Source organism: Streptomyces sp. NPDC008079 (genome assembly GCF_042957385.1).
In the GTDB taxonomy this organism is placed as follows: Bacteria; Actinomycetota; Actinomycetes; order Streptomycetales; family Streptomycetaceae; genus Actinacidiphila.
Genome location: NZ_JBIBIC010000003.1, coordinates 172,701 through 230,371 on the forward strand (window position 1 = coordinate 172,701; position 57,671 = coordinate 230,371).

A 57,671-nucleotide genomic window follows, 5' to 3' on the forward strand; every position below is an offset into this window, starting at 1 on the left:
TGTTGCGCGCGGCGGACGACGCCGGCCGGCATGCCCTGGTCTGGCAGTTGGTGGATGCGATGTGGCCTGCCTTCCTGCGGCTGCGACCGCAGGATCTGTGGCTGGAAGCACACCGGCTTGGGCTGGCGGCGGCCCGGCGGGCCGGTCACCGGGAGGGCGTCTCCAGAATGCTCACCTCCGGCGGTGTGGCCCTTCGGAACAGCGGCCGTTTGGAGGAGTCAGCCGCGTGGTACGGCACGGCGCTGACCATGGCGATGAAAGACCGCGACCTATGGACGGAGGCCCAGGCACTCAACGGGATTGGCACGGCGCGGCTGCTCGACGGGCAGGTGGACGATGCTCGCAGTTTCCTGGGCCGGGCACTGACGCTGCGCGAGCGGATCGGCTACAAGCGCGGTGCCGCGCTGACCAGGATCAGCCTGGGCAACGCCGCCCGGGAGGAAGGCCGTCACGTCGAGGCGGCCGGTCTCTTCCAACACGCGTACGCCGCGCTGGTGGATGAGGGAGACCTCTACGACGCTGCACGGGCACAGGCGTTCCTGGGCCGCACCTATGCCGACATCGACCGCGCGGCGGAAGCCGAGCGGCAGTTGCTTCTGGCGCAGCACCGCTTCCACACTCTAGGGGCCGCCCCTTGGGAGGCGCGGGTGTGGGAAATGCTGGGAGAGATCACTGAACGGCATGCCGACGCCATGGCCGCACGACGCCACTACCAGTGTTCGTACAGCATCTATGAGCGGATGAGCCCGGACGACGCGGAACGGCTGGGGCGCAGGCTCAGCCGACTCAGGGCCCCCGGCAGTGGCAAGGGGCGTCGGGACGGTTCGGGCGGACCGTCGGGCGCGCCGAGCCCGAGGAGTTGGTAGGCCAACCGGCGGAAGTTCGCGTCGAAGCGGCCGGGCTCCGAGGTGATGCGCTCGACGACGGATGCGTACCGCTGGCTGTCGTGTCCTGACGAGGGCGCGGCCAGCAGCTCGGCCAGTTGTTCGGCCGGTGGACGGGCCGGGTCCAACAGGGGAACGACACGGGCCAGTTCCGCCGCAGGTGACCTCGGATTGACGTAGGCGTGAGGGAAGTGCGAGAGCGCGATGGGGACGCCTGCCGCGGCTCCGTACACGGACACCGAGCCGTGGTCACCGATGAGCAGATCCGCGGCTATGAGCAGTTGCCGCCAATCGGCCTCCGGAGCGATCACCTCGATCCCGGGGTTCCGGTCGGCGGCGAGTCGACCGTCGAGATGCCGGCCGTCCGGTCCTTCCCAGACGTTGGGATGGATCAGGACCGCGATCTTCACCTCCGGCGGAAGCACTCCACGTCGCAGCCGCGCGAGCAGGGCTCGCAGGTGGTCCACCGTCGGTCCGGGCCGCCAGGTGGCGTTGACGACGACGAGCCGGTGGTGTGAACGCAGCCCGAGCGCGCGGCGGTACGCGGCACGCAAAGGCAGGCTGTCCTTGATCCGGTCGAAGAACGGATCGCCCACGACCTTGGCGAAGGGCAATGCCTCCGGACACCAGCGTGCCAGGTCCTGTCGGTCTCGCTCGTGGGCCAGCACCACCGCGCGTGACGTGACTCGGCCGTCCCACATCAGGTGATCACGGCTCAGCCCCGGTACTGCCCGCTGCCCCGAAGGATCCCTGGAGCGCGCCAGCTTGATGTGTGATGCTCCGTGCGGCAGCCGGACCACAGGAGCGCGTACCTGCTCGATACCGCGGGAACCGGCGGAGAGCGCGAGGTCGAAGGGCGTACGCACTGCCTCCTCCCAGGGAATCGACGCGCGGCCCGTCGCCCGGACGAAGTGTGTGGCTCCCGCGTCGAACTCGTGCGGCGCGACGCTGAGGACGAGCCGGATCCTCGGATCGGACTCCAGCAAAGGCAACAGATCCGCCAGCCGCTGCCCGTACACCAGGGTGTGCACGGCGACGAGGACTCTTCTGGTGCACGGTGTGTGCGGGCCGACGGCCAGTTTCCTGTCCTGCGAGGTCGGGCTCACTCGCCGTCCGTCGGCAGCGCCGGGTCGGGGAGGTGGGGGAGGACTTCGGTGGTGTAGCTCTCGACCGTGGCGTCGAGGCCCACGTCGCGCTGGGCGCGCTCGGAGAGGTACCAGCGGTGTTCGAGGAGTTCGTGGTAGACCTGCGCCGGGTCGACGCGGGCGCGCAGGTCCTGGGGGACGGAGCGGACGGCGGGGCGGAAGACGTCGCGCAGCCAGCGGTGGGCGAGGACTTCGGGGCGGGCGGCGGGCAGGCCGTCGGCGGGGGCGTGGTCGTCCTGGGTGGCCATCCAGGACTCCAGGTCGTTGAGGAGGCTGCGGGCCTGGTTCTCCTCGGTGTCGAGGCCGGTCAGGCGCAGGAGTTGGCGCTGGTGGTGGCCCGCGTCGACGACCTTGGGCAGGAAGGTCACGGTGTCGCCCCCGGGTGAGCGCTCGATCTGCATCTCGGCGACGTCGAAGCCGAGGTCGTTCAGGCGGCGGATTCTGCGGTCGATGTAGTGCCGCTTGCTGGCCGGGTAGACGGACTCGCGGGTCAGCTCGTGCCACAGGTCGGCGTAGCGGCGGACGATCGCCTCGCCGAACGGGACCGGGTCGACCGAGGGGTGCAGGGAGCCGCCCGCTTCGAGGTCCATCAGCTCGCCCGCGATGTTCACCCGGGCCAGCTCGATGTCGTACTCCCGCTGCCCGCGCGTGAGTTCGGGCTGGATCTGCCCCGTCTCGGCGTCCACCAGGTAGGCGGCGTACGCGCCCGCGTCACGGCGGAAGAGCGTGTTGGACAGCGAGCAGTCGCCCCAGGCGAAACCGACCAGGTGGAGCCGTACGAGGAGGACGGCGAGCGCGTCCAGCAGGCGGTTGACGGTGTCGGGGCGCATCGTCGTCTCGAACATCGAGCGGTACGGCAGCGAGCCGTTCAGATGCCGGGTGATGAGCGCGGGTTCCAGCGGGGTGCCGTCGGCGGCGGCCCGGCCGGTCACCACCGCGATCGGGTCCACGGCCGGTATCGCGAGCCGGTCGAGGTCGCGCAGCAGCCCGTACTCGCGCACGGCCGCCCACTCGCTGACCTCCTTGATCGCCACGACCTCGTCCCCGGCCCGCGCGAAGCGCACGACGTGCCGGGAGATGCCGCGCGGCAGCGCGACCAGTGAGGTGTCCGGCCACTCCTCCAGCGGCAGGTTCCACTCCAGGTCGAGCAGCGCCGACGGGTGCTCCGCGTCGGTGGCGGTGATCTGCAACGGCATGGTGTGCGCCTCTCGCTTCCTTGTCCGGTCCGGCCGTCCCCGATGCTGCCATGCCCCGTCGGGGAGGCGGTGGCGCCCACCCGGCCATACTCGGTATACATACTCAGTATGTATACCGAGTATGGTCTTTCCCGGCCGACCCGCTGTCCCCGCCGCTTCCGGGGAAGGCGTCCGCTATGAGTGACGTGTCGGTCGTTCAGCCCGCGGTGCTGCCGCGGCCCACGCAGCGGACAGGGCAGGTACGGCCGGCCCCACGACGCAGGCACTGGCCGGTCCCGGCGGTGGCGGTCGCCTGCGCGGCGCCGCTGTACGCGCTCTGGGCGTGGCTGCTGGCCACGGGCGGCGGCGACCTCGCGGCCCAGGTCGCGTGGGCCGGTTTCGCGGGGCGGCATCCGGGCACGCCGTACAACCTCGCCTGGTACGGCGGCATGCACACGATGGACTACAGCGTGCTCACCCCGCCGCTGATGGCGTACGCCGGGGTCCGGGCCGTCTCGGTCGCGGCCGGTCTGGCGGCGACGTGGGCGATGGCCGTGCTCTTCGTCCGCTCCGGCGTGCGGCGGCCGATGGTCCCGGCGCTGCTGGGCGCCGTGTGCCAGTGGTGCGACGTGGCCTCGGGGCGTACGACCTTCGCGGTCGGCGCGGCCTTCGGGCTGCTGGCGCTGTGCCGGGTGCGACGGGCGCCGGACCGCTGGGCGGGCGCCGCGGTCCTCGCGGCGCTCACGGCGATGTCCAGCCCGGTCGCCGCCCTCTTCCTGTGGGTCGCGGGCGCGGGCCTGCTGGCGGCGGGCCGCCGCGCCGCCGCGCTCGCCCTGGCGGCGCCGCCGGTGCTGGTGCTGGGCGCGGTGTACGTGCTCTTCCCCTTCCAGGGCGAGCAGTTGATGAGCGCCGACGCGGCGGTCTGCCCGCTGGTGACCTCCCTGGCGCTGGCCCTGGCCGCGCCGCGGTCCTGGCGCACGGTCCGGGCGGGCGCGGTCGCGTACGCGCTCGGCACGGCGCTCACCGCCTGCGTGGCCTCGCCCGTCGGCACCAACGTCGAGCGGCTGGCCGGGATCGCCGGACTGCCGCTGCTGGCCGCCGCGCTGATGGAACGCGTGGCCCGACGCCCGCGCGGCGGCTCGTACGTGCGCCTGGACCGGGGCCCGACCCGTACGGCCGCCCGCGCCCCCGTGCTCGGCGCGGTCCTCGTCGTCGTGCTGACCGGCGCGCTCGGTCACAACGGCTACGCGCTGGCCGCAAAGACCGGCAGGGAACTGCGCATGTCCACCGCCGTCCCCGACTGGGCCTCGCACACCGAGGGGGTGACCCGCGCGCTGCGCGGACTGCGCGCCGAGCGGCACCGTATCGAGGTCGTTCCGGCCCGCGATCACCGCGAGTCGACGCTCTTCGCCGACGTCGCCCAGATCGCCCGCGGCTGGAACCGCCAACTCGACGTGAAGAGGGACCGGTTGTTCTACGGCGGGACGCTGCCGGACGGGACGCTTCCGGCCGCCGCCTACCGCCGCTGGCTCGACGACTGGGCGGTGGCGTATGTCGTGCTGCCCCACGGCGACGTGGGCGGTCCCGGCGCGGCGGAGGCCGCGCTGCTCGCGCCCGCCGCCCGCCCCGACTGGCTGCGGCCGGTCTGGCGGGACCCGTACTGGACGGTCTTCGCGGTGGAGCGCCCGGTGCCGCTGGCCTCGGCGCCCGCGCGCGTGCTGCGGGCGGGTGAGGCCGACGTGACGGTCCGGCTGCCGAAGGCCGGGAGCACCGTCGTCCGCGTCGCCTGGTCGCCCTGGTTCCGGGTGACCGGCGGATGCGTGAGCCGCGCGGGCCGCTGGACGCGGATCACCGCGCCGTCCGCCGGCGACTACCGCCTATACAGCATATACAGTCGCGCTAAAAGGAGTTGCGGATAAAAAAGACGCTGTCTTTGCGAACCCGCGCGCATATGCCGACACCCGACGGACATCTTCGTGCGGGTGCGCGCGAGCATGTGTAGGGTATACGTTGTACACATGCTCAACCATGCCCCATGGGGCAATTGACGGCACCGGCACCGACCGCGATCATCGGCCAGCACCCTGGATCGGCCTGTCCGCCGACGCGGGGCGCCTCGGCAGCGGTGCTTCCACCACGGCATGGTCACCATCCATAGTCAGCAGCCAGATTCGCCGGATACGGCGACTTTCCACACTCTGGAGTCGGCATGACCGAAACGCCCCACCCCCCCGCTGCTTTAAGGTGGTGGACCCTGGCAGTGGTATCCGTCGGCACATTCATGCTGATGCTGGACCTGAGTGTGGTCTCGGTCGCCCTGCCCGGCATTCATGATTCACTGCACGCCAGCTTCAGCGGTATGCAGTGGGTGTTCGACGCGTATGCGCTGACGCTCGCGGCTTTCCTCGTGACCGCCGGATCGGTGGCGGACAGGACCGGCCGCAAGCGGCTCTTCCTGATCGGCCTGATCATCTTCACCGCGGCTTCCCTCGCCTGCGGACTGGCCGGGGATATCGGGGTATTGAATGTCAGCCGCGGAGTCCAGGGTGTCGGCGCGGCCATCATGTTCGCCGTGGGCCCCGCTCTGCTCGGTCATGAGTTCCGCGGCAAGGAACGCGCCACCGCGTTCAGCGCGTTCGGCGCCGCGGTGGGTCTCGCCGTCGCCACGGGACCGCTGATCGGCGGCGCGCTGACCAATGGCCCCGGCTGGCGCTGGATCTTCTATCTGAATGTGCCGGTCGGCCTGATCACCGTCCTGATCGCGATGCGCCAGGTCCGTGAATCGCGGCTGCCCAGCGCCGCCGCCCCCGACTTCGTCGGCATGGTCTCCTTCACGCTCTCGCTGGCCGCCCTGGTGCTGGCCATCATCCGCGGCAACACCGACGGCTGGTTCTCCGGCAGCAACATCGCGCTGTACGCGGTGGCCGCGGTGTGCCTGGCGGTCTTCCTCGCGGTCGCGCGCTCCCGCGGCGAGCAGGCGATGTTCGACACCCAGCTCTTCCGCAACCGCACCTTCCTCGGCCTGTCCGCGACGACCTTCCTGGCCAACGCCGCGGGTCTGCCGCCGATCTTCCTGGTCACGACGTATTTGCAGAGCGTCGAGGGCGCTTCCGCCTGGTCCGCCGGCCTGCGCTTCCTGCCGCTGACGCTGGCGATGTTCTTCTTCGGCGCGCTGGCCGGCGGGCTCACCGGCAAGGTGCCGTTCCGGGTCATCATGGCCACCTCCCAATTCGCCCTGGGCATCGGCCTGTTGCTCATCCACCTCAGCGGCGCGGGCGACAGTTGGACCTCGCTCATCCCCGCCCTGGTGGTCATCGGCCTGGCCTTCGGCCTGTTCAACCCGACCCGCGCGGCGCTCGCCATCGGTGTCGCGGAACCGGCCAAGGCCGGTGTCGCCTCCGGTATCAGCGAGACGTTCCAGCAGGTGGGAACGGCTCTGGGCATCGCGGTCGCGGGCGCGTTCTTCGAGAACCACGTCACCAGCGCCTTCAAGGCGTCCGACGCCGCGGCCACGCTCACCAGCGCCCAGAGCGACAAGATCGCCAACGGGATCAGCGCGGGCAGCATCGACGAGGCCGCGCACTCGGCGGGCCCCGGCCTGGCCGACAAGGTGCTGGCCGCCGGGCGCGACGCGTTCACCACCGGCTTCCACGACGCCATGACCCTGTGCGCCGTGTTCGCCTTCGTCGCCGCGGTGATCGCCGCGCTGACGCTGCGCCACAAGGACCTGCATGAGAGCGCGTTGACCGGCATCCTGCCCGAGCTGCCCGAAGAGGGCGAGGAGTCCGTCCGCGAGACGGCGCCGGCCGGACAGCGCTGACGGAACCCGCCGGGCGGCACTGACCCGGCTCAGGAGGACCGCGCCGGGCGGCACTGACCCGGCTCAGGAGGACCGCCCGCGGCGCCGTACGACAGGCGTCCGCACGGCGAGCGTGACAGTGGCGGCGGGCCCGCGGAAGCGGCCCGCCGCCACTGTCGTTGTCGCCGGGCTTCACAGGAATTCACTTTGACCGATCTGGTCAGTAATGCGACGGCGTCCCGGTGACCAGCCCATTGTGACTCCCGCAGGGGAAATGCGCTGGTCACCGGGATGAGTTCCGGTCATCGGGACGCGTTCCAGTATGGTATTGCCATCGGAACTGCCGGACGCTAGGCTGTCAAACAATTCCAGTACTGATACGGGGGTATGCGAGTGCTGGCACGAGAATATTCGAGGTCCGACACCTGGTCGGCCTCTCATGCACGGTTGATCGACCCCGCACCACCAGGCCGTACGGCCGGTGACGTCCGGACATCCCGTCCCTCCGTGCCTTCGGGCGCGAATCCACGGGAACAGCAATCCGTGATCTCGCACAACTCGTGACTTCGGCTGGAGCCTGACGCGCCGCCGAGGCACTGAGTAATCGTTGTGCCGAGGCACGACTCCACCGCGCTTCACCGTTCCTCTCGCCGAGATTTTTCGCACCCAAAAGCCCAATGCCTGACTTTGTCATGCCGGAAATCAATTCCCCACGAGGGTGCCGGCCCGGTCAGGCATGCGCAGGTCCGTACGAGTGTCACTGCATTTCGTCAGCAACCACGCTCTTAAGGGGACGCAAGGTATGAAGCCGCTCGGCTTAATCGACCGTGTCGATCTTCCGGTCGATAAGATTCCCACCCGTTGGTACAACGTCATCCCGGATCTGCCCCGCTTGCCCGAGGAGTACATCGACAACTCCACCGGCAAGAAGGTCACGCGGGAGTGGCTGGAGCGGCTGTTCGTCAAGTCGATGGCCGCGCAGGAGACCTCGCTGGAGCGCTGGATCACGATCCCCGAGCCGGTACGCGAGGCGTACAAGCTCTGGCGGCCGACCCCGCTGATCCGCGCCGTCGCGCTGGAGCGGGAGCTGGGCACTCCGGCCCAGATCTGGTTCAAGTACGAGGCCACCTCGCCCAGCGGCAGCCACAAGCTCAACTCCGCCCTCGCCCAGGCGTACTACGCCAAGCGCGACGGCCACACCCGGCTGGTCACCGACACCGGCGCCGGCCAGTGGGGCAGCGCCCTGGCCATCGCCTGCCAGATCTTCGGCCTCGACCTCACGGTCTTCATGGTGCGGGCGAGCTACCACACCAAGCCGTACCGCCGGAATCTGATGGAGACCTACGGCGCCGAGGTGCGGCCCAGCCCCGGCGACACCACGGACTACGGCCGCAAGCTCCTCGCGGAGTACCCCGACCACCCCGGCAGCGAGGCCACCGCGGTCAGCGAGGCGCTGGAGTGCGTCGACGCCGACGAGGGCACCCGGTTCGCGGTCGGCGCCTTCTCCAACCACTGCCTGCTGCACCACTCGGTGATCGGCCTGGAGCTGAAGGAACAGCTCAGGATGATCGGCCGCACCCCCGACTACCTGATCGCCTCGGTCGGTTGCGGGTCCAACCTCAGCGGCTTCGCCTCGCCCTTCGTCGAGGACAAGCTCAACGGCGCCGACATCACCATCCTGGCCGCCGAGCCGGAGGCGTGCGCGCCGCTGACCTACGGCGAGTACCGGCTGGACTTCGCCGACTCCAACGGCCGCGGCCCCGGTGTGCACACCTACACCCTCGGCCACGAGTTCGTGCCGCCGCCCATCCACGCGGGCGGCCTGCGCTACCACGGTTGCGCCCCGATCGTGGGTCTCATGCGGCACGAGGGGCTGCTCGACGCCGAGGCGTACGGGCAGGTGTCCGTCTTCGACGCGGGCACCACGTTCGCGAAGCTCCAGGGCTACCTCCCGGCCCCCGAGACCTCGCACGCCATCCGGGCCGTCATCGACAAGGCCCTGGAGTGCAAGCGGACCGGGCGCGAGGCCACCATCGTGTTCAACTACAGCGGCCACGGCCTGCTGGACCTGGGCGCGTACGGCCGGTACAACGAGGGCCTGCTGCGCGACGTCGAGAAGGAAGACTTCGTCGCCCCCAGCATGGAGGGCCTCCAGGCATGAGGTCCTACCCTCAGTACATCGACGGCAAGGACGTCGAGGGTGCTCGATGGACGTACGTCCTGCGCGCCTCGGCGTACCTGAAGGAGAACCGCCCGACGTTCAACCTCAAGCGGGCGCTGGAACTCGGGCGGCCCGTGGAGTCGACCGAGGCCGTGGTGGCCCGGTGCGCGGTGGGCGCCCCCGAGGACAACGACCGGGCGCTGGAAGCGGCCCGCAGGGCGAGCCGGACCTTCCGGCTCCTCCCGCAGGAGACCCGCAGCCAGATCGTCCTGGAGTTCAACGAGACGCTGGCCGAACGGTCAGAGGAACTCATCGACATCCTGATCGCCGAGGGGCACCCGCGCCGGCTCGCCCAGTGGGAAGTCAGCGGCATGCTGCGCTGCTGCGACGAGCCGACGGTCCGCTGGTACGAGAGCCAGCTCCACCAGGAGTTCGCGCCGCAGGGCCGCACGCTGGAACTGGTGCGCAAGCCCGACGGCGTGGTGTGCGTCAACCCCCCGCAGAACGCGGCGGGTTCGAACTCCACGCTGGGCGTGCTCGCCCTCCTGGCGGGCAACACGCTGGTGGTGAAGGCGCCGCGCACCACGCCGCTGAGCGTGATGTTCGTCTACCGCGACATCCTCGCGCCGATCCTGGAGAAGCACGGCGCCCCTCCGGGGACGCTCAATGTGATCTGCGGTCACACCGAGGCCGTGCTGCGGACCTGGCTCGCCAGCCCGCTGGTGGACGACATCCTGTTCTTCGGCGACAGCGCCGCGGGCCTCAAGCTCGGCGAGGACTGTCTGCGCAACGGCAAGAAGGCGATCCTGGAACTCGCGGGCAACGACGGCTTCGTGGTCTGGAAGGACGCGGATCTCGAAGCCGCCGCGCGGGCCCTGGAGGAGTCGTTCTACGGCTCCAGCCAGATCTGCATGGTGCCGAAGTACGCGATCGTGCACCCCGAGGTCGCCGACCGCTTCCTCGAGGTGTTCGTGGAGCGCGCCAAGGCCATCGTGCCCGGCTACCCGGAGAACCCGGAGATCCTGCTCAGCCCGGTACTGAAGGTCGACGGCTTCTTCGACTTCCTGTCCGAGGCCGAGACCAAGGGCGCGTCCGTGCTCTGCGGCGGCACGCGCGTGGACGTCGACGGCGAGACATCGAGCACCGGGATGTTCTGCCTGCCGACGGTGGTCAGGGTCGACGGACTCACCGAGTCGCGGGACCTGTCCTGCGTACGCGAGGAGACCTTCTTCCCGCTGCTGCCGGTCGTGGTGCCCGAGGCGACCACGGACGACGACGCGCTGCTGGAAGACATCATCGACTTCCTCAACGCCAACAAGTACGGGCTGCGCAACTCGGTGTGGACCGGCGACGAGCAGACCGCTCACCGGTTCGCCGACGGCGTGACCAACGGCGGCCTGCTGAAGGTCAACGACTCGCACATCGGGTTCAACTCCATCCTCTCCACCCACGGTGGCAACGGCCTCACCGGCGGACCGTACGGAGAGCTGAACTACGCGGGACTGCGCACCACGCACCTCCAGGGCATTTCGTGGGGTGACGGTGATCCGCGTCCGCTGGACTCGCAGATCGTCCCGGCCGGCGAAAGGGCGCGGAGCTAAGACCATGACGACCAAGGGCCTGGCCGGGAGCGAAATCCGGCGAAACCGTACGGACGCCGAGCACTTCGACGTCATCATCGTGGGCGCCCGCTGTGCCGGGTCGCCGCTCGCCACGCTGCTCTCGCGCGCGGGCCTGAAGGTCGTCGTGGTCGAGCAGGCGACGTTCCCCCGTGAGGTGCTCTCCTCGCACCTCATGGAGGCCGACGGACTCCTGTTCCTCAAACGCCTCGGTGTGCTCGACTCCGTCGAGAAGACCGGTGTGCGTTTCATGCGCCGCGCCGACACCAAGCTCAACGACTTCCACGTCGTCTCGCAGTTCCCGCTGCGTTTCGACGACGTGGGCGGCGCGACCTTCCTGCGTCGGCACCTGCTCGACTCGATCCTCCACGAGGCCGCGGTCGAGGCCGGTGCCGACGTCAGGATGGGCACCAAGGTCGTCGAAATGATCTGGGAGCGCGGCCGGGTGGCCGGTGTGCGCGCCCAGCACGACGGCAAGGAGACGGTGCTGCGCGCGCCGCTCGTCGTGGGCGCGGACGGCCGCAACTCGACGGTCGCGTACATGGTCGGCTCGCGCAAATACAACGTTGTACCCAACGAACGCTCCTACTACTTCACCTTCTTCGAGGGCGCCCACCCGTCCTCCGACGACACCTTCGTCTTCCACCGCTGGGGCGACCGGATGGTGTGGGCGGGCCCCGCGGACAACGGCCTGTACCTGGTCGGCGTCTCTCCCGAGGGACACGAACGCGAATACTTCCGGCGCAACACCGAGGCGGGCCTGCTGGCCCACATGCGGTCCTGCGAACCGACCGCGGAGGCGCTGGCCGACGCGAAGATCGCCACCAAGATCTCCGGGATCGTCAAATTCGAGGGCTACTTCCGGCAGTCCTCCGGACCCGGCTGGGTGCTGGTCGGCGACGCGGGCCACTTCAAGGACCCCTCCGCCGGCCGCGGCATCGGCGACGCCTTCCGCCAGGTGGAGCGCCTCGCGCCCGCCATCGTCGCCGCCCTCGGCCGCTCGGGCTCCGGTGTGTCGGCGCTCGGCCAGGACGAGACGCTGCGGCTGTGGACGCAGTGGCGCGACCGCCGCTTCGAGGGCCACTACTGGCTCGCGAACATCCTCGGCGAGGCGGGCGCGCTGCCCGCCGCCGTCCCCGAGGCGCTCAAGGGCATGGCCGAGCGCGGCGAGATCGGCCGCTTCCTCGACCTCTACCACCACCGCTCGAAGTACTACGAGGTCTTCCCGCTGACCGACATGGCCGTGATCACCGGACGGATGATGCTGTCCGGCAAGCACAAGCGGCTGCCGCTGGTGCGCGAGACCGTCAAGCTGCTGGCCCGCGAGCCGCGCCGCCGGTGGATCAACCGCCACCCGCAGTTGGTGTCCTCCGACGTCACCGCGGCCCCGCCGGTACGCGTACGGCCCGTCCCGTCCGCCGCCGCCGACCCGCTCCCGGCCCCGGCCCCGCAGAACGGCTCCAACGGCGACAACGGCTCCAACGGCTCCGTAGTGAAAGACGCCGATCAGAAGAACGCGGAGGTCTGAACGTGCTGCATGTGACAGACGAGCCCAGCGCGGAAGCCGATGTCATCGTCGTCGGCGCGGGCCTGGCGGGACTGACGGCGACCCGCGAGCTGAAAGAGGCCGGGTGGACCGTCAAGACGCTCGAAGCGCGCGAGCGCGTCGGCGGACGGCTCAAGGGCCTCGACGTGGGCGGCGGCAAGGCGGTCGACCTGGGCGGCGAGTACTTCGGCGACAAGAGCACGATGATCGCCGAGACCGCCGAGTCCGTCGGCGTGACCGGCTTTCGCAGCTACGACGAGGGCGAACGCCTCACCTTCGTCAACGGCCGCCGCCACGCGTACTCCGGCCTGTTCCCCTGGCGGATGGGCCCGGCCGCCATCGCCGACCTCGGCCAGGCGATCCTGAAGATCGAGCGCATGGCGCGCACGGTCCCGCCCGACGGCCCGTGGAACGCGCCGAACGCCGAGAAGCTGGACAGCCAGACCCTCTGGTCGTGGATGCAGCGCAACGTCACCACCTCCACCGCGCGGGCCTTCATCACCATGATGATCGAGGCCGCCTTCTGCGCCCGCCCGGCCGACCTGTCGCTGATGCACGTGCTCTACTACGCCAACGCCTCCGGCGGCTTCCGCTACCTGCTGGAGGTCAGCGGCGGCATCCAGCGCTACCGCTTCGACGGCGGCGCGCACAGCATCCCGAAGAAGATGGCCGCGCGGATGCCCGACGAGGTACGCGTCGGCGCCGCCGTCCGCACCATCGAGCAGCGCTCCGACTCCGTCGTGGTCTCGGGCCCCGGCTTCGAGTACCGCGGCCGGTGGGTCGTCGTCGCCATCCCGGTCACGCTCGCCGGACGCATCACCTACGCGCCCTCGCTGCCCGGCTACCGCGACCAGTTCGCGCAGCGGATGCCCGCGGGCGCCGCCATGAAGTGCCTGGCGGTCTACGACGAGCCGTTCTGGCGCGCCGCCGGGCTCAGCGGCCAGATCACCAGCAGCGACGGCCCGTTCCGGGTCGCCTTCGACACCTCGCCCGCCGACGGCAGCCCCGGCGTGATGTCGGCCTTCGTCACCGGCTCCGCCGCCCGCGCGCTGACCCGCCTGTCGCCGTCCGAGCGGCGTACCGCCGTACTCGACGGACTGGTCGCCGGGCTCGGCGCGAAGGCGGGCAAGCCCCGCGAATTCGTCGAACAGAACTGGCTGGACGAGGAGTTCACCCGCGGCTGCTACCACGGCTTCGGCCCGCCCGGACTGTACACGGCGTACGGCAAGGCGCTGCGCGAGCCGATCGGCCGGATCCACTGGGCGGGCACCGAGAGCGGTGTCCACCAGATGGGTTCGATGGGCGGCGCCGTCGACTCCGGCCGCCGGGTGGCCCGCGAGCTGTTCGCGCGGGCGGCGGAGGAGCGCGGCGAGGAGCGCAAGCCGGACACCACGATCAGCGGCGCGGTGAGCCATGGCCAGTAGACCCAGACGCGCCGCCGCCCGGCCGCCGCTGCTCATCGTGGGCGGTTACGGAGTGGTGGGCGAGCACGCGGCGCGGCTGATCCGGCAGCGCCACCCCGACCTGCCGATCGTGCTGGCGGGCCGCAACCCCGAACGGGCGACGGCGCTGGCCGCGCGGATCGGCGCGAGCACCGCCGTCATCGACGTACGCGCCGAACGCCCGCTGGGGGCGCTGCCCGAGCGGCCCGCGGCCGTCCTCGCCGTGGTCAGCGACCCCGGCGACCACCTCATCGTGGACGCCATGCGCCGGGGCATCCCGATCGCGGACATCAACCGCGCGGGCCACGCCGGGATTCTCGACGTCACCGTCGCGGTCTCGCGTGAACGGCCCACGTCCCCCGTGCTGTTGTCCGGCGCCTGGTACGCCGGGCTCAACGCGCTGATGGCCGCCGCGGCCGTCCGCGAACTCGGCCAGGCCGAGCGGGTGGAGATCGCGGTGCTGTCCTCGTCCGACGACAAGGTCGGCCCCGACTCCTGGGGCTTCGCCGAACGGCTGGCCTGGCCGTACTACGCGATGCGCGACGGCAGGCGGCAGCCCACGCACCCGCTGACCGGCCGCCGCCTGGTGCGCTGCGCCGACGGCAACGAGCGGCCCGCCGCGTATGTGAGCACGCTGGAGCAGACCACCGTGCCGCTCACCCTCGGCGTGCCGACGGTCGAGACCCGCATCGCGCTCCAGAGCGTGCCGTCGCTGTACGCGATGATCGGGCTGAAGCGGTCGGGCGCGCTGCGGGCGCTGACCAAGCCGCCGCTGCACGGGGTGCGCGCGGCGCTCTTCCAGAGCGCGGGCACCGGCGACTTCTGCGGGCTCACCGTCACCGCGCACAGCGCGAACCGCTCGGTCTCCATCGATCTGCTCGACACCCGCGGCCAGGGCCACCTCAGCGCGATGGGCGCGGTCCGCGCGGCCGAGCGCGTGCTGAGCCGGGACCTGCCGGCCGGGATCTCGTTCCCCGAGCAGTCCGCGGAACCCGAGACGGACATCGAGATGTTGCGGCAGGCCGGAGTCGTCGTCCGGCTCACCGGCTTCGCCAAGGAATTCCCACCGACACCGGCTCCCAGTGCCACGACGTGATGTCGATGGCCGAGGCGCGAGAGGAACTCGCATCACTATGAACAAGAGCGATACGCCGGCTGTTCTGCTCAGCACCCTGCGTACGGTCGGCGCGGCGGCGTTCCTGGCGCCCGCCATCGGGGCGAAGAAGCTGCACATCAACGAGGACGCCGACGGCGAGTACCTGGTCCGGCTGTTCGCCGCCCGCAACATCGCCCTGATCGTGGGCGTCCTGGCCAGCAGGGGCGAGACCCGCAGGCTGCTGCTCAAGGCCGGCATCCTCTGCGACGGCCTCGACGTCGCGGCCGGAATCCTCGGCCACCGCAAGGGCCGGCTGAAGAAGTCCACCGTGGTCGACACCAGCGCCGCGGCCACCGCGACCCTGCTCGGCCTGCTGGCGCTGGCGAGCACCGAGCGCGCGGGGGAGTCCTGATGACCACCACGCACGAGCCGGTGGCCGATGCCGCGTCCGCGCCCGAGGACCGCAGGGACAAGGTCTGCGTCATCGGCGCGGGCTCCGCGGGCATCGCGATGTGCCGCTCGCTGAAGATCCGCGACATCGCCTTCGACGCCTACGAGCGGCGCTCGGAACTCGGCGGCCTGTGGCGGTATCCCGCGCAGGGCGGCAAGAGCTGTGCGTACCCGGCGCTGTTCGCCAACACCTCCAAGACCGTCATGCAGTTCCCGAGCTTCCCGATGCCGGACGACTACCCGGACTACCCCCACCACACCCAGGTGGCGCGGTACTTCGACTCCTACGTCGACCACTACGGGCTGCGCGAGCACATCCAACTGGACACCGAGGTCAGCCGGGTCGAGCAGGCGGCGGGCGGCGGCTGGGCGGTGACCTTCGGCGACGGCACGACGCATCTGTACCGCGCGGTGATGGTCGCCTCCGGCGGGCGGCACGGGCTGCCGCTCTTCGGCTCGTACGAGGGCAAGTTCACCGGCACCGAGATGCACTCCTACGACTACGAGGGTCCGGCGGACCTCGCGGGCAAGAAGGTCGTGATCATCGGTCTCGGCGCCACCTCCGCCGACATCGCCACCGAGGTGTCGCGCGTCGCGGAGGCCACCTACCTGTCGGTGCGCACCGGCCACTACGTCGTCCCGAAGATCCTCGAAGGCGGCCCGATCGACAAGCTGTCGCCGATGATGAAGAAGCTCTCGGTCGAACAGCGGCGCCCGCTGGTGACGTTGATGATCAAGCTGGTGCACGGCCACATGTCGGCGTACGGGCTGCCCGACCCGCCGTACAAGGTCGGGCAGGGGCCGCTGGTCGCCAGCAGCGAGCTGCTGCCCGCCATCGCGCACGGCAGGATCACCGCCAAGCCGGTGATCGACACGGTCGACGGCCGTACCGTCCGCTTCTCGGACGGCACCGAGACCGAGGCCGATGTGATCATCCACTGCACCGGCTACAAGATCGACTACCCCTTCCTCGACGACACGCTCGTCGGCGACGGCGAGGACGCGCCCGCGCTCTACCACCAGGTGGTGCCGCCGGAGACCGAGGGCCTGTACTTCATCGGCCTGCTGCACTCGATGATGTCGCTGATGCCGCTGGCCGAGTTCCAGTCGGAGTGGGTCGGCGACCTGCTGACCGAGACCGTCAGCCTCCCCTCGCGCGCGCAGATGTGGTCGGAGCTGAGGAACGCCCGCCGCCGCCAGGACAAGCGGTTCCACGACTCGTCCGGCCATCTGCTGGTCGACCCCAACGAATACGAACGGCTCATGGCGGACGAGCGCCGCAAGTACGCAACCACCGATCGCACGGGTGTCGGCACGGCAACCCGCAGGAAGGGATGAGTCGTATGGTTTCGATCGCTGGCGACCGGACACGGTCCAAGATCCCGCTCTCCGCCCGGCGTCTGGACGCGGCCAAGATGCTCAAGGCCCAGTTCAAGCCCGACCGGGTCGCCCTGGTCAAGCCGCTCAACGTCGGCCTGGTCGCCGAGCGCGCGGCCGAGAAGCACGGCCGGGTGCCGATCTACCTCGACCAGCCGTTCACCTGGGACCCCGAGCAGCGCGTCGAACTCGACTTCGTCGAATTCGCCACCCTGGTCGACCAGATGGCCGCCGTCCTGAAGTCCGCGGGCGTCAAGCGCTGGGACCGGGTCGCGATCGTCAAGTCGCCCAACTACGACATCCAGGCGCTGGCCTGGGCGACCGCCAGGATCGGCGCGATCCCCGCGCTGCTGTCGGCCCGCCTGGACCCGGACATCATCAACATCCTGCTGGAGCGCCTCCAGGCGAAATTCCTGGTCACCGACCCCGAGGTCGCCAAGTACGCCCGGCTGGACGGCGAGCGGCTGCGGCACCTGGGCATGACCGCCATCGCCGACATCGACGGCGGCATACCGGTGGCGGACCTGTGGGGCGGCCGGATTCCGGCGCCGAGTCCGCTCAAGGACGACGAGCCGATGCTGATCACCCACACGTCGAGCACCACCGGGGTGTCCAAGCTCGCCGAGGCGTCCGCCAAGGGCGTGTCCTACAACGCCCTGATGGAGTCGATCTTCCCCGGCTTCCACACCCCCGACGAGCTGTTCGCCAGCGCCATCTCGCACGTCCATGTGCGGGCCGCCATCACGCAGATGGCGTCCTTCTCGCGCGGCACCCCGCTGCTGGGCATCGCCAGGCCCGACGAGGAGACGATGCTGCGGCTGCTGCCCCAGTACCGGCCCACGATCCTGGAGTCGCACCCCAACAACTTCATGGGCTGGGAGCGGATCATCGACGATCCGTCGGAGCCGTTCTCCAGCATCCGGCTGTACTTCAACTCCTTCGACGCGATGCACCCGCGCACCATCCAGGCGCTGCTGGACGCGTCCAAGCGCAAGTACCCGGTCTGGCTCCAGTGCTACGGCATGACCGAGACGCAGGTGGTCTCGGTCCGCCCGTACACCCGTGGTTCGTTCGGCCGGCTCAAGGGCCGCGACACCCGCAGCGTCGGCTGGGAGGTGCCCGGCATCCGGGCCAGGATCGCCGACCCGGAGACCGGCAAGCGCCGCTCCGACCAGTCGGAACCGGGCATGATCCAGGTCAAGACCCCGGCCCGCGCGCTGTCGTTCGTGGGCACGCCGGAGAAGTTCGCCGAGCGGCGGCACGGCAAGTGGTTCGACACCGGCGACTGGGGGCGGCGCGGCCGGCTCGGGCAGATCGAGATCCTGGACCGCATCGCGGACCGGATCGAGGGCGTCGAGAGCTGCCTGTGGATCGAGGACGTGCTGCTGGAGCGGATTCCCAACGCCGAGGAGATCGTGGTCGTCCCCGACGAGCAGGGCAAGCCGGTCCCGGTGGTCTGCATGCGCGACGGGAAGTCCCTCGACCCCGAGGTCTGGAAGTCCGCCTCCGCCGGGATCACCGGCCTGGGCGTCCCGTTGGAGGTCACGCCCGACGACCTCCAGCGCACCGCGACCGTCAAGGCCCGGCGCTACCTCCTCACCGAGATGATCAAGAACCGCGACAACGGCGGTCTGGAGGCGGTCAGCCAGGACGTGGTGCTGCGCGACGGCGCGTAACCACGGTCCACGTCACGGCCGGTGCACGGCGGAACCCAGCGCGGATCGACACCCGAACTGTAGGAGAGGGCATTGCACGACATCAGCGAGTACCCATCGATAGAAGCCGATGTGATCGTCGTCGGTGCGGGTTTTGCCGGGATCACGGCCGCGCGCGAACTGAAGATGGCCGGGAAGAGCGTGGCGCTGCTCGAAGCCCGCTCCCGCCTCGGCGGCCGGTCGCTGAGCAAGCCCCTCGGGGACGGCAAGGTCGCCGAACTGGGCTGTGAGTTCTACGGCCAGGCCGGGACGATCAGCCACCGGGCCGCCCAGTCCGTCGGCATCAAGACCGCGAAGGTCTACGACACCGGCTACCGGCTGATCGACGACGGCGGCAAGATGCAGCCCTGGAAGGGCATGGCGCCCAAGGTCAGCGCGGCCACGCTGCTGGACTTCGGGCAGGCGGCGCTGCGCATCGAGCGGATGCGCCGCGAAGTACCGCAGGACGCCCCCTGGGAGGCCCCGCACGCCACCCAGTGGGACAGCGAGACCATGTGGTCCTGGACGCAGCGCAATGTCCGCACCAAGGGCGGCCGGGCCCTGATGCGGCTGATGATCGAGGCGGGCATGGCCGCCGCACCGGCCGACGTCTCCCTGCTGCACGTCCTCAACTACTCCAACGGCACCGGCGGGTTCAGGGCCATGACCCAGATCACCGGCGGCACCCTGGAGAACCGCTTCGTCGGCGGCTCGCACAACCTCGCGACGACCCTGGCGAAGACCGTCGACGACGAGACGTACCTCAACGCCGAGGTCCGCAGCATCCAGCACTCCGGCGAGCACGTCCGGGTACGCGGCGCCGGATTCGAGGCGGTCGGCCGCTGGGTCGTGATGGCCGTGCCCGTGCCGCTGGCCGGGCGGATCGAGTACGACCCGCCGCTGCCCGAGCACCGCGACCACGTCAGCCAGCGCATGACGATGGGCGCCGCCATCAAGTACCTGGCCCTGTACGACGAGCCGTTCTGGCGCGCCGAGGGCTTCACCGGGCATGTGATCAGCCACTCCAGCCCGGTACGCGCCACGGTCGACAGTTGCCCGCCCGACGGCACGCCCGGCGTCCTCACCGGCTTCGTCACCGGGCCGCCCGCCCGGCAGGTCGCCAAGCTGCCCGCGGGGGAGCGACGCGCCCTGGTCCTGCGGGAGCTGGAGCGCTTCTTCGGGCCGCGCGCGGGCAAGCCGTACGACCTGCTGGAGCAGAACTGGATGGCGGAGCCGTACACCCGCGGCTGCTACCACGCCTACGCCCCGCCCGGTCTGTACACCGAGTACGGTCCCGCGCTCAAGCAGCCGGTCGGCCGGATCCACTGGGCCGGAGCGGAGTCCGTGCCCCACGAGTTCGGGTCGATGTCCGGGGCGATCTACTCCGGCCGCCGCGTCGCCACCGAGATCATCGGGCGCGAGACCGGCGAGGACCCCGGGCGGCTGCTGGTGACCCAGAAGACCGCCGTGCCCGTCGAAGAGCCCACGCGATGAGATCCGGAAGCGCCCACGCGACGAAAGGCGACTGCCAGCGTGCCTGAGAACCTGGAAACACCCCGTATCGGCTCGGGCATGATCATGTCCCTGCACCTCGCCGAGGTCGGCCCCGCCAAGGCCATGAGCGCCCTGCGCAACGGGCCCAAGCCCGAGGCGCACGAGGGCCTGCACTGGGCGAGCCCCTTCCTGATGAGCCCGCTGCGCTCGCAGAGCGCGATGTTCGACGTCAAGCCCACCGGCGCCGCGATGATCGCCGCGTGGGACAACGACGAGGCGCTGGACCGCTTCCTGTCGCACCCGGTCGCCAAGCCGTACGAGAACGGCTGGCGGGCCCGGTTCGAGCCGGTCCGCACCCTCGGCGCCTGGCCCGGCCTGCTGGAGCTGCCGCGCCGCGAGATACCCGTGGACGATCACCCCATCGGGGTGCTCACCCTGGCCCGGGTACGCCTCAACCGGGTGGTGCCGTTCGTCGCCGCCGCCTCGCACGCCGAGCGCGACGCCGCCCACCACCCCGCCTTCCTCGAGGGCACCTCGCTGATCAGGCCGCCCAATCAGGTGGCGACCTTCTCGCTCTGGCGCAGCGTCAAGGAAATGCGCCAGTACACGGTCGGTTCCTACCCCGGCGGCCACGTCAGGGCGATGAAGAAGCACGAGGAACGCGATTTCCACCACGAAACGCTGTTCGTGCGGCTCAGGCCGTACGCGGTCGACGGACATTGGAGCGGGCGCAATCCGCTCGATATGCTCAAGCCGCTGACCACCAACTGAGGCCAATGCGGGGAGTGCTGACGGAGCATCCGTCAAATAAACCCCGCCACGGCGAGCCGACAGACGGGTTTGACGTATGACCATGGAACAGATCGAACTCTCGGCCGGGACGATCGACTACCAGGACACCGGCGGCGACGGGCCGGTGCTCGTCCTGCTGCACGGCCTCCTGATGGACGAGACCCTGTGGGCGGACGTGGTCGCCGATCTGCGCGCGGACCACCGGTGCGTGGTGCCGGTGCTGCCGATGGGCGCCCACACCAAGCCGGTCAAGGAGGACGCCGACCTTTCGCCGCGCGGACTCGCCCGGCTGGTCGGGGAATTCCTCGAACGGCTGGATCTGGACAATGTCACCCTGGTCGGCAATGACACCGGCGGCGCCGTCGTGCAATTGCTCGTGGACGAAGGCGCGCCGCGCGTCGGCTCAATTGTGCTGGCGTCCTGCGACGCATTCGACAACTTTCCGCCGGGGCTGACCGGCAAGACCGTCGTGATGACCGGCAAGTTGTCGCCCACCTTCTTCGGCCTTTTCATGCAGCAGATGCGGCTGAAGCTGGTACGGCGCCAGCCGATCGCCTTCGGCTGGCTCACCAAGCGGGGCGACGCCGTCAGCAAGAACTGGATCAAGCCGATCCTCGCCCAGGCCGACGTGCGGCGCGACACGGTGCGGGTGCTCCGCGGTATCGCCGCCGACAAGAAGCTGCTGGTCGGCGTGAGCGAGGGGCTCTCCTCCTTCGACCGGCCCGCGCTGGTGGTGTGGGCCGAGAAGGACCGCGTCATGCCGCCCGCGCACGGCCGCCGGCTCGCCGAGATCCTGCCGCAGGGAAGCCTCGTCGAGATCGCCGACAGCTACTCGCTCCTCCCGCTCGACCAGCCTGCCCAATTCGCCACCGCGGTACGGGAGTTCACCCGCAAGAGCTGATCCTCCCCATGCCGTGACGACCCGGTGCCGGCGGTTCGGGGCACCGCCCCGAGCCGCCCGTACGCCTTGCCCTGCCCGAAAACACCCGCCCACAAGGTTCCCTCTCGCCTCCGCCTCCCCTCATGGCAACCGCCCGCGCCGGTCACCACCGGCGTATCGCGCCCGCACCCGTGCCCGGTCGGGGGACCAGGCCACCGGATGGAGAAGACCCATGAGCATTGCGGCGGACCTCGCCGTCTGCCTCGTCGGCGCCGGCCCGCGTGGCCTGTCCGTACTGGAGCGGCTCTGCGCCCACGAGCGCAAGTCGCCCTCCTGCTCATCGCTGACGGTCCACGTGGTGGACCCCGCCGAGCCGGGGGCAGGAAGCGTCTGGCGCACCGACCAGTCGCGGCATCTGCTGATGAACACCGTCGCCTCCCAGATCACCGTCTTCACCGACGACCGGGTGACCATCGACGGCCCCATCGAGCCGGGCCCGAGCCTGTACGAGTGGGCGAAGGGCCTGCTGGGGCCGGGGGACGGCGACCCGGGGGCCGGGGCGCCGGGCGGTGCCGTGCCGGGGAGCCGTATGCCCGACGCGCACGACCCGGAGGACCTGGCCGAGGCCCGGCGGCTCGACCCCGACTCGTACCCCACCCGCGCCTTCTACGGCCGCTACCTGCGCTCCTGCTTCCTGCGGATCACCGGCAACGCGCCCGCGCACGTCACCGTCGAGGAACACCGCTCGCGCGCGGTGGCCGTCGCCGACGCCATGGGCGACCCGGACGGGCCGCAGAGCATCCGGCTGGACAACGGCGCATGGCTGCACGGGCTGGACGCGGTGGTTCTCGCCCAGGGCCATGTCGCCGCGCGCCCGACCCCGCGCGAGGAGCGCACCGCGACACTGGCCGCGATCCACCGGCTGACGTACATCACCCCCGCCAACCCGGCGGACGTCGACCTGTCCCGGATCGCTCCCGGCGAGACGGTGCTGCTCAGGGGCCTCGGCCTGAACTTCTTCGACCACATGACGCTGCTCACCGCGGGCCGCGGCGGCACCTTCCGCAGGGAGGGCGACCGGCTGGTCTATCTGCCCTCCGGGCGCGAGCCGTCGCTGTACGCGACCTCCCGGCGCGGGGTCCCGTACCACGCGCGCGGCGAGAACCAGAAGGGCGCGTACGGCCGTTACCACCCGCGGCTGCTCACCCCCGCCTACATCGCGGCCTCCCGCGACCGGGCGACCGGCGGTCCCGGACTGCACTTTCGGACCCATCTGTGGCCGCTGATCTCCAAGGAGGTCCAGAGCGTCTACTACCAGGCGCTGCTGCACGCCCAGGACCGCGCGGCGGAGGGCGCGGAGCTGGGCGTGCGCTTCCTGGAGACGGCCGGGTCGCGCGAGGAGACCGAACTCCTCGACAAGTACGGCGTCGAGCCGGAGGAGCGCTGGAGCTGGGAGCGGCTGCTGACGCCCTACCTGGGACGGCGGTTCGCCGACCGGGAGGAGTTCAGGGTCTGGCTGCTCGGGTACTTGGCGCGCGATGTGCGCGAGGCCAGGGCGGGCAATGTCAGCGGCCCGCTGAAGGCCGCGCTCGACGTGCTGCGCGATCTGCGCAACGAGGTGCGGCTGGCCGTGGACCACGGCGGACTCGACGGCACGTCGCACCGGGACGAGCTGGAGGGGTGGTACACCCCGATGAACGCCTTCCTGTCCATCGGGCCCCCCGCCTCCCGCATCGAGGAGATGATCGCGCTGATCGAGGCGCGGGTGCTGGTGGTCACGGGACCCGGCACCGAAGTGCGCCTCGACCCGGCCAGGCCCGCCTTCGTCGCCTCGTCGCATGTCGTGCCGGGGCCGCCGGTCGTGGCCTCCGCGCTGATCGAGGCGCGGCTGCCGGAGCCGGACCTGCGCCGGACCGCCGAGCCGCTGCTGAACTACCTGATGGCGACCGAGCAGTGCGCGCCGTACCGCATCCCGACCGGCTCGGGCGGCGGATACGAGTCCGGCGGCCTCGCCGTCACCGAGCGCCCCTACCGGCTGCTCGACCCGCGCGGGCAGGCGCATCCGCGCCGTTTCGCCTACGGTGTGCCGACCGAGTCCGTGCACTGGGTCACGGCGGCGGGCATCAGGCCCGGCGTCGACTCGGTGACGCTCGGCGACTCGGAGTCCATCGCGTGCGCGCTGCTCGCGCTGGCGGCGGGCGGCCGGGGCGCCGGTGACCCGGAGGCGCGGGGCGCGGTCCCCGCGGCCAGGCTGGCCGGGGCCGGGTCCGGGGTTTCGGGCAGCGGGGCTTCCGGGAGTGGGGTTTCCGGCAACGGTGTTTCCGGGAGCGGTGTTTCCGGCAGCGGGGCCGCGGGCAACGGGACTTCCGGCGAGGGGGCCACGGGTGCCGGTTCCGGCGTCGGCGCTTCCGCCGCTGTCGCCGGGGCTGCGGGCGCGGACCCCGCCGTACTGGCCGAGACCCACACCTTCGGAGTGATCGTATGAGCAGCCGGCCCAGTGAGCAGGACACCCTCATCGACGCCGGGCTGCTCTCGCCGGTCCGCGCGGGCACCCCGGTCGAGGCGGCGGTGTCCGACATCGCCTGGCTCCAGGCGATGCTGGACGCCGAATCCGCGCTGGCCCGCGCGCAGGCCAGGCTCGGCACGCTGCCGAAGTCGGCGGCCACGGCCATCGCGGCGGCGGCGCACACCGACCTGATGGACCTGCGCGCGCTGGCGCTCGCCTCCCGCGAGACCGCCAACCCGGTGGTCGGCCTGGTCCAGGCGCTGACCCGGGCGGTCGCCGAACACGACCCGGCGGCGGCCGAGTACGTCCACCGCGGCTCGACCAGCCAGGACGTCCTCGACACCGGGATGATGCTGGTCGCCGCGCGGGCGCTGCGGCTGATCCGCGGCGACCTCGCGCGGGTCGAGCGCGCGCTGGCCGCGCTCGCCGCCGAGCACCGCGACACCCCGATGGCGGGCCGCACCCTCGCGCTGCACGCCGTGCCGACCACCTTCGGCCTCAAGGCGGCGGGCTGGCGGCAGGGCGCACTCGACGCGGACGCCCGGCTGGCCGCGCTGCTCGACCACGGACTGCCGGTCTCGCTCGGCGGGGCCGCGGGCACGCTGGCCGGATACCTCGCGTACGCGCGGGTCGACGGGTACGGCGCCGGTGCCGGGGACACCGCCGCCGGTACGGGAGTCGACGGCGACGGGCAGGCCGGTGACCCGGGGGAGTACCTGGACGAGCTGGTCGCGGCCTTCGCCGACGAGACCGGCCTCGCCAGGCCCGTACTGCCCTGGCACGCGCTGCGTACGCCCGTCGCGGACCTGGCGGCGGCGCTCGCGCTCACCGCGGGCGTCCTCGGCAAGATCGCGGTCGACGTGCAGTCGCTGGCCAGGACCGAGGTCGCGGAGGTGGCGGAGCCGGGTGTCGCGGGGCGCGGTGCGTCGTCGGCGATGCCGCACAAGCGCAATCCGGTGCTGTCCACGCTGATCCGCAGCGCGGCGCTCCAAGTCCCGGTGCTGGCGGCCGGTCTGACGCAGTGTCTGGTCGCGGAGGACGAACGGTCGGCCGGGGTCTGGCACGCCGAGTGGCAGTTCCTGCGCGAGTGCCTGCGGCTGGTCGGCGGGGCCTCGCACACCGCGGCGGAACTGGCCGAGGGGCTCGCCGTCCACCCCGCCCGTATGCGTGACAACCTGGACATGACGGGCAGTCAGGTCGTCTCGGAGCGGATCGTGGCCGTCCTCACCCCGCATCTCGGCAAGGCCGCCGCCCGCGCGTTGCTCACCGCGGCCTCCGCGGCAGCCGCCGACTCCGGCCGCCCGCTCGCCGACGTCCTCGCCCAATCCCCTGACCTGGCGGGTCACTTCGGCCCGGACGAGCTGGCCGCCCTGTGTGACCCGACCGCGTACCCGGGCGCGGCGGGCGCCCTGGTCGACCGCGCGCTGCGCGAGGACGGGCCGAGGCCGTAGCGGGACCGCGCCGGCCGCGGGCGTGGCGGCGCGTCCGGAGCGCGCCCGCGGTGGCCCGATGTGACGGTCCGTCAGGCATCGGCCCTCGTCGCCGAACGCCCCGCCGGTCGCCGTGGTGACATGGCGTCAGGCATCCCCGTCGTGGCTCCCCAACTCACCGCCGCGCGGGGCGCGCTCGCTACTCCCCGGTGAGACCGTCCACCGACTCGCGGATCAGGTCCGCGTGGCCGACGTGCCGCGCGTACTCCTCGACCATGTGGAAGAGGATCCAGCGCAGGCTGGGCGCCCGGCCCGCGGCGTCCGCGCGCCGCGAGAGCGTGTCGAGCCCGCCCTCGGCCAGCGCCGCGGCGGTCAGTTCACGCGAGCGCGCGACGCAGTCCTCCCAGAGCGTACGGATCTGCTCGGGGGTGTCGTCCGCGGCCGAGTGCCAGTCCCAGTCGGCGTCCGCCGACCAGTCGACCGTGTCCCACGGCGCCTCCGGCGACCGCCCGGCCAGCCACTGCGAGAACCACCACTGCTCCACGTACGCCAGGTGCTTGAGCATGCCGCCCAGCGTCATGGCGGAGGTGGGAAGGGCCGCCGCGAGCCCGGCCGCGTCGAGTCCCGCGCACTTCCACGCCAGCGTCGCCCGCTGGAAGTCGAGGAAGCCCAGCAGTGTCTCGGTCTCCCCGCCCGTCTCGGGGGGAAGCGGCCGGCCCTGCTCGTCGATGTCGGTCATGAGCAGGGAGTATAGGAGCCGTTCGCGGTTCCGGGCGGTCGCCGCGGCTCCGCCTACACCTTGTCGAGCCAGATCACGATCCCGGTCAGGTCGCTGAGCACGGCCGCGACCCCCGCCCTGATCGAGGCCGCGCAGCGCGCGGCGGTGAACGAACCGGCGTCGTACGTCGAGGACATGCCGAGCCCTTCGCCGCGGAAGGACGCGCCGGACCAGTCGACGGCGGTGACATTGTGCGTCGGCTCGGCCAACTCCGCGCCCACGACGAGGAATTGCTGCGACAGGTGGTTCGCGGTGACCGGCACGAGCGGGTCGATCAGGTCGTTGCCCGCGCTGACGATGAGGTCCGCGTGCATGTCGAGCGCCCTGGTGACGCTCGGCAGCAGGTCGGCCGCACCGTCCGCGACGACGGTCCTGAGCTTGACGTGCTCCTCGTCCGCCCACTTCTTGACCGCGTCGACCAGCGACCGCGTCGGCCGGTCGGTGCCCGCGCTGAGCAGCACCACGCGGTAGCCCTTCGGCGGGTGGACGCCCTCCCACGAGCCGGGCGCCGGGGTGACGGTCGACTCGGGCGCGGGCGGCGACACGCTGTCCACGAAGCGCGGGCCGAGCGTGCCGACGGGCGAGGGTTTGGCGCGCGGCTGCGACCAGTCGTCGTCGGAGCCGCATCCGGCGGTTCCGAGGGCCAGCGCGGTGACCGCCGCCAGCATGGCAACGGCCCGAAGCGGGGGGCGCACGTCGATCGTCCTCCGAGATGAGTGGTGAGCGGTGAGCGGTGAGTGCTGAGCGATTGGTGCTGAGCGGTGAGCGGTGACTGCTGAGCGATAGGTGCTGAGCGCTGAGCGATAAGGGGTGAGCGAGGTGCCGAGGGCTTGCTGTGAACGGTGTGACGAGAGAACGCCCTGGTGAGAGCCATGGGCGGGTGCCGCGGGTCCATCCTGCGACGCCGATCGCCTCCGTGGGGAACCTCGAACGCCTTTGCGGACCTTGTTGGCCCAGGGTTCGCCGACCCGCCGGTTTCAGTTCACCCGTGACGTGCAGCGTGCTCCTCCTACCCAAGGAGTCCCATGTCAGAGCGGGTCCGTCGCGCCGTCATCTGCATCGCCGCGGCGCTGATCGGTTTCCTCGGCGCCGTCCAACCGGCGTTCGCCCACGGCTTCTCGTCCACCGCGTACGTCCATGTGACGGCGGCGGACGAGGGCCATGTCCGTACTTCCCTCAAGCTTGAATACGACCTTTTCGTCATATCCGCTGCCGATGCCGAACATGACGACGACCTCTTCCGCACCGGCAACGGCGCCTTCGACGCCGGTGACACCACAGCGCAGGCCGCGGCCCTCAACGCCCACAAGAAGTCGGCCGTCGCCTATGTCACCCAGCGCTTCTCGGTCACCGCCGCGGGCAAGGCGTGCGCGCCGGAGCAGGTCGGCGACTTCACGATGGACCGGCAGGAGGGGGTGCCGTACACCGTCCTGCTGCTGGACTGGGACTGCCAGGAGCTGGCCGGTGACCACCGGGTCCGCAGCGGTCTGTTCCCCGACAGCGAGACATACGTCCGCGGTACGAAGACGATCGTCACGTACGACCTGGACGGCCGCTCCGGCAGCGCGGCGCTCGACGCGGCGCACCCGTCCTTCTCGATCGATCAGCCCTGGTACGCCTGGTTCTGGGAGTTCTTCCGGCTGGGCGCCGAGCACCTGCTGACCGGCACCGACCACATCCTGTTCCTGCTGGCGCTGATCGCCGGGTCGCGGCGGCTGCGCGAGATCGTGCTCGCCGCCACCAGCTTCACGCTCGCGCACTCGGTGACCTTCATGCTCGCCGCGCTCGGGGCGGTCGACGTGCCGTCGCGGCTGGTCGAGCCGGTCATCGCGCTGTCGATCGCGGTGGTCGCGGGCTGGCACCTGTGGCGGATACGGCAGCGCGGCAGCCACGCCTCCGACCTGGATCCGGGCGCTTCGGCCCGGGGCGCCTCCGGCTCGGGGCCCGGCTCCGGCGGGCGCGGCTTCCTGCGCGACCACGTCGCCCTCGACCGGGCGGGCTGGCTGCGGCTCGCGGTGGTCTTCTGCTTCGGCCTCGTCCACGGCCTTGGCTTCGCGGGCGCGCTCGGCATCGACCAGGCGTGGTCCTGGACGCTGCTCGGCTCCCTCCTGGTCTTCAACGTCGGCATCGAGGTCGTGCAGTTGTCGATCATCGCCGTCGTCTTCCCGCTGCTGGCCCTGCTGCGCCGCCGTTCGCCGACCGCGGGGCTCTGGGTGACCGGCACCGTTTCCGCAGGTGTAGCGCTTATGGGACTTGTGTGGTTCCTGCAACGGGTGGGCGGTGGCTGAGCCTTCAACTGAGGTGAAGTTCAGGTCAGGCGAAGATCGCATTTGCCGCCTGTTTACCAACCGATGGGAGCTTGATGACCTCAGCTCCATGCAGTTCCGTCCAAAAAGGAACAAACACAGATGAGATCGATCAGATCGGTACGGACCCACGGGTCCGTACGACGCCGCGTGGTCACCGGGGCCACCGCGGTCACCATGGGTCTGGCGCTCGCCGTCGGCGCGGGACTCACCTCCCCCGCCGTGGCCGCCGACCCCGCCGCCCTCACCAGCATCATCCTCGGTGTCGGCGCGAACGAGACGCAGCGCACGGTGACCTGGTACTCCTCGGCCGACATGGCCCAGGTCATCCAGGCCGCCCCGACCGCGACCCTGGTCAACGGTGAATTCCCGGCGGACGCCGCCACGTTCGACGCCATCGGCGGGGCGAACATCGCCACCAGCGGCGGCTTCAACCGGCACGCCACCATCACCGGCCTGAAGGAGAACACGGCGTACTCCTACCGTGTCGGCTCCGTGGGCAACTGGTCGCAGACCTACGCCTTCAAGACGCAGGACTTCGAGGGCGACTACGACTTCCTGTTCTACGGCGACCCGCAGATCGGCTCCTCCGGCAACCTCGCCAAGGACCAGGCGGGCTGGAAGGACACGCTCGACGTCTCGCTGGCCGCCAACCCGAACGCCGAACTGCTGGTGTCCGGCGGCGACCAGGTCGAGACCGCGAACACCGAGGCGCAGTGGGACTCCTTCCTGGCCCCCGACAAGCTCCGTCAGTACCCGTGGGCCGCGACCATCGGCAACCACGATGTCGGCGGCAAGGCGTACGAGCAGCACCTGTACACCCCGAACACCGACCGTTCGGCGCCGTACTACGCCAACGGCAACCCGGGCTCGAACACCTCGGGCGGTGACTACTGGTACATCTACAAGGACGTGCTGTTCATCGACCTGAACAGCAACAGCTACGCCGCCTCCTCGGGCGGCGGCGGTGACGAGGCGCACGTCAAGTACGTCACCGACATCATCAACAAGCACGGCTCCGAGGCCAAGTGGAAGGTGCTCACGTACCACCACGCGATCTACTCCCCGGCCAGCCACGCCAAGGACTCGGACAACAAGCAGCGCCGTACCGACTTCACCACCGCCTTCTCGCAGCTCGGCGTGGACGTCGTCCTCCAGGGCCACGACCACAGCTACTCCCGCAGCTACCTGATCAAGAACGGTCAGAAGGCGGACGCGGCCGAGCAGCCCGGCCAGGCGGACGTGTACCCCGGTCCCGGCGGTGTGCTCTACGTGACGGCCAACTCGGCGTCCGGCTCGAAGTACTACGACATCACCAAGCCGGACAGCAGCGGCACCGGTGTCACGGGCCAGGGTCCCGACCCGCTGAACCCGGACAGCTACTGGTACAACTCGGTGCAGAACCAGGAGCACGTGCGCTCCTACGTCAAGGTCCAGGTGCGCAACGACAAGCTCGTCGTCGAGAACCTGCGCAGCGGCACCTGCACCGCGCCCAACGCGGCGGTCGAGCTGGGCCAGGTCTCCTGCGTCAACACCCCCGAGGGCCAGCCGATCGGCTCGGTCGTCGACAAGGTGACGGTGCACCCGTACCACGGCACCGGCCAGGACCTCGCGGTCAAGGTGCCCACCGCGCCCCCCGGCGAGTTCGGCTGGACCATCGACGGCTACAACGGCCTGGTGGACCTCGGTACCGCCAAGGACCACGACGGTGACTACTTCGACGCGACGGGCACGATCAACCCGATCGTCGTGTCGGACAGCCGCCGCTCGCTCGCTCCCTGGTCGATCTCGGCCAGCGTGGGCGACTTCACGGACGGCGCCAAGAAGTTCTCCGGCGCGTACCTCGGCTGGACGCCGAAGATCCTCGCCCCCGGCGCGGGTGCCAAGGCCGGCGGCACGGTCAACTCCGGTTACGACGGCGGCTCCGGCCTGTCCGTCTCGCGCGGCCTCGGCTGGGCGGACCAGGGTCACACCAAGGGCACGGCCAAGCTCGGCGCCGACCTGGATCTGAAGATCCCGGGCAGCGTCGCCAAGGGCGACTACCGCGCGACTCTCACGATCACCGCGCTCAGTAGCTGATCCCGCCCGCTTGACCGCTCCACCTGAGTGACCCCGCACCACCCGGTGGGGCAGGCGCCCGCGGGCGCCCGCCCCACCGGTTCCTCAGCTCCGACAGCTCCGACCAGAACGCCCGAGGACCCCGACATGCATGTGCCCGTGACCCGCCGGACGACCGTCGTCGCCACCTTCGTCCGTACCGCCGTCCTGGCGCTGCTCCTCGCCCTCGCGGTCACCGGTCTGTCCGCGCGACCGGCCGCCGCCGCCGAGGGCGACGTCGCCTGGACCGTACGCACCGCGTCGAACAGCTTCGGCGCCGACCGGTCGAGCTACAGCTACGCCGTCAACCCCGGCGGCAAGGTCGAGGACGCGATGGTCGTCGCCAACCGGGGCAAGGCACCGGTCGACCTCGGCGTGTACGCCGCCGACGGCTTCACCACCGACAAGGGCCAACTCGACCTGCTGCCCGCCGACAAGAAGTCCCGCGCGATCGGCGTGTGGGCGCGCGCGGCGCGCGAGCGCGTCGTGGTCCAGCCGGGCAGGACCGTCGAGGTGCCCTTCACCCTCGCCATCCCGGCCAACGCGACGCCCGGCGACTACGTGGGCGGCATCCTCACCTCGCTGACCCAGCCCGACGACGCGCAGGGCATCAACGTCGACCGGCGGCTCGGCATCAAGATCAAGCTGCGGGTCAGCGGCGCGATCAAGCCCACGCTCGCGGTGGAGGACCTGCACGTCTCCTACGGCGGTACGGCCGCCCCCTTCTCCAAGGGCGACGCCACCGTCACCTACCGCATCCGCAACACCGGCAACGCGATCATGTCGACCCGTCAGTCGGTCAAGCTCAAGGGCCTGTTCGGCTGGTTCGCGGTCACCGGCGGCAAGACGGCCACGCCGCCCGAACTGCTCCCCGGCGAGAGCTGGAAGGTGAGCGTGCCCGTCCACGACGTGGCCCCCGCCGTCCGCCTCACCGCGACCGTGACCCTCACCCCGCTGTTCACCGACGCCTCCGGCTCCACCACCCAGCTCAAGACCGTCCAGTCCACGGCCCACACCTGGGCCTTCCCCTGGACCCTCAGCGCCCTCGTCCTCGTCCTCCTCGCCCTGGCCGTCGCCGCCTTCCTCCACACCCGCCGCACCCGCACCAAGCGCAAAGCCGCCGAGGACGCCCGCGTCCGCACCGCCGTGGAACAGGCCCTGCGCGAGGCGTGAGCCACCTGGGGCCTCCGGGGCAGGCACCAACGGCGCGGCTGTCAAAATTCTTTGACAGCCGAGCGCGTTGTCAGGGAACCTTGAGGAACGTTTTTCCCGGTGCGGAGAGGGCTGAGCCATGGAGTGGGTGGACGAGACCCGGCGCCACACCGGTTATGTGACAGCGGTGTTGGCCGACGGCGCGGAACCGGCGACGCCGCCCGAGGGCCGTCAGCCCTGGTGGTCGTACAACGGAGCGGACGGCCCCCGTGCGATCGGCGTCAAGGGCGCCTGCGAGTGCGGCTGGCGCGGCGCCGAGACCCACCCCATCATCCGGGGCGACGACGACGCCACCGAGGGCAACGACTCCCGCACCGGCCCGATGGCCGACTGGGAGTACCACGTCACCGCGACCGAAGGCGCCGTCCCCCACGACGTCGAGCAGATGCTCGCCGCCCTGCGGCGGCGCGTCGAGGAACTCTCCCGCGACCAGCCCCTCACCGCGCTGCGCGTCGTCGCCCGCGTCGAAGAGACCGCCCCCGCGCTCAGCCGCGAAGCCGTCCGCGCCGCCCGCCGCTCCCTCGTCTCCTGGGAGGCCATCGGCCGCGCCTTCGGCACCAGCCGCCAGACCACCCACGCCCGCTTCGCCCGCCACCTCCCCGACTGACCGGCCCGGCCCCCCGCTCCCGACGCGTTCAGAACCTGCTCAGACTCTGCTCACTGCGGCTCGTGCGGCCCGGACCGGGCCCAAACGGTGTTTGACTGCCGGGGTATCGGGCGAGGAAGGGCGGATTCCATGGCTGACCAGCCTTCTGTGAGCGTCGGTGGCGTCACGTACCGGGTCACACCCGAGTACCTGGCCACCGCCTCCAGCAACACGATGTCCACGGCGAGCGAGATCGCCGGGCAGTTGGCGGAGCTGAAGACGTATGTGAGCAGTCTGGAAGCGAGTTGGCAGGGCATCGCCCACAACCAGTTCCAGACGCTGATGGCGGAGTACGACGTCTACGCGCGGATGCTGCACGACGCCCTGGAGGGAATCTCCAAGGGCCTCCAGGGCAACTACGTGAACTACAAGGACTCCGAGCAGCAGAACCTCAACAACCTCGCCGCGCTCGGCGAGGACCTGCCGAAGGCACCGTCCGGCACCAACTTCAACTGATCCGGGCCGCACAACGAGGAGCGATTCATGGCCGATATCGACGGCACGCCGATCTACGTCGGTGAGGGACTGGCGGCGGCGGGCGGCGTGATCAACGCCAGGGCCGGGGAGATCTCCGGCGAACTCCAGTCGCTGAAGTCGCAGTTGGCGCCGATGGTGGAGGCGTGGCGGGAGAGCCAGGCCGCCACCTACTACCAGGACATGCAGAACGAGTGGGACCTGGCGGCCGACGGCCTGTTCGGACCCGACGGTGTGCTCGGCCGCATCGCCCAGGCGATGCATGTGAACTGGAGCAATTACAGTGACGCCGAGTGGTCCAACATCTCCACCTGGCGCCACTGAGACCGGCACCACGAAGACCACGCGTCACAAAAACCCCACGCCACCGAAACCAGGCGCCGCCGAACGCCGTCTTTGACGTCGGTGTCTCCGAACCCGGCGGCACCGACCCACCGCGGCCCGCGGACGCGCGGCCGTGAGGTCCGACACCGAAGGAAACATCCGTGCCCGATGAACGCTGCCGGGTTACCGTGGTCGGCGAACGCAGGCGGATCGACCTCGCGCTTCCGGCGCAGGCCCCGATCGCCGAGTACGTTCCCCGACTCGCCTCCCTATGCGGGCAGTCCGAGTCCGAGGCGCTGCCGCCGGTCTGGTCGCTCGCCGAGTCGGGCGGCGCTCCGATGGCCCCCGGCGACTCGCTGTCGGCGGCGGGCATCGTGGACGGCGCCACCTTGTACCTGCGCGACCAGCGGGCGGCGGAACTGGGCGAGTTGACCGTCACCGACCTCGACGAACAGGTCGCCAGCGCCCAGGACGACGGCGGCCTGTGGAGCTCCCGCCGCCGCGCCCAGTGCGTCGTGGGCGCGGGCCTGGTCTTCATGGTGGCCGCGGCGGCCTGGCTCGGCGCGCTGCGGCCGGCCGGCCCGTGGGCGGCGCTGTTCGCGCTCGCCGCGCTCTGCTCGGCGCTGCTCGCCTGGTACGCGGAGCGCAAGAACTGGCCGCTGCCGCGCGCCGTACGGCAGTTCTTCGCGCTCGCCACCGTCCCGCTGCTGGCCTGCGTCGGCCTGGACGGACCGGTGCACGGTCCTGTCGCCACCCCTGTACTCGTCTCCGTCTTCGCCGTGCTCGGCGCGGTGATCGGGCTGGTCGCGCTGCCGTCGCCCGCCACCGTGGTGCTCAACCTGCTCACACTGGTGGCCGCGCTGCTCACCGTGGCGCTGACCGCCTCGCACGCCGGGCTCACCGGCTCCGCCGCCGTCGTGTCCGTGGCGCTGTTCCTGACCGCGGGGCTGCTGCCCAGGGCCGCGGGCCAGATCGCGGTGCTCGTGCCCTCGGGACCCGACGTCAGCGCGCCCGCGCTGGACGACGGGACCGTGGCCACCGTCGTCCACCGCAGCAACGCGCTGCTCACCCTGCTCAGCGTGGTGAGCGGGGTGTTCCTCGCGGCGGCCCTGCTCACCCTGAGCGCGTCCCACGACGTCTACGCCCTCGTGCTGGCGGGCTGCGTCAGCGTCGGACTGCTGCTCCAGGCCGCGACCGTACGCGTACTGAGCGCGGTGGTACCGCAGTTGGCCGCCGGGGTGCTGGGGCTCGTGGCGCTGACCGTACGGGTGCCGCTGTACGCGTTCGACTCGCGGCTGGCGGGCCCGCTGGCCGCCTTCGGCGTGGGCGCCGTTCTGGTCGCCTGCGGACTCTTCCTCGCCTTCGGCGCGGCTCTGCGGCCCATCGAGCCGGACCGCCCGACCTGGCCCGCGGCCGTCACCAGCGTTCTGTTCGTGGCCGCCGTACCGCTGGCCGCCGGGGTGTTCGGCCTCTTCGGCTGGCTGGCCGACCTGGGGAGCGGCCTGTGACCGAGCGACCCGGGACCCGGCACGTCCGCCCGGTGACCCGCTCCTCGACTCGCCCCTCGACCCGCCCCGTGACCCGGCGGGCGACCCCCGGGAGCGCCCGGTGAAGGCCGCCGCCCAGCGCGTGGCGCCGGGCAGTTGGGGCGGCCACCGCACCATCGCGGCGGCCGTGCGGAGCGCGGACACCGGCGCCGTCATCACCGTGCAGGCGGGCACGTACAGCGAGAGCCTGCTGCTTGACAAGGATGTCACCCTGGTCGCGAAGGGCGCCGTACGGCTGGTCGCCGTCCGCGGCCCGGCCGTCACCGTGCACGCGGGCCGCGCCGAGATCCGCGGCTTCACCCTCGTGTCCGCCGTGCCCCGCGAGGCAGCGCTGCTGGTGCGCGCGGGCGAACCGGTGCTGCGGGACTGCGAGATCACCGGCGGCCGGATCGAGGTCGCGGGCACCGCCGCCCCGCTGCTGAGCGGCTGTTCGGTACGGAAGGCCGAGGGCGCGGCGGTCCGGCTGACCGGCACCAGCCGCACCACACTGGAGAATCTGACCGTCGGCGGCTGCGTCGGCGACGGCCTGGTGGTCGAGGACGAGGCGCGCGCCGAGCTGACCGACGCCCTGGTGGACGGCGCCAGCGGGCGCGGCGTCCTGCTCACGGGCGGCGCGCACGCGACGCTGACCCGCTGCGACGTCCGCGGCAGCGGCGGCACCGCCGTCGTGGTCGAGGGACACGCCACCGCGGCGCTGCGCGACTGCCGCCTGCACGAGACGGGCGCCGCGGGCGTCTGGGTCCGCGAGACGGCGGGCCGCCTGACCCGCGCGGCCTCCGGCGCGGGCCACCGGCCCCTCGCCCACGGCGAGGACGCCGAACCGGCCGCGCCCGCCACCGGATCCGCCGCCCGCCCGGGCCACGACACCCCGGGCGTACGGCTGCGCGACTGCGAGATCTTCCGCACCGAGGGCGCCGGCGTACTGGCCGACGGCAGCAGCTCCGTCCTGCTCGACGGCTGCCATGTGCACCACACCACCGGCGCCGCGATCCTGGTCACGGCCGAGGCCACCGCCGAGTTGACCGGCGTACGGGCCGTCGACTGCCAGGACACCGCGCTGGCCGTCAGCGGGGCCGGCCGGGCCACCGCGCACGACTCCACCTTCGCCCGCAGCGGCGCCAACGGCCTGTACGCGGTGGCCGAGGCGGAGGTGACGCTGACCGGCTGCACCGTACGGGACACCGCGTACACCGGCGTGCACCTCGGCGGCGGGGCCCGCCTGCACGCCAGGGGCTGCACCGTCAGCGGTTCGCCCGAGTACGGCGTGCGGGTCACCGAGCGGTCCGAACTCCTCGCGGACGACTGCGAGATGACGGACGCGGGCCTGGCCGGGGTGTACGTGCAGGGCGGCGACGCGGCCGTCCGCGGCTGCCGGGTGTCCGGCGGCCGGGAAGGCGTACACCTGCACACCACGCACCGCCCGCTGCTCGCGGAGTGCGAGATCACCGCCTCCGGCGAGACCGGCGTCCGGGTCGGCCGGGACACCGGCGCCCGGCTGGAGAACGTCACCGTCACCGGCAGCGGCACCGCGGGCCTGCTGCTGGAGGAGGGCAGCACGGCCGTCGTGGAGGGCGGCGCGGTCCGCGAGCCGCGCGGCAGCGGCGTCGTCGTACGCGCCGGGGCCCGGCCGCGCGTACGCGGCCTCACCGTCGAGGGCGCGGCGAAGAACGCGCTGTTCGTCGAGGAGGGCGGCGAGGGCCTGTACGAGGACTGCCACCTCACCAAGAGCCGCTTCCCCGCCGTCTACGCCGGTGCCCGCTCGCGTTTCCTGCTGCGCCGCTGCACCGTGGACGGCACCGACACCGACCTGCTGCGGGACGACGAGGCCGACGTGCGGGCCGAGGACTGCCTGGTCCAGGACGCGACCGATCCGCTCCTGCCGACCCTCGCGCCCCCGGCGGCGGGGGAGGAGGGGCGCGTCGCGGTGCCCGCCGTCGCCGGAGCGCCCCGCTCGGCCGCGGAGAAGGCCGAACAGGCCGCCGGTGAGACCGAGTCGACCGCGGAGGCGGCCCGCGCGAAGCTCGCGGAACTCCATGTGGAGCTGGACCGCCTGGTCGGCCTGGACAGCGTCAAACGCGACGTGGTCACGCTGACCAAGCTCATGCAGATGGTCAAGGTCCGCCAGGAGGCCGGGCTCGCGGCGCCGCCGCTGAGCAGGCACCTGGTCTTCGCGGGCAACCCCGGCACCGGCAAGACCACGGTGGCCCGCCTGTACGGCGGCTTCCTCGCCGCCCTCGGCCTGCTCGAACGCGGACACCTGGTCGAGGCCGACCGGGGCGACCTGGTCGGCGAGTACGTCGGCCACACCGCGCCCAAGACGACGGCGGTCTTCCGGCGCGCGCTGGGCGGGGTGCTCTTCATCGACGAGGCGTACTCCCTCGTGCCGCAGGGGCAGTTCACCGACTTCGGCTCCGAGGCCATCTCGACGCTGGTGAAGCTGATGGAGGACCACCGCGACGAGGTGGTGGTCATCGTCGCCGGATACCCGAGCGAGATGAACCGGCTGCTGGAGTCCAACGCGGGCCTGGCCTCGCGCTTCACCCGCACCCTGCTCTTCGACGACTACACCTCGGAGGAGCTGGTGCGGATCGTGGAGCACCAGGCCGTCGACCACGAGTACACCTTCGCGCCGCAGACGACGGCCGCGCTGCACGACTACTTCGCGGCCGTCCCGCGCGGCGAGCAGTTCGGCAACGGGCGCAGCGCGCGGCAGGTGTTCCAGCGGATGACCGAGCGGCACGCGTACCGCGTGGCCGAACTCGACCTGAGCGCCGTCGATCTCGCGGCGGCCGACGTGGAGTTGCTCACCACGCTGCTGCCCGCCGACCTCCCCCCGGGAGGCGCCGCTTGACCGCGCGGGCGGACGTACGCCCCGCTGCCCGGCGGGCGGACCATACGGCGGCGGGCCCGGCACAGGACTTCGGCACAGGCCCGGCACAGGACTTCGGAGCGGCTGAAAGGAAGGTGACCCGCGGATGTCGGACCAACCGACCCCGGAAGAGTGGCGCGCGGACCTCGCGGCGCTGAACGACGCGATCGGCGTGGTGAAACGCGAGTCCGGCACGATCACCACCACCATGAACTCGATCGACGCCAAGGTGAAGCAGATCGGCGCCGACTGGTCCAGCCCGTCGCACGAGTCGTTCGCGGCGATGATGACGTGGTTCCACAAGGTCCAGCACGAACTGGACGAGTTGCTCAAGGACATCGCCTCGCGGATGACGACGTCGTACAACAACTACCACGACTCCGAGCACGTCAATCTGAACAACCTCAGCGACGGCGGGACCCATGGCTGAGTGCCGCCGCCGCGCACCGCGTGGGCGGTACGCGGCGGCGCGTTCAGCCCGCGGGCGGCGGCGGGAAGCGCGACTCCCGGTCGGTGTGCGCGTACACCTGCCCCGAGTGGTTGAGCAGCGCGATGTACTCGCCGAGCTTCTCCAGCGTCGAGCCGATCTGGAGCAGGGCGCGGTCCTGGGCCGGGTTCATGTCCGCGCCGAATTTCACGCCGGTCTCGGCGAACGGGTTGTCGTGCGTCTTGCCGACCGACGGGTCGTACCCGGACGAGAGCGAGGTGTGGCCCTCGCCCTCCGCGTTCTTGTCCTGGGCGCCCTGCCCGAAGACATGGCCCTTGACGGCCATGACCCGCTTGCGCAGCTCCTCGTACCGGTCGACCGCGCCGCGGGCCTCCGTGAGCATCGACTTCTCCGCGACGCGTACCGCGCTCAGGTCGATCTTCAGGTCCGCCGCGGCCTCGTACGAGTTCGGGTCGGGGCCGGAACCCTGGTCGGATTGGCTGTCCTTCGGGTCGATGTTGAAGGACGGCGGGGTGGACCAGATGACCTTGTCGGTCGGCACGAGGCCGTCGAGGTTCTTGTCGTGGTCGGGGTTGGGCGTCTCCGACCCGTCCGCGGGCGGATCGGGCAGCGGAGTGGTGTCGTATTTCGAGGTGATCGGATCGGTCACGTCGTCTGCCTCGTCTCTCTCGCGCCGACCGCACGGCCGGTTCGCCAAGCATGGGCCCGGCAGGACACCGCCAGGTTTACCACTTATATGAGGAATTGTCAGCATGCAGGTGCCGCACCGGTATCCGCTCCCCGAGAAAGGCGCGTCATGGCCGACTCCGGCACCGCCGACTACGACACCTCCGTCCTCAACATCTCCCCGACGGGCCTGAAGTCCGACGCCAACGACCTGGTCACCCTCAGCAAGACCGTCCTGTCGAGCCTCACCACCATCCGGGGCCAGTTGGAGGGACTGCACGTCGCCTGGCAGGGCCAGGCCGCCTCGGACGCCGACGAGGTCAACAAGAAGTGGGTGTCGGTCATGACCGAGCTGTTCGGCACGGAGGACGACCCGCACAAGGGAGTTTTGTCCGCGCTGGCCGACGGGGTCGGCATGGCCGCGTACAACTACACCACCGCCGAGGACGGCATCGCCGACGCCTTCAAGTCGTTCCGCACGGCCTTGACCAGTGACGACGGGAAGTCCAGCGACAAGCCGCCCGCCGCGGTCACCGACCCCAACAAGACCGCGGTCACCATGGAGTTCTAGTGCCGGCGCACCGCCCCCGCCACCTCGCCCCCACCGCCCCGACAGCCCGCTAGGCAGCCATCGTGAGTCGAATCCCCTTCCACCGCCCCGTCCGCATCACGCCCCCGCCGATGCCGGAGGGCCGGACGAAACTGGCCGGCCTGCCCCAGCGGCCACAGCCGCAGGGCGCCGCGGGCTGGCTGATGCTCCTGCTGCCCCTGCTGTCCAGCATGAGCATGGCCGCGTACATGATCGCCTACGGCAAGGCGTGGATGATCCTGCTGGGCATCGCCTTCGTCGTGGTCTCCGTGGGCATCACCATCGGCGTCCGGATGCAACTGCGCAGCCACCGCCGCCGCAACCAGTACCGGCAGCGGGAGCGGTACCTGGAGTATCTGGCCGGGGTGCGCAAGCAGGTCATGCGCTCCCAGCTCGGCCAGCGCGCCGCCGACGCGTGGCGGCACCCGCATCCGGACCGGCTCTGGGCGATCGCCACCCGCCGCCGCCGGGTCTGGGAACGCCGCCCGGGCGACGACGACTTCCTGCACCTGCGGCTCGGCACCGGCACGGTGGCGGCGGCCGACGCGCTCCAGATGCCGGGGCAGAACGACCCGACCATCGACGTCGACACGCCCTGCCAGCACGCCGCGGCCGAACTGGTCCGCGCGCACGGCACCGTCGCCGACCAGGCCGCCTGGCTCGACCTGCGCGCCGCGGGCGTGGTGAGCCTGCTGGGCCCGCGCGACCGCACCCGCAAGCTCGCCCAGACCCTGCTGCTCCAGCTCTCCGTGCTGCACGCCCCCGACGACGTGCGGATCGCCGTCGTCACCGGCGGCAACTCCGACTGGGACTGGGCCAAGTGGCTGCCGCACGCCCAGCAGCCCGACCAGGCCCAGCGCCGTGAACAGGAAGTCGTGCCGCTGCTCGCCGACGACCTCGCGGGACTCCAGGACCACCTCCAGGCCACCCTCGACCGGGCGGTCGCCGCCCGCGCCGAGCGCAACGCCCGGCTGATCTCCCAGCGCGACACCAGGCCCCGCGGTCACGTGGTGGTCTTCCTCGACGGATACGAGCCCGACGCGCCGTGGGCCCGCTCGGCGCTGCTGTCCGACCTGCTCACCGAAGCGGGACCCGACCTCGGCGTGCACGTGGTGTGCCTGGTGGAGGAAGAGGGCTCCGAGCCGGGCCGGGTGGACGTACGCGCCCGCACGGACGCCCGCGGCGGCCTCGCGCTGGAAGGCCGTACGGCCGCGCTGCACGCCCCGGTCGAGCAGGCCGTCGTGGACGAGGTCGCGCCCGGCGTCCTGGAGGCCACCGCCCGTTCGCTGGCCCCGCTGCGGCTGACCGGCGAGCGTGAACAGGTCCTGTCGGAACACGTCTCCCTCTCCGACATGCTCGGCGTCCCCGACATCGCCCACTTCGACCCGGCCGCCCTGCGCCGCGCACCCGACGACAGGGAACTGCTCTCCGTCCCCATCGGCGTCACCGGCACCGGCGAACCGCTGACCCTGGACCTCAAGGAGTCCGCGCAGGGCGGCATCGGCCCGCACGGACTGATCGTCGGCGCCACCGGCTCCGGCAAGAGCGAACTGCTGCGCACCCTGGTCACCGGACTCGCCATGGCCCACGCGCCGGAGCACCTGGCCCTGGTCCTGGTCGACTTCAAGGGCGGCGCCACCTTCGCGGGCGTCACCGAACTGCCGCACGTCTCCGGCCTGATCACCAACCTCGCCGACGACCTCGCGCTCGTCGACCGGATGCGCGACGCGCTGCGCGGCGAACAGCAGCGCAGGCAGCGGATGCTGCGCGAGGCGGGGAACGTCGACTCCGTCCGCGAATACCAGTTGCGGCAGGCGGCGGGCGCCACCGACATCAACGGCAAACCGCTGGAGCCGCTGCCCTATCTGCTCATCATCGTCGACGAGTTCGGCGAACTCCTCTCCCAACGCCCCGACTTCATCGACCTGTTCGTGCAGATCGGCCGGGTCGGCCGCTCGCTCGGCATGCATCTGCTGCTGGCCACCCAGCGGTTGGAGGAAGGCAGGCTGCGCGGCCTGGAGTCCCACCTGTCGTACCGGATCTGCCTGCGCACCTTCAGCGCCGCCGAGTCCCGCGCCGTCATCGGCACCTCCGACGCGTACACGCTGCCCGCCATCCCCGGCTCCGCCTACCTCAAGGTGGACGAGTCGGTCTACGAACGCTTCCGCGTCGCGTACGTCTCCGCGCCCTACCAGGACCACGACGCCGACAGCGCGGGACCGGCCCTGGAACCCGTGCCCTTCGCCGTGCACGGCGACCTCGCGCCGCTCGCCGCGGACGAGGCCGAGACGCCCGGCTGGGACTGGGACCCGGAGGGCGGCTCGACCGAACTCCAGCTCGCCGTCGAGCGGTTGGCCGACAAGGACACCGCGGGCCACCAGGTGTGGCTGCCGCCGCTGCCCCCGCGCTTCACCCTCGACCCGCTGCTCGGCGAACCGGAGGCCGACCCGGAACTGGGCCTGCGCTGCGCCCTGTGGCCGTACTCCGGCGAGCTGAAGTTCCCGGTCGGCGTGCTGGACGTGCCCTCCCGGCAGGAACAGCAGCCCCTCGTACTGGACCTGGCGGGCCGTCAGGGCCACATCGCCCTGGTCGGCGCCCCGCAGAGCGGCAAGTCCACCTTCCTGCGCACCGCGATGCTCAGCGCCATGCTCACCCACACCCCCGACGAGCTCCAGTTCTACGGGATCGACATGGGCGGCGGCTCGCTGCACGGCCTCGGCGACGCACCGCACGTGGCGGGCATCGCGGGCCGCCGCGACGACGAGCGGGTCCGCAGGGTGCTGGCCGAGATCACCGGCCTGGTCACCGCGCGCGAGCAGATGTTCCGCGACCTGGGCATCCAGTCCGCCGCCGAACTGCGCGCCCGCCGCGCCTCGGGCGAAGTCCCCGACGGCGTACGGTCCGCCGACGTCGTGCTGGTGGTCGACAACCTCGCCGCCCTGCACACCACCGACGAGAACGCCGTCGTCACCCTCACCGAGATCGCCACCCGCGGCCTCGGCGTCGGCGTCCACCTCTGGCTGACCGCCAACCGCTGGGCCGAGGTACGGATCGGCCTGCGCGACAGCATCCCCGGCCGCCTCGAACTGCGCCTCAACGACCCCACCGAGTCCGAGATCAGCCGCCCCGCCGCCCGCGCGCTCGGCCAGAGCATCCCCGGCCGGGGCCTCGCCGCCGCGGGCCTGACCCACCACATCGCGCTGCCCCGGCTCGACGCCGTCGACAGCGTCGAAGGGCTCGCCGAGGCCGGGCAGGCACTGGTGGCCCGGCTCGCCGAGAGCTGGCGGCGGCCCGCCGCCCCGGCGCTGCGCGTGCTGCCCGCGCGGATCACCGTCCGCGAGCTGACGGCCGCCGCCGCGCTGCCGCCCGCCGAGCGCTGGGAGGGCCACGGCCCCGCCCTCGGCGCCCGCGAAGTGCCCATCGCCCTGCGCGAGTCCGACCAGCGCCCGGTCGGCCTCGACCTGACCGCCGACGCCCCGCACTTCGTCGTCTTCGGCGACTCCGGCTCCGGCAAGACCGCGTTCCTGCGCGCCTGGATGCGCGGCCTGGCCGCCCGGCACAGCGCGCGCGACCTGCGCTTCATGGTCGTCGACTACCGGCACAGCCTGCTGGGCACCGTGCCCGACGAGTACATCGGCGCCCGCGGCGGCAACGCCGACCTGGTCGCGGCCCAGGCGCAGGCCCTCGCCGAGACACTGCGCACCCGGATGCCCCCCGCCGACGTCACCGCCACCCAACTCGCCGCGCGCGACTGGTGGCACGGCCCCGAGCTGTACGTCGTCGCCGACGACTACGACCTGGCCGCGGGCACCATGGGCCACGGCCCGCTCGCCGCGCTCGCCGAATTCATCCCGCAGGCCGCCGAGTTGGGCTTCCACCTCGTGCTCGCCCGCCGCGTCGGCGGTGCCAGCCGCGCCCTGCTGTCCGACCCCCTGCTGAGCAAGCTCAAGGAGATCGGCACCGACGGGCTGCTGCTGTCCGGCGACCACCGCGAGGGCGTCCTGATCGGCGACCAGCGCGCCTACCGGCGTCAGCCGGGCCGCGGCACGCTGATCCGCCGCAGCTCCGCCGTCCCCGCCATCGTCCAGGTCGCCATCGACGAGCTGGGCGAAGAGGCCCCCGGCGTAACAGCCCCCGGCGGAACGGCTCTTCGTGAAGGCGGCGAGCCGGTGAACGTACCGGGCCCCGCCGCCGAGCCGGTGCCCGCGGGCGTCGTGGCGGGGCACGGCGACGATCCGGGGTCCCCCGAACCCGCCGCCAGGCAGCCCGACGTGGCCCGGTACGTCACGGGACCGGTGACCCGCCTGGGCGGCGGCCCCGAGAACAGCACCCGTCCGAGTAGCAGCGGTACGCCCGAGGAAAGCGGCCCCGACCATGGCTGACGCGGATTCCGTACTCAACACCATCAAGCTCGACGACATCTACGAACTGGGCAACGCCTGGATCCGGATGGGCGACGACCTCCACGAGCGCAAAGTCGCCGTCAACGGCTACGTCTCCGAGCTCGGCATGACCGGCAAAGCCGGTGACGAAGCGCGCCTGGCCTGGCAGGAGGGCGTCGCCCCGACCATCGACAGCGCCGCCGAGACCGCCTGGACCATCGGCCAGACGATCAACCGCTACGCCGACGAACTGCACAAGGCCGCGGCGGAGTACGCGAAGAAGCTCAACGCCGCGATGTGGGCCGACATCCTCGGCGCCCTGCTCGGCGCCGTGTTCTTCGCCCTCGGCCCGCTGCTCAGCGGACTGCTCGCCATGATCGGCCAGTTGCTGGCCCGGCTGATCCCGATCATGGCCCAGATGGCCGCCCGGATCGGCTCGGTGGCCACCGCGGTCATCGAGATCACCGGCAGCGCCGTCATCGGCGCCGCGTCCAACCTCGCCTTCGACATCGCCGTCGGCAAGATCGGCGCGGACATCGCCGGTACCGACTACGAGGTCGACTGGAGCATGGAGGCGTGGAGCCTGGGCATCGGCGGTGCCTTCGGCGGCATCAGCGGCGGGCTCGGGGCCTTCCACTACACCCCGCGTCCGGGAAAGCCGGGCTCCGGCCCCAAGACCGGTGCCCCGCCGCCCGTCTCACCTCCGCCTCCCACGCCGATCGGCGGCAATCCGCTGGGCGGCGGTGGCGGCGGGAAGTCCCCGATCGGTCCGCCCCCGTCGCGGATCGGCGGCGGCGACCACGCGACGCCGATCACCGACGGATCGGGCAAGGGCGGTCCCGCCCCCGACTCGGGACCGATCGTCACCAAGAACTCCTCCGGCGGCGAGTTCAGCGGCACCAACAGCGGACCCGGCGGCGGCCACCACAGCAGCGACGTCGGCGCGCCCGCCCCCAAGGGCGACGACTCCGCCGGGGGTTCGAAGGACCCCGGCAGGACGCTGGGCGCTCCGCCGGCCAATCCGTACGGGGTGAAGACCCGTCCGGTCGGCGACGGCGGTTCGAACGGGTCGTCGGGCTCGTCCGGTTCATCGGGTTCATCGGGTTCGTCGGGCAAGGGCGAGTCCGATCCGGGCAGGACGCTGGGCGCTCCGCCCGCCAACCCGCACGGGGTGACGTCCCGCCCGTACGGTGACGGCGGTTCTAACGGGTCGTCGGGCTCTTCGGGCAAGGGCGACGGCTCACCGGGAGGTGCGAAGGACCCGGGCAGGACGCTGGGCGCTCCGCCCGGCAACCCGCACGGCGTGAAGGACCGCCCGTACGGCGAGAGTTCCGGCGATTCGAGCGGTTCCAACGGGTCCAACGGGTCCAAGGGGTCCGGCGGGTCGGCCAAGCCGCTGAGCCCGAATCCGATGGACAATCCGGGCAGGCGGCTGGGCGGTCCCGGCGAGAATCCGTTCCCCGGCCCCGGCACGAAGGCCGAGGGCGGCGGGCCGGTCAAGGCCCAGCCGACCGGGCCCGGTTACGACTACCCGGCGACCAGTTCCCACGGCCGTCCCGACGGGTCGGGCTCCGGCAACCCGATGGACGGGCCGGGGCACCGCCTCGGCGGCGGCAAGCCGGACCCCAACAGCCTCTGGAAGGAGCCGAATCCGGACGCGCCGGGCAGCAACGGTCCGTCGAAGGCGCAGCCGACCGGGCCGGGGTACGACTATCCGGCGACGAGTTCCCACGGCCGCTCCGACGGATCGTCCGGATCGGGCACCGAAGGGAAGCCCGGCGGGCCGGGCGGGTCGAATCCGATGGACGGGCCGGGGCACCGCCTCGGCGGCGACAAGCCGGACCCCAACAGCCTCTGGAAGGAACCGGGTTCTGGCAACCGCGGCGGTGGTCCGCGCGACAACGGATCGACGGCGCCGCCCGCGCCGAAGGCCCCGGCGCGTACGGGTCCCGGCCATGACCAGCCCGCGACGCTCGGCGACAAGCCGGGCGGGCGGCAGAACGGCGGCGACGCGGCGGGCTCGGGCGACGGCGGCAATCTGCGGTCCAACCAGGGCAACAGCAGCCACACGCAGATCGAGACCGCGCCGACACCGCACGAGCCCGGTTCCGGCACGAACTCCGGCTCCGGCAGGGGCAGTCACTCCGACAGCGGCCAGAGCGCGCCGCCGCCCCGGAAGGAGACGACGGAGACCGCACCGCCTCCGGGCGAGGCCCCGCCGACCCCGGTGGCCCCCGCGCCCAAACCGCCGGTGCCCTCCGGCAAGGAGGGCGGGAACCCGCAGGGAGGGAATTCCCAGGGCGGCAACACGCAGGGAGGCAACCACCAGAGCGGGAATCCGCAGGGCGGAAACTCCCAGGGCGGGAACTCCCAGGGCGGGAACCGTCAGGGCGGGACATCGAAACCCCCGGCTTCGAGCGGCACCGGCCCCGACCCGATGGCGAATCCCGGCCGGACGCTGGGCGACGGGAAGCCGGTGCCGGCCAGGGAGCCGCGTTCGGGTGGTTCTTCTGAGTCGTCGCCGGTGCCGTTGAGTCCGAATCCGATGGACAATCCGGGGCGTCGGTTGGGTGGTCCGGGTGAGAATCCGTTCCCCGCGCCGGAGTCGAAGCCGCAGGGTTCCGGCGGGCCGGAGTCGCACTCCGACCCGATGGCGAATCCCGGCCGGACCTTGGGCAGTGGGAAGCCGGTGCCGGGCACGGAGCCGCGTTCGGGTGGTTCTTCTGAGTCGTCGCCGGTGCCGTTGAGTCCGAATCCGATGGACAATCCGGGGCGTCGGTTGGGTGGTCCGGGTGAGAATCCGTTCCCCGCGCCCGAGTCGAAGCCGCAGGGTTCCGGCGAGTCGCAGTTGCACTCCGACCCGATGGCGAACCCCGGCCGGACCTTGGGCGGCGCGAAGCCCGCGCCGGATTCGGGCTGGAAGGAGCCGGGTCGGGGCGGACCGTCCGGGACGTCATCCGGAACGTCGTCCAAGCCCGTCAGCTCCGATCCGATGGAGAATCCGGGACACCGCCTGGGCGGCGGCATCCCGGACCCGAACGGCCTGTGGAAGCCGCCCGGTTCAGGCAACCGGGGCGACGGCTCGCACGAGGCCGGACCGAAGCTGCCGCCCGCGCCGAAGCAGCCGACGCGCAAGGGTCCCGGTTACGACGGTCCTGCGACGCTCGACGACGTACCGGGCGGGCGGTCGAACTCCGGCAACGGGAGTTCGGGCGACGGCCCCGGCAATCTGCGTCCGAACCAGGGCAACAGCAGCCACACGCAGATCGAGACCGCGCCGCCGCCGCACGAGCCCGGTTCCGGTAAGGACTCCGGTTCCGGGAACGGCAGTCGGCCCGACGGCGGCCAGACCGTACCGCCGGTCGGCAAGGAACCCCCGGCCGCCGCACCGCACACGAAGGAGGCCCCGCCGACCACGGTGGCCCCCGAGCCCAAGTCGCCCGCGCCCTCCGGCAAGGAGGGCAAGCAGCCTCAGAACGGCAAGTCGACGTCGGAGACCACCACCGAGCCCGCCCCCGCCTCGTCGGACAAGGGCAAGGGCAAGGAGCCTGCGACGGACGAGGGCAAGGGCAAGGGCAAAGAGCCTGCCACGGACGGGGGCAAGGGCAAGGAGCCCGCGACCGATGAGGGCAAGGGCAAAGGCAAGGAGCCCGCGTCGGAGGAGGCACCCCCCTCGCAGCACGTGCCGCCGGGCGAACAGCCGCATGAGCAGGAGGGGTCGGGCCACGGTCCCGGCCTGAGCGAATTCGACAAGGTGATCCTGGCGCACGAGATCAACCGCGAATTGCACCGGCTCGATCCACGCCGACCTCCGGTCCGCCCCGGGGACGTGGACGAGCTGCACGCCCAACTGCCCCACTGGCGGCAGCGCATGCCGTTGCGGCCACGCGGTGAGGCGATCGCGCAGACGATGGTGACGGGCAAGCCGCTGTCGCTCCCCGGCGGGTCCTCGCATTCGGGTTCGGGAGGATATTCCAGGACGTCCGTCTTCACCGACCCGAGGGAGCAGAGCAGGCCGCCGGTCTCGTCCTCCGGGCGCCGGTCGAGCCGGCGGTCCTATCCTTCCCCCGGGTCGGTCCAGCGGCCTGGCCTGCTGTCCTACCCCTCCTCCGGGCTCGGCCGCCGACCGATCGCGCCGCCCGCCCCCGCGCCGAGGAGGCAGCCCAGCAGCTCCGGGTCGCGCGGGCAGTCGTACGCCCCGCCGCCGTCGGGATCGAGCCGACAGCCGTACCCGCCGCCGTCGGGATCGAGCCGACAGCCGTACCCGCCGCCGAGTTCGAGCCGACCGCGCACCCCCTTCTCTGACATCGGGGACGTGGAGATGATGGACGCGCCGCCCCCGGAGCACGCCCCCTTCTACGCGCCGACCGCGACGGTCCGGCCCCACGGCATCTCCGACAGGCATTGGCACGACATCCTGGAGGCCCAGCGGATCTCCGATCGATGGCACACCGACTACTACCGGCGAATGGGCCTTCAAGAGGAGGCGATCCGCCAGAACCTGCGGAATCAGGGAATTCCGGTCTCTCCGCACGACACATTGCCGTTCGAGCCGCTGCCGCGCGAGATCGAGTTGTTGAACTTCGGTCATGAGGTCTTCGCCGACGTACGCCGCATTCTCCACGGGGGCCAGTCGAATCAGGCGTCCTCGGTCGCGGCGACGGGCGGGGCGCTCCAGATTCGCCTTTCCCTGGCCCGGCAGGTCGCTCCCCGGGAGCAGCCCAGAAATACCATGGAACAACTGGGGCAGAGCGCGGCCACGGCATCCATCACCGGCACGGGCAACTGCGGTGAGCACGCGGCCTTGACCTACACGCTCGTGAACCGGCACAGGCTGCCCGAGGGCATGCGTATCTGGTACGTGCCTCTGAATCTGCACCGGGGTGAACGCGGCGACAACCCCGTCGCCCCGTACACCGACCATGTGTTCATCGCGGTCGGTTATCCCGAGCGGCCCCGTAACATCGTCATGCTCGACCCGTGGGAGGTGAACGCGACTCCGATCTTCGCCGGGGATCCCGCTTTCCGCTTCCCGTTCCTGGTCGGTCCGCGCAATGCGCCGTCGATCAACCCGCGGGCCGTTCTTCTGCCGAATGACGGAATCGACTACCTGGCCATCGGCCATCGTCAGATCGGGCACGAAGTCCACGACATCATGGATTTCACCGGTACGCCTCTCCCCGCCAGCCAGTATCAGGGGGTGTACAACATGTATCAGGACTTCGCTATGCCGGCGCCCGTCCGGAACATGTACCCGGCCGGCCCCGCGTGGGACGCCTATTTCGCGCACCGGCACCCCCAGCAGCCCGGCTTGATCCGGCCGGGCGGTCCGTCGGGCCAGCCGTCGGGTCTGATCCGGCCGGGCGGTCCGTCGGGTCAGCCGCTCGGCCTGATCCGGCCGAGCGGTTCGTCGAGCCGGCCGAGCAGCTCTTCGGGTCGGCCGGCCGGGCCGTCGAGGCAGCCGAGCGGCATGTCGCGTCAGCCCAGCGGTTCTTCGCGTCGGCCCAGCGGCTCATCGCGCCAGCCTGGCGGCTCTTCGGGTCAGCCCAGCGGTTCTTCACGGCGGCCGAGCGGCTCGTCGCGTCGGCCGAGCATGCCGTGGGACCAGCCGGGCGGCCCGGCCCGTACGGTGGGCGGTTCGCCGGACACGGGGATCGATCCGATCCGGGAGCAGTGGGGCATCGGGCGGGTGGTCACGCTGGCGGAGCCGCGCTCCGGCACGGGTCTGGTGCGCGGTCCTGCCCCGGAGGCCGGTCCGCGTACGACCGGTCGACCTGGTGAGTTCGCGGTGTTCGACCTGCCGCTGCCTCCGGCCGACACGCCGTCGTCGTCACGGCCGTTGGGGTACGAGGTCGATCCGGGTGGCTGGATCAGGCTGCCGGACGGCAGCGTGCTGTCGCCCGGCGGCTGGGTCAGCTTCGGGGACGACTTCATCCACACCCCCACGGGCGCGATCATGCACGGCGACAGCGGCTGGATCGGCGAGGTCGGCAACATCGAGCAGATCGCCGAGACCTGGCACCACTTCGACCCGTCGGCGGCCCCACACCTGCCGGTGCCCTCCGGCGACGGCCTGCACATGGTGCCGGTACACCCCGGCGACCAGGCCGTGCACATCCCGCTGCGGCCCCGTACCGACTCGGAGACGCAGGCGGCGGCCCCGATCGCGCACCCCAGCTCCGGGACGCCGCGGCCCCGTGGCCCCGTGCCGACCGGCACGGCGGGCACATCGGGCACGGCGGGCACGGCGGGCACATCCGGTTCACCGGGTCCGTCCGCCAAGGGCAAGGAGCCCGCGACGGAGGGGACTTCCGGCTGGGACGAGACGCCCGCGGCGGCCTGGGCGCCCGTCGTCCGGCCGATGGCGCCGACGCCGTCCGCCGTGCCGTCGCCTCCCGCGCAGGGGACGTCCGGCCACGGTTCCGACCTGAGTGAATTCGATCAGGTGGTCCTGGCCCAGGACATCAACACGGAGCTGCACCGGCTGGACGCGACGCATCCGCCGGTGACAGTGGCCGATGTGCCGGAGCTGCACGCGCAGTTGCCCGACTGGCGGCAGCGTATGCCGCTGCGGCCGCGTGGCCAGGCCATCGCGCAGATGATCGTGACCGGTCGTCCGATGTCGCTCCCGGGCGGGTCATCGTCGTACTCGGGTTCGGGAGGGTATTCCAGGACCACCGTCTACACCGATCCGAGGGAGGAGAGCAGGCCGCCGGCGTCGTCTTCCGGTCGCCGGTCGAGCCGCCGGTCCTATCCCTCCTCCGGGTCGGTCCGGCGGACGGGCGTGTTGTCCTACCCCTCCTCCGGGTTCACCCGCCGGCCGAGCAGGGAGTCCTCCTTCGCCGAGCCGAGCAGGCAGCAGTACCCCTCGTCGGGATCGAGCAGGCAGCAGTATCCGCCGTCGTCGGGATCGAGCCGACAGCCGTACCCGCCCACCGCCGGATCGAGTCGGCAGCCGTATCCGCCGTCCGCCGGGTCGAGCAGGCAGCCGTATCCGCCGTCCGCGGGGCCCAGTCGGCCGCCTGCGCGCTCCTTCGAGCCGGAGGACGTGGAGATGGCGGACGCGCCGCCCTCACCCCGCCTGCCGAGCTGGCAGCCCGCACCCTTCTACGTACCGACCGCGACGGCTCCGCCGCCCGGCATGGCGCCCGAGCAGTGGTTCGCCATCGAGCGGCTCAACCGTCAGTCCGTGCAGTGGCACACCAACTACTACGCGCAACGGGACGCGGCCGAGGCGGCAAGTCGCGGCGGACGGCGGGTGGGGATGGGCGACCCCCTTCCGCCCGACATGCTCCCGTCGGAGCCTTTGCAGAACGAGCTGTGGCTGATGGACCTCGGCCATGAGATCTTCGCCGGGGTACGCGAGATCCTGCACGGAGGCCAGTCGAATCAGGCGTCCTCGGTCGCGGCGACGGGCGGGGCGCTCCTGGTGCGCAACCACCTGGCCCGTCAGGTGCCCCGCGTCCAACCCCGCAATATCCAGGAGTCGTTGGGGCAGAGCGCGGCCCAGGCGTCGCTGGTCAACACCGGCAACTGCGGTGAGCACGCGGCCCTGACCTACGTCCTCCTGAACCGGAGGCAGCTGCCCCCGGGGATGCGGATCTGGCACGTGCCGCTCAACCTCCACCCGGGCGAACACCCGTTGCACGCCATCGCGCCGTACACCGACCACGTGTTCATCGCGGTCGGCTATCCCGAGCGGCCTCGCAACATCGTGCTGCTCGACCCGTGGGAGGTGAACGCGACTCCGATCTTCGCCGGAGACCCCGCGTTCCCCTTCCCGTTCCTGGTCGGTCCGCGCAACGCGCCGTCGATCACCCCGAGGGCCGTTCCGCTCCCGCACGACGGGGTGGACTACCTGAACGTCGGTCTCAGCCAGATCGACACGGGCGCGATCCTCAACATCATGGACTTCACCGGCACGCCTGTCGCGGCCAGTCAGTACGAGGGCTTGTACAACATGTACCAGGACCTCGCGATGCCGTCGCCCGTCCGGAACATGTATCCGCCCGGGCACGCTTGGGACGTCTACTTCGCGCACCGGCACCCTCGAATTCCGGGCTCGAACCGGCCGATTGGCGGTTCGTCAGGTCGGCCGGGAGGGTCGTCGGGCCGCCCGGGGAGTTCGTCGCGGCGGCCGAGCGTGTCCTTGAGCCAGCCGGGCGGGCTGTCGCGCCGGTCCAGCGTGTCCTCGGGGCGGCCGAGCGGACTGTCACGGCAGCCGAGCGGTATGTCGGGCCAGCCCAGCGGGTCTTCGAGTCGGCCCAGCGGGTCTTGGGACCGTCCGGGCGGGTCGTCGGGTCGACCGAGCGGGTCGTCGGGCCGGCCGAGCGGGTCGTCGGGTCGGCCGGGAAGTTCGGCGGGGCGGCCGAGCGGCTCGTGGGATCTGCCGGGCAACCGGTGGGGAGCGCGGGGCGGTTCGCCGGACGTGGGGATCGATCCGATCCGGGAGCAGTGGGGCATCGGGCGGGTGGTCACGCTGATGGAGCCGCGCTCCGACACGGGTCTGGTGCGGGTTCCCGCTCCTGCGGCGGGTCCGCGTACGGCCGACAGGCCCGGCGAGTTCGCGGTGTTCGACCTGCCGCTGCCTCCGGCCGACACGCCTTCGTCGTCACGGCCGTTGGGGTACGAGGTCGATCCGGGCGGCTGGATCAGGCTGCCGGACGGCACGGTCCTGTCTCCGGGTGGCTGGGTCAGCTTCGGGGACGACTTCATCCACACGCCGACCGGCATGATCATGTACGGGGACAGCGGCTGGATCGGCGAGGTCGGGAACATCGAGCAGGTCGCCGAGGTATGGGACGAGCTCGATCCGTCCGCGACCGCGTACGTGCCGGTGCTCTCCGGCGACGGCCTGCACATGGTGCCGGCCCTGCCGGGGGACGAGGCGGTCCACGTTCCCGTGACGCCTCGCACCGGCACCTCTTTCGCGGCGCCGCTCGTGCGGGCGGGCGCGGACGTTCCGCCGGGGAAGGGCAAGGAGCCTGCTACGGATCAGGCCCCGGCGGCGGGCGAGGTCCCTGTCACGTACGAGGCTCCTGTCACGGAACAGGCGCCCGTGTCCCGTCCGGTACCGGTCGAAGCCGTGGCACCGGCGGCACCGGCGGCACCGGCGGTACCGGCGATGCCCGTGGCCGTACGTCCGTCGCACGCCGACCCCGAACTCCCGTCCCCCGCACGCTCGCAGGAGGACCGGCTGGCCGAGCGCGGGCTGGCGCCGCTGTACATCCTCGACCAAGGGGACGCGGTGACACACGCGTTGACCGCCGTCGCGCCAGCGGAGAGCGGACGGCTCGTGGGGCACGGACGGCCCGCCGGGTCGCAGGAGTTGCGGGACACCCTGGCCGACGCGCTCGTGACCGACGCGCAACGGCCGCCGGGGGAACGGCGGTTGTGGCCGCCGCTCACGGGCCTGACCGCCCCCGGACGGACGGCGCCGCTCGTCGGCTCCGAGGAAGCGGCCGTCGAAGCCGTACGTACGGGGACCGGCTCCGATGACGCGGACTGGCTCGTGCTCGCGGTGGCCGCACCCGTGCTCGGGCTCCGGGTCACCGTACTGACGCCGGACGGAACCCCCTGGACGACAGGACCGGACGACGGCCGCCCCGTCCTGCTCTTCCAACAGGCGGACCCCGCTCCGTACACCGCGCGGTGGGCGGCGACCGAGCCCGTCGGCGCCGTACCGGAGCAGCGGCCCGTACCGCCCGTATCGCCGCTGTCGGCACCGGAGTTGGCTCCGGACCAGGCCCCTGCCCCGGCTCCGGTGCCCTCTGCGCCCGACCGGCACGTGGCGGCCACCGTCCCGTCCTCGTCCTCGTCCCCGTCCTCGCCCCCGGCCGCGCCGCTGCGACTCGGCTTCGGTACGGCCAGTGGCCCGCGGCACCGGGCCGCCTCCGGCGGGGAACCGGCGCCCGAGGTCTTCTTCGGCTCCGAACCGCGCCCGGCCACGAGGCGGTGAGGGCGAGAGCGCCGATCGCCCCGGACGCCTCGCGGATCCGGTGCCCGCACCGGCACCGGATCCGCGAGAGGAACCGCCGTAGCGGGGTGCACGCGCCGTGTGATATTCGTGGTGCGCAAGGGGAGTGGGGGACTCCGGTCACCAAGCGGTACGGGCACCGCCGCGCACGGCACGCGGCCGGTGGACGCCGCACCGGGCCGGGCGGCGCCGTCCCGCCGGTCCTTCTGCTCATTCCGTGCCCATTCCGTGCCCATCCGGTTTCGGGGGCGGCCGTTGGCCTCGGTCCTGGTGCTTGACTGGCCGGGTGTGACCTGAGGGCCTTCATGTGCGTCTGAGCGATGGGCATCTCTTTGTTGGACTCTTGGCGAGTGGGGAACGGGCGTTGAGCGACACCGATCAGGACGAGGCGAAGCGGCGGCGGCGGGCACGGTTCGTCGAGGTGCTCACGAGCAGTGCCCGTCAGCCGGGGGAGCGTTCCCGGCTGGGCTCCAGGGTCGCGGGCGCCACGGCCGTACTGGCGCTCGCCGCGGGCGCCACCATGGGGATCGGCGCCTGGCGCGGCCACCAGGCCGACCAGGACGCGAAGGAGCTCACGGCCGCGCAGACCAAGGCGGCCGACCGGCTCGCCCACCTCCCCACCGGCTCCGTCAGCCCGACCGCGAAGAAGCCGACGCCGAAGCCGTCGCACTCCGCCACGCCCAAGGCGCCGGTCCACACCGCCCACTCGCCGACGCCTTCGCCGAAGCGGTCTGAGAAGGCGACCGCCACTCCCACGCCGACCATCGCCGTCTACCCCTCCACCGCGCTGCTCCTGAACGCCGCGACGGCGCTGTGCGCCGACATCCCCTACTTCGGCGCGGGCAAGGTCGGCGGGTCCGTCAACACCCACAAGTGCGACGGCACCAGCAACGACAACCAGATCTGGAACATGCGCGTCCAGCCCGTCGGCAAGGGCCCCGGCGGCACCGACCTCGTCCTCTTCGTCAACGCCAAGGACGATCTCTGCCTCGACATGCCCAACCGCGGCCCCCAGCCCGCCGGCACCACCCTCAACGAGGCCAACTGCGACGGCACCCTCGCCGACAACCAGCTCTGGTGGCTCGAACCCGTCGGCAGCAGCGCCGTCCACATCCGCAGCTTCATCAGCGGCAACCTCTGCATCCGCCCCGGCAACGTCAGCCCCGGCGGCTCCGACCGCCGCCTCATGATCGCCACCTGCGGCACCAACGACGAGTCCCGCTGGTTCCTCTACCCCGTCTCCTCCTGATCCGCCGCCCGCCCCTCCCTCGCCAACGCGTGAACGCACTCCGGTGAGGTGCACAACTGGTGCGGTCCCCGTCAGCTTTCGCCGAATCCAATCGCGGCGGTTGAGCGTGAACAGATAGCATCCGCGCTGCCGAGGGGGTGCGTATGACATTGGTGAAAAAGGGATCACGACGGATCGTGGTCGATGGCGTGACCTACCGGTGGCGGCTGCGGCGCAGGCCGACGTACGACCAGCTCCTCGGCTGGGCGCCTTGCACATACGCGGTCGAACGCGCTGATCGGTCCGGCGCAGTTCTCACCGTCCGAACAGATCAACCGCACTTGCGGAACGCGGTCCATTCGGCGGGAAGCCCGGTGCTCCCATCAGATGTCGCCTCCGCTGTGCGCGCTGCCCTCACACGTGGCTGGGCACCCGAGAACCCCGGTCCCCTGTTCCGTCTCGACCAGTCGAAAGCCTTCTCCCCTTGGCCTGGATAGACGTTCACCGACCCGTCGTGACCTGCGATCACTGGCAAACGGCCGCCGCGGTCCGCCGCATCCGGCCGCACATACGCAAAGCCCCCGACCTCACCGCTGACGCTGCTGGCAGGGTGAGCCGGTGTGCCTGACCAGGGTCAAACGGGTGGCGGAGCTGCGGAGTTCACAGCCGGTACGACCTTGGCCGCGTTGCGTGAGGCGTGCGCGTCGGCCGGCCTGGACCTGGGAAGCCTCCACCGGGCGGCTGCTGAACACCGCCCTGGATATGCAGTCCGGCGCCACCCACGTGGATGCAACTGCCTACACCTATGACCCGGCCGGGCAGATCACGTCCATCAGCGACGTACAGCACGGCGGCGGCACCGCGAAAACCGACACGCAGTGCTTCACCTACGACTACCTCCAGCGTCTGACGCAGGCGTGGAAAGCACGGCTGCCGTTGATTACAGCGGCGTCCAAGCCGTCGACGGCGCCAAAACCCTCGGGGATGGCCTCAACCAAGCCTTCGACGAAGCCCACGAATCAGGTATGCAGCCGCCCAGTGAAATGGCCCGGAGCATGAGAATTGTATTCACGAGAAGGTAAATTTACGGACGAGGTGACCGAGGCGGAAACTTGGCATGAGGCCAAATCCGGTAAATTTTTGGGACATGGCACAGGCGGACATTCCGGATCATTGCCTGAAGGCATTATCTCGCGGCTCGAAAGAAGGGCATTCCGTGGCAGATGGTCCCGAAGGAGAGTGGCTAGTAAAGTATGAGTAGAGAATCGTCGATCGATTTTACCTTTGAAGGCCCGTTAGATATTAAGGGGGTCGTCTGTGGTTTGCGAGAGGCTGGGGCAGAGTTTGATCGTGAGGGTATTTCGTATTTTGTAAATGCCGAGGATGATCTGTACGATTGGATCCGGGCTGACTCCGCCGATCTGGATGCAGTGCTGTGCCTAATCGAGAATTCATGGATCTCCGGATCGGTGAGTGGAGTTGCCGTAGGGATTCGAAATTCTGAAAGCGGTGGAGACCTGCTGTTCTTCCCGGGGCATTCTCGGGTGACTTTCTCGGCAAGTGTGAACAAGAGGCTCATTTCGGAGTCCTCTAAGTTCGCCGATCTGGGCTGGTACTGTAAGTTTTTCATTCCGATTCTTGAGCCATTCGGCCTCGTTGCGGTAAATTCCTCCGATTTTTAAGAATACATCCTAGTCCCGCCGCGAGGTTGTCTTCGTTGCGTTTCTGGTTCATTTCAGATAAGCGAAGCTTTCGTCAGGCGGGCGTCGTCCAGGCCAGCCGGACTGCTCACGACCCGAGCCCGGTCCTCCTCGAGGTACGCCACCCGCAAGTCGACCGCCCGCCACATCGCATCCACGAGCCACGGATCATCCGTCGTCGCCGTCACGCCGCTCTGCCCCCAACTATCCGTCCGTCACCTGCGGTCCAACGACCTACCGACCTCGGATCCGAGACCGTCACGACGACGGCGTACGGTCCACCTCGGTCACACGAACCGACCGGATATCGGCGATCTTCCCGTTCTGGATCTTGACGTCCAGCGGCGCGGCGTCGCCCGTCTTGGACTTGCCCGCCCCGAGCTTGTCAGCCGTGATCCCCGTGTTCCCCAGGTGGTCACCGTCGGCGTCCAGGAACTCCAACTGCGCGAAGCAGTCCGCCGCACCGGCCCCGTGGTTCGTCACCGTGTAGTGCACGACGTACGCGTGCGGCCCCCACACCGGGTCGTCCTCCACCCCGGCCTTCGTGATCCGTGTGTCCGCCTTCGCGCTGGGGGCGGCTTGGGTGGTCGGCGCGCTGGACGAAGTCGAGGGCGCCGTCGGAGGGGGACGAGCCTTTGCCCGCGGCGTCCGACGAGCACCCGGTCAGGGCTGCCATCGCAAGGGTGGCAGCCCCGGCAAGAAACGAGCGGGACGGAGCACGCAGACCTCCATTAAGCGGATGCGTAGGCACAGAAGGCAACCGTCGAACCGACGTCCTGTGATCGGTCTGCCTCGGGGGCACCCCGAACGAGGCTGCGCCTCCTGGGTGTTGACTCACAGCTTTTGACTAATTCCGCAAAAGGTACGAATGCTCATCGCAGGCCTGTCCGGTGGAAGCAGACGCCACAGCACCTCGACGTCGACCGTGATCGATGCGCA

At 71.3% G+C, this 57,671-nt stretch carries 36 protein-coding genes and 1 pseudogene (1 of these 37 only partly in view); 31 read left to right on the forward strand and 6 right to left on the reverse strand.

Annotated features, from left to right (window positions below; genetic code table 11):
* Positions 1 to 479: pseudogene (locus tag ACFZAM_RS10165) on the forward strand (AAA family ATPase); its annotated part reaches 1,264 nt to the left of the window's first position; the annotation flags it as partial.
* Positions 480 to 730: 251 nt separating this feature from the next.
* Here ACFZAM_RS10165 and ACFZAM_RS10170 read toward each other — a convergent pair.
* Positions 731 to 1,990, reverse strand: a complete 1,260-nt coding sequence (locus ACFZAM_RS10170; RefSeq protein WP_391044474.1) for a hypothetical protein — start codon at positions 1,988 to 1,990, stop codon at positions 731 to 733.
* A complete protein-coding gene (locus ACFZAM_RS10175) occupies positions 1,987 to 3,225 on the reverse strand; it encodes a DUF4032 domain-containing protein (protein WP_391044476.1) in 1,239 nt (412 codons plus the stop codon). Before ACFZAM_RS10175 ends, ACFZAM_RS10170 begins: the two co-directional genes overlap by 4 nt.
* A gap of 176 nt (positions 3,226 to 3,401) precedes the next feature.
* On the opposite strand from ACFZAM_RS10175, the gene ACFZAM_RS10180 reads away from it, so the two are divergent.
* From ACFZAM_RS10180 to ACFZAM_RS10250, 15 genes are all read left to right on the forward strand, one after another.
* A complete protein-coding gene (locus ACFZAM_RS10180; RefSeq protein WP_391044478.1) occupies positions 3,402 to 5,123 on the forward strand; it encodes a hypothetical protein in 1,722 nt (573 codons plus the stop codon).
* Between the two features lie 368 nt (positions 5,124 to 5,491).
* Complete coding sequence (locus tag ACFZAM_RS10185) at positions 5,492 to 7,024, forward strand: DHA2 family efflux MFS transporter permease subunit (protein WP_391044479.1); 1,533 nt, start codon at positions 5,492 to 5,494, stop codon at positions 7,022 to 7,024.
* Between the two features lie 781 nt (positions 7,025 to 7,805).
* The gene (locus ACFZAM_RS10190; protein WP_188281833.1) at positions 7,806 to 9,164 is read left to right on the forward strand and encodes a TrpB-like pyridoxal phosphate-dependent enzyme; all 1,359 of its coding nucleotides are present in this window, start codon (positions 7,806 to 7,808) and stop codon (positions 9,162 to 9,164) included.
* Positions 9,161 to 10,765: an aldehyde dehydrogenase family protein gene (locus tag ACFZAM_RS10195; protein WP_355344320.1), complete on the forward strand. Its 1,605-nt coding sequence runs from the start codon at positions 9,161 to 9,163 to the stop codon at positions 10,763 to 10,765. Before ACFZAM_RS10190 ends, ACFZAM_RS10195 begins: the two co-directional genes overlap by 4 nt.
* Positions 10,766 to 10,769: 4 nt before the next feature.
* Positions 10,770 to 12,311, forward strand: coding sequence for an FAD-dependent monooxygenase (locus ACFZAM_RS10200; RefSeq protein WP_391044481.1), 1,542 nt, complete (start codon positions 10,770 to 10,772; stop codon positions 12,309 to 12,311).
* A gap of 2 nt (positions 12,312 to 12,313) precedes the next feature.
* A complete protein-coding gene (locus ACFZAM_RS10205; RefSeq protein ID WP_391044483.1) occupies positions 12,314 to 13,753 on the forward strand; it encodes an FAD-dependent oxidoreductase in 1,440 nt (479 codons plus the stop codon).
* Positions 13,743 to 14,867, forward strand: a complete 1,125-nt coding sequence (locus ACFZAM_RS10210) for a hypothetical protein (protein WP_355344312.1) — start codon at positions 13,743 to 13,745, stop codon at positions 14,865 to 14,867. The genes ACFZAM_RS10205 and ACFZAM_RS10210 overlap by 11 nt, the downstream gene beginning before the upstream one ends.
* Before the next feature lie 37 nt (positions 14,868 to 14,904).
* Complete coding sequence (locus ACFZAM_RS10215) at positions 14,905 to 15,279, forward strand: hypothetical protein (RefSeq protein WP_188281828.1); 375 nt, start codon at positions 14,905 to 14,907, stop codon at positions 15,277 to 15,279.
* Positions 15,279 to 16,655 carry an NAD(P)-binding domain-containing protein gene (locus ACFZAM_RS10220; protein WP_391044484.1) on the forward strand — a complete coding sequence of 459 codons (1,377 nt, stop codon included), beginning with the start codon at positions 15,279 to 15,281 and terminating at the stop codon, positions 16,653 to 16,655. Before ACFZAM_RS10215 ends, ACFZAM_RS10220 begins: the two co-directional genes overlap by 1 nt.
* Positions 16,656 to 16,660: 5 nt before the next feature.
* Positions 16,661 to 18,370, forward strand: a complete 1,710-nt coding sequence (locus ACFZAM_RS10225) for a class I adenylate-forming enzyme family protein (RefSeq protein ID WP_355344300.1) — start codon at positions 16,661 to 16,663, stop codon at positions 18,368 to 18,370.
* Positions 18,371 to 18,442: 72 nt separating this feature from the next.
* Positions 18,443 to 19,882 (forward strand): FAD-dependent oxidoreductase, encoded by a 1,440-nt coding sequence (locus tag ACFZAM_RS10230; protein ID WP_391044485.1) that lies wholly within the window; start codon positions 18,443 to 18,445, stop codon positions 19,880 to 19,882.
* Between the two features lie 39 nt (positions 19,883 to 19,921).
* Complete coding sequence (locus ACFZAM_RS10235; protein ID WP_355344294.1) at positions 19,922 to 20,653, forward strand: spheroidene monooxygenase; 732 nt, start codon at positions 19,922 to 19,924, stop codon at positions 20,651 to 20,653.
* A gap of 76 nt (positions 20,654 to 20,729) precedes the next feature.
* A complete protein-coding gene (locus ACFZAM_RS10240) occupies positions 20,730 to 21,575 on the forward strand; it encodes an alpha/beta fold hydrolase (protein WP_391044487.1) in 846 nt (281 codons plus the stop codon).
* Between the two features lie 211 nt (positions 21,576 to 21,786).
* A complete protein-coding gene (locus ACFZAM_RS10245; protein ID WP_391044489.1) occupies positions 21,787 to 24,039 on the forward strand; it encodes an FAD/NAD(P)-binding protein in 2,253 nt (750 codons plus the stop codon).
* Positions 24,036 to 25,511, forward strand: a complete 1,476-nt coding sequence (locus ACFZAM_RS10250) for a lyase family protein (RefSeq protein WP_391044491.1) — start codon at positions 24,036 to 24,038, stop codon at positions 25,509 to 25,511. The genes ACFZAM_RS10245 and ACFZAM_RS10250 overlap by 4 nt, the downstream gene beginning before the upstream one ends.
* A gap of 178 nt (positions 25,512 to 25,689) precedes the next feature.
* On the opposite strand, the gene ACFZAM_RS10255 is transcribed toward ACFZAM_RS10250, so the two are convergent.
* Entirely contained in the window at positions 25,690 to 26,229 is a 540-nt protein-coding gene (locus ACFZAM_RS10255) for a DinB family protein (protein WP_355344282.1), read from the reverse strand.
* A gap of 53 nt (positions 26,230 to 26,282) precedes the next feature.
* Positions 26,283 to 26,963: a hypothetical protein gene (locus ACFZAM_RS10260; RefSeq protein WP_355344279.1), complete on the reverse strand. Its 681-nt coding sequence runs from the start codon at positions 26,961 to 26,963 to the stop codon at positions 26,283 to 26,285.
* A gap of 330 nt (positions 26,964 to 27,293) precedes the next feature.
* On the opposite strand from ACFZAM_RS10260, the gene ACFZAM_RS10265 reads away from it, so the two are divergent.
* From ACFZAM_RS10265 to ACFZAM_RS10305, 9 genes are all read left to right on the forward strand, one after another.
* Positions 27,294 to 28,556, forward strand: coding sequence for a HupE/UreJ family protein (locus ACFZAM_RS10265; protein ID WP_355344276.1), 1,263 nt, complete (start codon positions 27,294 to 27,296; stop codon positions 28,554 to 28,556).
* Between the two features lie 120 nt (positions 28,557 to 28,676).
* On the forward strand, positions 28,677 to 30,653 hold the full coding sequence (locus tag ACFZAM_RS10270) for a fibronectin type III domain-containing protein (protein WP_391044496.1): 1,977 nt from the start codon (positions 28,677 to 28,679) through the stop codon (positions 30,651 to 30,653).
* A gap of 126 nt (positions 30,654 to 30,779) precedes the next feature.
* Positions 30,780 to 31,844 (forward strand): WxL protein peptidoglycan domain-containing protein, encoded by a 1,065-nt coding sequence (locus tag ACFZAM_RS10275; RefSeq protein ID WP_391044498.1) that lies wholly within the window; start codon positions 30,780 to 30,782, stop codon positions 31,842 to 31,844.
* A 118-nt stretch (positions 31,845 to 31,962) separates the two neighbouring features.
* A complete protein-coding gene (locus tag ACFZAM_RS10280; RefSeq protein WP_355344267.1) occupies positions 31,963 to 32,490 on the forward strand; it encodes a hypothetical protein in 528 nt (175 codons plus the stop codon).
* A 129-nt stretch (positions 32,491 to 32,619) separates the two neighbouring features.
* On the forward strand, positions 32,620 to 32,985 hold the full coding sequence (locus ACFZAM_RS10285) for a WXG100 family type VII secretion target (RefSeq protein ID WP_223186817.1): 366 nt from the start codon (positions 32,620 to 32,622) through the stop codon (positions 32,983 to 32,985).
* A 27-nt stretch (positions 32,986 to 33,012) separates the two neighbouring features.
* Positions 33,013 to 33,327 (forward strand): WXG100 family type VII secretion target, encoded by a 315-nt coding sequence (locus ACFZAM_RS10290; RefSeq protein WP_188281815.1) that lies wholly within the window; start codon positions 33,013 to 33,015, stop codon positions 33,325 to 33,327.
* 161 nt (positions 33,328 to 33,488) lie between these two features.
* Entirely contained in the window at positions 33,489 to 34,835 is a 1,347-nt protein-coding gene (locus ACFZAM_RS10295; protein ID WP_355344263.1) for an EsaB/YukD family protein, read from the forward strand.
* A 100-nt stretch (positions 34,836 to 34,935) separates the two neighbouring features.
* Entirely contained in the window at positions 34,936 to 37,725 is a 2,790-nt protein-coding gene (locus ACFZAM_RS10300) for a right-handed parallel beta-helix repeat-containing protein (RefSeq protein WP_391044501.1), read from the forward strand.
* Positions 37,726 to 37,849: 124 nt separating this feature from the next.
* Positions 37,850 to 38,173 carry a WXG100 family type VII secretion target gene (locus ACFZAM_RS10305; protein WP_355344257.1) on the forward strand — a complete coding sequence of 108 codons (324 nt, stop codon included), beginning with the start codon at positions 37,850 to 37,852 and terminating at the stop codon, positions 38,171 to 38,173.
* Positions 38,174 to 38,216: 43 nt separating this feature from the next.
* Here ACFZAM_RS10305 and ACFZAM_RS10310 read toward each other — a convergent pair whose 3' ends face one another.
* Complete coding sequence (locus ACFZAM_RS10310) at positions 38,217 to 38,840, reverse strand: hypothetical protein (protein WP_355344254.1); 624 nt, start codon at positions 38,838 to 38,840, stop codon at positions 38,217 to 38,219.
* Between the two features lie 147 nt (positions 38,841 to 38,987).
* Here ACFZAM_RS10310 and ACFZAM_RS10315 point away from each other — a divergent pair, with 147 nt between their 5' ends.
* From ACFZAM_RS10315 to ACFZAM_RS10340, 6 genes are all read left to right on the forward strand, one after another.
* Complete coding sequence (locus ACFZAM_RS10315; RefSeq protein WP_355344251.1) at positions 38,988 to 39,428, forward strand: hypothetical protein; 441 nt, start codon at positions 38,988 to 38,990, stop codon at positions 39,426 to 39,428.
* A 62-nt stretch (positions 39,429 to 39,490) separates the two neighbouring features.
* Entirely contained in the window at positions 39,491 to 43,828 is a 4,338-nt protein-coding gene (gene eccCa / locus ACFZAM_RS10320) for a type VII secretion protein EccCa (RefSeq protein ID WP_391044505.1), read from the forward strand.
* Complete coding sequence (locus tag ACFZAM_RS10325) at positions 43,821 to 53,786, forward strand: hypothetical protein (RefSeq protein ID WP_391044506.1); 9,966 nt, start codon at positions 43,821 to 43,823, stop codon at positions 53,784 to 53,786. The genes eccCa and ACFZAM_RS10325 overlap by 8 nt, the downstream gene beginning before the upstream one ends.
* Positions 53,787 to 54,168: 382 nt before the next feature.
* Complete coding sequence (locus ACFZAM_RS10330) at positions 54,169 to 55,053, forward strand: RICIN domain-containing protein (protein ID WP_391044508.1); 885 nt, start codon at positions 54,169 to 54,171, stop codon at positions 55,051 to 55,053.
* A 669-nt stretch (positions 55,054 to 55,722) separates the two neighbouring features.
* Positions 55,723 to 56,091, forward strand: a complete 369-nt coding sequence (locus ACFZAM_RS10335; protein WP_391044511.1) for a hypothetical protein — start codon at positions 55,723 to 55,725, stop codon at positions 56,089 to 56,091.
* A gap of 194 nt (positions 56,092 to 56,285) precedes the next feature.
* The gene (locus tag ACFZAM_RS10340) at positions 56,286 to 56,714 is read left to right on the forward strand and encodes a hypothetical protein (protein ID WP_391044513.1); all 429 of its coding nucleotides are present in this window, start codon (positions 56,286 to 56,288) and stop codon (positions 56,712 to 56,714) included.
* 276 nt (positions 56,715 to 56,990) lie between these two features.
* On the opposite strand, the gene ACFZAM_RS10345 is transcribed toward ACFZAM_RS10340, so the two are convergent.
* Positions 56,991 to 57,266, reverse strand: a complete 276-nt coding sequence (locus tag ACFZAM_RS10345) for a hypothetical protein (RefSeq protein WP_391044514.1) — start codon at positions 57,264 to 57,266, stop codon at positions 56,991 to 56,993.
* Positions 57,267 to 57,671 lie beyond the last annotated feature (405 nt).

Bases quoted from the DNA above. Each gene is read 5' to 3' on its own strand.
- ACFZAM_RS10220 (WP_391044484.1), top strand. From the start codon at position 15,279: ATGACCACCACGCACGAGCCGGTGGCCGATGCCGCGTCCGCGCCCGAG.
- ACFZAM_RS10245 (WP_391044489.1), top strand. From the start codon at position 21,787: ATGAGCATTGCGGCGGACCTCGCCGTCTGCCTCGTCGGCGCCGGCCCG.
- ACFZAM_RS10255 (WP_355344282.1), bottom strand. From the start codon at position 26,229: ATGACCGACATCGACGAGCAGGGCCGGCCGCTTCCCCCCGAGACGGGC.
- ACFZAM_RS10240 (WP_391044487.1), top strand. From the start codon at position 20,730: ATGACCATGGAACAGATCGAACTCTCGGCCGGGACGATCGACTACCAG.
- ACFZAM_RS10285 (WP_223186817.1), top strand. From the start codon at position 32,620: ATGGCTGACCAGCCTTCTGTGAGCGTCGGTGGCGTCACGTACCGGGTC.
- ACFZAM_RS10185 (WP_391044479.1), top strand. From the start codon at position 5,492: ATGCTGGACCTGAGTGTGGTCTCGGTCGCCCTGCCCGGCATTCATGAT.
- ACFZAM_RS10190 (WP_188281833.1), top strand. From the start codon at position 7,806: ATGAAGCCGCTCGGCTTAATCGACCGTGTCGATCTTCCGGTCGATAAG.
- ACFZAM_RS10270 (WP_391044496.1), top strand. From the start codon at position 28,677: ATGAGATCGATCAGATCGGTACGGACCCACGGGTCCGTACGACGCCGC.
- ACFZAM_RS10250 (WP_391044491.1), top strand. From the start codon at position 24,036: ATGAGCAGCCGGCCCAGTGAGCAGGACACCCTCATCGACGCCGGGCTG.
- ACFZAM_RS10340 (WP_391044513.1), top strand. From the start codon at position 56,286: ATGAGTAGAGAATCGTCGATCGATTTTACCTTTGAAGGCCCGTTAGAT.
- ACFZAM_RS10290 (WP_188281815.1), top strand. From the start codon at position 33,013: ATGGCCGATATCGACGGCACGCCGATCTACGTCGGTGAGGGACTGGCG.
- ACFZAM_RS10325 (WP_391044506.1), top strand. From the start codon at position 43,821: ATGGCTGACGCGGATTCCGTACTCAACACCATCAAGCTCGACGACATC.
- ACFZAM_RS10175 (WP_391044476.1), bottom strand. From the start codon at position 3,225: ATGCCGTTGCAGATCACCGCCACCGACGCGGAGCACCCGTCGGCGCTG.
- ACFZAM_RS10200 (WP_391044481.1), top strand. From the start codon at position 10,770: ATGACGACCAAGGGCCTGGCCGGGAGCGAAATCCGGCGAAACCGTACG.
- ACFZAM_RS10195 (WP_355344320.1), top strand. From the start codon at position 9,161: ATGAGGTCCTACCCTCAGTACATCGACGGCAAGGACGTCGAGGGTGCT.
- ACFZAM_RS10305 (WP_355344257.1), top strand. From the start codon at position 37,850: ATGTCGGACCAACCGACCCCGGAAGAGTGGCGCGCGGACCTCGCGGCG.
- ACFZAM_RS10275 (WP_391044498.1), top strand. From the start codon at position 30,780: ATGCATGTGCCCGTGACCCGCCGGACGACCGTCGTCGCCACCTTCGTC.
- ACFZAM_RS10180 (WP_391044478.1), top strand. From the start codon at position 3,402: ATGAGTGACGTGTCGGTCGTTCAGCCCGCGGTGCTGCCGCGGCCCACG.
- ACFZAM_RS10280 (WP_355344267.1), top strand. From the start codon at position 31,963: ATGGAGTGGGTGGACGAGACCCGGCGCCACACCGGTTATGTGACAGCG.
- ACFZAM_RS10315 (WP_355344251.1), top strand. From the start codon at position 38,988: ATGGCCGACTCCGGCACCGCCGACTACGACACCTCCGTCCTCAACATC.
- ACFZAM_RS10215 (WP_188281828.1), top strand. From the start codon at position 14,905: ATGAACAAGAGCGATACGCCGGCTGTTCTGCTCAGCACCCTGCGTACG.
- ACFZAM_RS10225 (WP_355344300.1), top strand. From the start codon at position 16,661: ATGGTTTCGATCGCTGGCGACCGGACACGGTCCAAGATCCCGCTCTCC.
- ACFZAM_RS10265 (WP_355344276.1), top strand. From the start codon at position 27,294: ATGTCAGAGCGGGTCCGTCGCGCCGTCATCTGCATCGCCGCGGCGCTG.
- ACFZAM_RS10210 (WP_355344312.1), top strand. From the start codon at position 13,743: ATGGCCAGTAGACCCAGACGCGCCGCCGCCCGGCCGCCGCTGCTCATC.